The organism is Acinetobacter parvus DSM 16617 = CIP 108168 (genome assembly GCF_000368025.1).
GTDB classification, from domain to species: domain Bacteria; phylum Pseudomonadota; class Gammaproteobacteria; order Pseudomonadales; family Moraxellaceae; genus Acinetobacter; species Acinetobacter parvus.
This window is the reverse complement of sequence record NZ_KB849212.1, coordinates 68,706-126,376: the sequence shown is the minus strand read 5'-3', so window position 1 is coordinate 126,376 and position 57,671 is coordinate 68,706. Positions and strand designations below refer to the sequence as shown.

Annotated in this window: 47 protein-coding genes, 11 pseudogenes and 1 other annotated feature (1 of these 59 only partly in view); of the genes and pseudogenes, 31 read left to right on the top strand and 27 right to left on the bottom strand. The window is 39.7% G+C overall.

Annotated elements, in window-relative coordinates:
• The 6 genes from F988_RS07005 to F988_RS06980 form a co-directional block, all read right to left on the bottom strand.
• On the bottom strand, nt 1-1,004 hold the 5' portion of the coding sequence (locus F988_RS07005; protein ID WP_004682128.1) for a Dyp-type peroxidase. 586 nt of this gene lie to the left of the window's left edge; the window shows 1,004 of its 1,590 coding nt (coding positions 1-1,004); the start codon lies at nt 1,002-1,004; its stop codon lies off the left edge, out of view.
• Nucleotides 1,005-1,206: 202 nt separating this feature from the next.
• On the bottom strand, nt 1,207-1,776 hold the full coding sequence (locus F988_RS07000; RefSeq protein ID WP_004675247.1) for a hypothetical protein: 570 nt from the start codon (nt 1,774-1,776) through the stop codon (nt 1,207-1,209).
• Nucleotides 1,777-2,360: 584 nt separating this feature from the next.
• Nucleotides 2,361-3,569: an FMNH2-dependent alkanesulfonate monooxygenase gene (gene ssuD / locus F988_RS06995; protein WP_004682126.1), complete on the bottom strand. Its 1,209-nt coding sequence runs from the start codon at nt 3,567-3,569 to the stop codon at nt 2,361-2,363.
• A gap of 228 nt (nt 3,570-3,797) precedes the next feature.
• On the bottom strand, nt 3,798-4,652 hold the full coding sequence (locus tag F988_RS06990; protein WP_004682125.1) for a hypothetical protein: 855 nt from the start codon (nt 4,650-4,652) through the stop codon (nt 3,798-3,800).
• A complete protein-coding gene (locus F988_RS06985; protein WP_004682123.1) occupies nt 4,636-4,983 on the bottom strand; it encodes a hypothetical protein in 348 nt (115 codons plus the stop codon). Before F988_RS06985 ends, F988_RS06990 begins: the two co-directional genes overlap by 17 nt.
• Nucleotides 4,984-5,485: 502 nt before the next feature.
• The gene (locus F988_RS06980; RefSeq protein ID WP_004682121.1) at nt 5,486-5,839 is read right to left on the bottom strand and encodes a hypothetical protein; all 354 of its coding nucleotides are present in this window, start codon (nt 5,837-5,839) and stop codon (nt 5,486-5,488) included.
• A gap of 839 nt (nt 5,840-6,678) precedes the next feature.
• Here F988_RS06980 and F988_RS06975 point away from each other — a divergent pair.
• The 4 genes from F988_RS06975 (at nt 6,679) to F988_RS06960 (ending at nt 10,564) form a co-directional block, all read left to right on the top strand.
• Nucleotides 6,679-7,287, top strand: coding sequence for a sortase family protein (locus F988_RS06975; RefSeq protein ID WP_004682119.1), 609 nt, complete (start codon nt 6,679-6,681; stop codon nt 7,285-7,287).
• Between the two features lie 30 nt (nt 7,288-7,317).
• Complete coding sequence (locus tag F988_RS06970) at nt 7,318-8,886, top strand: CAP domain-containing protein (RefSeq protein WP_004682118.1); 1,569 nt, start codon at nt 7,318-7,320, stop codon at nt 8,884-8,886.
• Nucleotides 8,887-8,902: 16 nt separating this feature from the next.
• A complete protein-coding gene (locus F988_RS06965; protein ID WP_004682117.1) occupies nt 8,903-10,144 on the top strand; it encodes a tetratricopeptide repeat protein in 1,242 nt (413 codons plus the stop codon).
• Nucleotides 10,145-10,312: 168 nt separating this feature from the next.
• Complete coding sequence (locus F988_RS06960; protein ID WP_010589574.1) at nt 10,313-10,564, top strand: polymorphic toxin type 46 domain-containing protein; 252 nt, start codon at nt 10,313-10,315, stop codon at nt 10,562-10,564.
• Nucleotides 10,565-10,672: 108 nt separating this feature from the next.
• Here F988_RS06960 and F988_RS15095 read toward each other — a convergent pair.
• Nucleotides 10,673-11,763 (bottom strand): IS4-like element ISAba33 family transposase gene (locus F988_RS15095; protein WP_141629351.1). Its coding sequence is split into 2 segments (ribosomal slippage): nt 10,673-11,223 and nt 11,223-11,763, totalling 1,092 coding nucleotides; the frame shifts between segments, so codons are not numbered across the junction.
• 96 nt (nt 11,764-11,859) lie between these two features.
• Here F988_RS15095 and F988_RS06945 point away from each other — a divergent pair.
• The 4 genes and pseudogenes from F988_RS06945 to F988_RS06930 all read left to right on the top strand — a co-directional run.
• A complete protein-coding gene (locus tag F988_RS06945; protein ID WP_000693745.1) occupies nt 11,860-13,815 on the top strand; it encodes an alkyl/aryl-sulfatase in 1,956 nt (651 codons plus the stop codon).
• A gap of 447 nt (nt 13,816-14,262) precedes the next feature.
• The gene (locus F988_RS14540) at nt 14,263-14,784 is read left to right on the top strand and encodes a helix-turn-helix domain-containing protein (protein WP_081399035.1); all 522 of its coding nucleotides are present in this window, start codon (nt 14,263-14,265) and stop codon (nt 14,782-14,784) included.
• Nucleotides 14,753-15,123, top strand: a pseudogene (locus F988_RS06940) (transposase); the annotation flags it as partial. The gene F988_RS14540 and the pseudogene F988_RS06940, both read left to right, overlap by 32 nt.
• Nucleotides 15,028-15,127: a sequence feature (AL1L pseudoknot), on the top strand. (Overlaps the previous pseudogene by 96 nt.)
• Before the next feature lie 54 nt (nt 15,128-15,181).
• Nucleotides 15,182-16,254, top strand: a pseudogene (locus F988_RS06930) (IS3 family transposase); the annotation flags it as partial.
• A 3-nt stretch (nt 16,255-16,257) separates the two neighbouring features.
• Here F988_RS06930 and F988_RS14535 read toward each other — a convergent pair.
• Nucleotides 16,258-16,467: pseudogene (locus tag F988_RS14535) on the bottom strand (transposase); the annotation flags it as partial.
• Nucleotides 16,468-16,988: 521 nt separating this feature from the next.
• Between F988_RS14535 and F988_RS15090 the strand changes: the two are divergent.
• Nucleotides 16,989-17,114 (top strand): annotated as a pseudogene (locus F988_RS15090) (IS4-like element ISAba33 family transposase); the annotation flags it as partial.
• 83 nt (nt 17,115-17,197) lie between these two features.
• Here the strand turns inward: F988_RS15090 and bioB are convergent.
• Both bioB and queG read right to left on the bottom strand, forming a co-directional pair.
• Nucleotides 17,198-18,187: a biotin synthase BioB gene (gene bioB, locus F988_RS06920; RefSeq protein WP_004677262.1), complete on the bottom strand. Its 990-nt coding sequence runs from the start codon at nt 18,185-18,187 to the stop codon at nt 17,198-17,200.
• 87 nt (nt 18,188-18,274) lie between these two features.
• On the bottom strand, nt 18,275-19,390 hold the full coding sequence (queG, locus tag F988_RS06915) for a tRNA epoxyqueuosine(34) reductase QueG (RefSeq protein ID WP_004682103.1): 1,116 nt from the start codon (nt 19,388-19,390) through the stop codon (nt 18,275-18,277).
• 22 nt (nt 19,391-19,412) lie between these two features.
• Here queG and F988_RS06910 point away from each other — a divergent pair.
• Nucleotides 19,413-20,901: pseudogene (locus tag F988_RS06910) on the top strand (NAD(P)H-hydrate dehydratase).
• An 87-nt stretch (nt 20,902-20,988) separates the two neighbouring features.
• Here the strand turns inward: F988_RS06910 and F988_RS06900 are convergent.
• Nucleotides 20,989-21,240 (bottom strand): annotated as a pseudogene (locus F988_RS06900) (transposase); the annotation flags it as partial.
• Nucleotides 21,241-21,460: 220 nt separating this feature from the next.
• On the opposite strand from F988_RS06900, the gene F988_RS06895 reads away from it, so the two are divergent.
• The 3 genes from F988_RS06895 to F988_RS06885 all read left to right on the top strand — a co-directional run bounded on the left by F988_RS06895 (nt 21,461) and on the right by F988_RS06885 (nt 24,110).
• Complete coding sequence (locus tag F988_RS06895) at nt 21,461-22,453, top strand: DUF1852 domain-containing protein (RefSeq protein WP_004682100.1); 993 nt, start codon at nt 21,461-21,463, stop codon at nt 22,451-22,453.
• Between the two features lie 31 nt (nt 22,454-22,484).
• Complete coding sequence (locus tag F988_RS06890) at nt 22,485-23,519, top strand: methionine synthase (protein WP_004682099.1); 1,035 nt, start codon at nt 22,485-22,487, stop codon at nt 23,517-23,519.
• Between the two features lie 84 nt (nt 23,520-23,603).
• Nucleotides 23,604-24,110, top strand: a complete 507-nt coding sequence (locus F988_RS06885; protein ID WP_010589514.1) for a flavin reductase family protein — start codon at nt 23,604-23,606, stop codon at nt 24,108-24,110.
• A gap of 39 nt (nt 24,111-24,149) precedes the next feature.
• Here F988_RS06885 and F988_RS15085 read toward each other — a convergent pair.
• Nucleotides 24,150-24,863: pseudogene (locus tag F988_RS15085) on the bottom strand (integrase core domain-containing protein); the annotation flags it as partial.
• Nucleotides 24,864-25,036: 173 nt separating this feature from the next.
• Between F988_RS15085 and F988_RS06875 the strand changes: the two are divergent.
• The 3 genes and pseudogenes from F988_RS06875 (at nt 25,037) to F988_RS06865 (ending at nt 27,113) form a co-directional block, all read left to right on the top strand.
• Entirely contained in the window at nt 25,037-25,633 is a 597-nt protein-coding gene (locus F988_RS06875; protein ID WP_004682094.1) for a nitroreductase family protein, read from the top strand.
• A 222-nt stretch (nt 25,634-25,855) separates the two neighbouring features.
• A complete protein-coding gene (locus tag F988_RS06870; protein WP_004682093.1) occupies nt 25,856-26,533 on the top strand; it encodes a YccT family protein in 678 nt (225 codons plus the stop codon).
• Nucleotides 26,534-26,651: 118 nt separating this feature from the next.
• A pseudogene (locus tag F988_RS06865) lies at nt 26,652-27,113 on the top strand (GNAT family N-acetyltransferase).
• Between the two features lie 142 nt (nt 27,114-27,255).
• On the opposite strand, the gene F988_RS06860 reads toward F988_RS06865, so the two are convergent.
• From F988_RS06860 to F988_RS06825, 8 genes are all read right to left on the bottom strand, one after another.
• A complete protein-coding gene (locus tag F988_RS06860) occupies nt 27,256-27,552 on the bottom strand; it encodes a cyd operon YbgE family protein (protein ID WP_004682089.1) in 297 nt (98 codons plus the stop codon).
• 3 nt (nt 27,553-27,555) lie between these two features.
• The gene (gene cydX / locus F988_RS14515; RefSeq protein ID WP_004653762.1) at nt 27,556-27,657 is read right to left on the bottom strand and encodes a cytochrome bd-I oxidase subunit CydX; all 102 of its coding nucleotides are present in this window, start codon (nt 27,655-27,657) and stop codon (nt 27,556-27,558) included.
• 14 nt (nt 27,658-27,671) lie between these two features.
• Nucleotides 27,672-28,817, bottom strand: coding sequence for a cytochrome d ubiquinol oxidase subunit II (gene cydB / locus F988_RS06850; RefSeq protein WP_004682087.1), 1,146 nt, complete (start codon nt 28,815-28,817; stop codon nt 27,672-27,674).
• On the bottom strand, nt 28,814-30,391 hold the full coding sequence (locus F988_RS06845) for a cytochrome ubiquinol oxidase subunit I (RefSeq protein WP_004682084.1): 1,578 nt from the start codon (nt 30,389-30,391) through the stop codon (nt 28,814-28,816). The genes cydB and F988_RS06845 overlap by 4 nt, the downstream gene beginning before the upstream one ends.
• Nucleotides 30,391-30,582, bottom strand: coding sequence for a cytochrome oxidase putative small subunit CydP (gene cydP, locus F988_RS06840; protein WP_004682082.1), 192 nt, complete (start codon nt 30,580-30,582; stop codon nt 30,391-30,393). The genes F988_RS06845 and cydP overlap by 1 nt, the downstream gene beginning before the upstream one ends.
• Before the next feature lie 532 nt (nt 30,583-31,114).
• The gene (locus F988_RS06835) at nt 31,115-31,726 is read right to left on the bottom strand and encodes an OB-fold-containig protein (RefSeq protein WP_010589425.1); all 612 of its coding nucleotides are present in this window, start codon (nt 31,724-31,726) and stop codon (nt 31,115-31,117) included.
• 22 nt (nt 31,727-31,748) lie between these two features.
• Nucleotides 31,749-32,054: a Rieske (2Fe-2S) protein gene (locus F988_RS06830; protein ID WP_010589426.1), complete on the bottom strand. Its 306-nt coding sequence runs from the start codon at nt 32,052-32,054 to the stop codon at nt 31,749-31,751.
• Between the two features lie 16 nt (nt 32,055-32,070).
• Nucleotides 32,071-33,084, bottom strand: a complete 1,014-nt coding sequence (locus tag F988_RS06825; RefSeq protein ID WP_004682077.1) for an adenosine kinase — start codon at nt 33,082-33,084, stop codon at nt 32,071-32,073.
• A 176-nt stretch (nt 33,085-33,260) separates the two neighbouring features.
• Between F988_RS06825 and F988_RS06820 the strand changes: the two genes are divergently transcribed.
• Genes F988_RS06820 through F988_RS06810 form a run of 3 tightly spaced genes read left to right on the top strand, consistent with a single transcriptional unit; the run spans nt 33,261 to nt 37,915 of the window.
• Complete coding sequence (locus F988_RS06820) at nt 33,261-36,200, top strand: insulinase family protein (protein WP_004682076.1); 2,940 nt, start codon at nt 33,261-33,263, stop codon at nt 36,198-36,200.
• Between the two features lie 20 nt (nt 36,201-36,220).
• Nucleotides 36,221-37,390, top strand: a complete 1,170-nt coding sequence (locus F988_RS06815) for a phospholipase A (RefSeq protein WP_004682073.1) — start codon at nt 36,221-36,223, stop codon at nt 37,388-37,390.
• Nucleotides 37,391-37,915, top strand: coding sequence for a cysteine peptidase family C39 domain-containing protein (locus F988_RS06810; RefSeq protein ID WP_004682071.1), 525 nt, complete (start codon nt 37,391-37,393; stop codon nt 37,913-37,915).
• A 21-nt stretch (nt 37,916-37,936) separates the two neighbouring features.
• Here the strand turns inward: F988_RS06810 and F988_RS06805 are convergent, their stop codons facing one another.
• The 3 genes from F988_RS06805 to ilvA form a co-directional block, all read right to left on the bottom strand.
• The gene (locus F988_RS06805) at nt 37,937-39,274 is read right to left on the bottom strand and encodes a TrkH family potassium uptake protein (RefSeq protein WP_004757997.1); all 1,338 of its coding nucleotides are present in this window, start codon (nt 39,272-39,274) and stop codon (nt 37,937-37,939) included.
• A 1-nt stretch (nt 39,275) separates the two neighbouring features.
• Complete coding sequence (locus tag F988_RS06800) at nt 39,276-39,926, bottom strand: potassium channel family protein (RefSeq protein ID WP_004682067.1); 651 nt, start codon at nt 39,924-39,926, stop codon at nt 39,276-39,278.
• Nucleotides 39,927-40,091: 165 nt separating this feature from the next.
• On the bottom strand, nt 40,092-41,636 hold the full coding sequence (gene ilvA / locus F988_RS06795; protein WP_171055713.1) for a threonine ammonia-lyase, biosynthetic: 1,545 nt from the start codon (nt 41,634-41,636) through the stop codon (nt 40,092-40,094).
• Between the two features lie 98 nt (nt 41,637-41,734).
• Here ilvA and rpiA point away from each other — a divergent pair, with 98 nt between their 5' ends.
• Together rpiA and F988_RS06785 are read left to right on the top strand one after the other, a co-directional pair.
• Nucleotides 41,735-42,406, top strand: a complete 672-nt coding sequence (gene rpiA, locus F988_RS06790; RefSeq protein ID WP_004682065.1) for a ribose-5-phosphate isomerase RpiA — start codon at nt 41,735-41,737, stop codon at nt 42,404-42,406.
• Nucleotides 42,406-43,095 (top strand): YgjP family zinc-dependent metalloprotease, encoded by a 690-nt coding sequence (locus F988_RS06785; protein WP_004682064.1) that lies wholly within the window; start codon nt 42,406-42,408, stop codon nt 43,093-43,095. Before rpiA ends, F988_RS06785 begins: the two co-directional genes overlap by 1 nt.
• Here the strand turns inward: F988_RS06785 and F988_RS06780 are convergent.
• Nucleotides 43,092-43,811 (bottom strand): annotated as a pseudogene (locus F988_RS06780) (hypothetical protein); the annotation flags it as partial. The gene F988_RS06785 and the pseudogene F988_RS06780 sit on opposite strands and share 4 nt — an antisense overlap.
• An 88-nt stretch (nt 43,812-43,899) precedes the next feature.
• On the opposite strand from F988_RS06780, the gene F988_RS14510 reads away from it, so the two are divergent.
• A protein-coding gene (locus F988_RS14510; RefSeq protein ID WP_228127220.1) for an IS3-like element ISAba14 family transposase occupies nt 43,900-45,032 on the top strand; the annotation gives its coding sequence in 2 pieces (ribosomal slippage) (nt 43,900-44,152 and nt 44,152-45,032; 1,134 coding nt in all).
• A 58-nt stretch (nt 45,033-45,090) separates the two neighbouring features.
• On the opposite strand, the pseudogene F988_RS06765 reads toward F988_RS14510, so the two are convergent.
• Nucleotides 45,091-45,906: pseudogene (locus F988_RS06765) on the bottom strand (hypothetical protein); the annotation flags it as partial.
• A gap of 333 nt (nt 45,907-46,239) precedes the next feature.
• Here F988_RS06765 and argC point away from each other — a divergent pair.
• The 6 genes from argC to F988_RS06735 all read left to right on the top strand — a co-directional run bounded on the left by argC (nt 46,240) and on the right by F988_RS06735 (nt 53,233).
• A complete protein-coding gene (gene argC / locus F988_RS06760) occupies nt 46,240-47,289 on the top strand; it encodes an N-acetyl-gamma-glutamyl-phosphate reductase (RefSeq protein ID WP_004682056.1) in 1,050 nt (349 codons plus the stop codon).
• 81 nt (nt 47,290-47,370) lie between these two features.
• On the top strand, nt 47,371-48,120 hold the full coding sequence (locus F988_RS06755) for a DUF6776 family protein (RefSeq protein WP_004682055.1): 750 nt from the start codon (nt 47,371-47,373) through the stop codon (nt 48,118-48,120).
• Between the two features lie 22 nt (nt 48,121-48,142).
• Nucleotides 48,143-48,556, top strand: a complete 414-nt coding sequence (gene clpS, locus F988_RS06750; protein WP_162130246.1) for an ATP-dependent Clp protease adapter ClpS — start codon at nt 48,143-48,145, stop codon at nt 48,554-48,556.
• Between the two features lie 518 nt (nt 48,557-49,074).
• Nucleotides 49,075-51,360 carry an ATP-dependent Clp protease ATP-binding subunit ClpA gene (gene clpA, locus F988_RS06745; protein ID WP_004682050.1) on the top strand — a complete coding sequence of 762 codons (2,286 nt, stop codon included), beginning with the start codon at nt 49,075-49,077 and terminating at the stop codon, nt 51,358-51,360.
• A complete protein-coding gene (locus F988_RS06740) occupies nt 51,360-51,722 on the top strand; it encodes a YnfA family protein (protein WP_004682049.1) in 363 nt (120 codons plus the stop codon). Before clpA ends, F988_RS06740 begins: the two co-directional genes overlap by 1 nt.
• A gap of 470 nt (nt 51,723-52,192) precedes the next feature.
• Nucleotides 52,193-53,233, top strand: a complete 1,041-nt coding sequence (locus F988_RS06735; protein WP_004682048.1) for a 3-deoxy-7-phosphoheptulonate synthase — start codon at nt 52,193-52,195, stop codon at nt 53,231-53,233.
• Between the two features lie 91 nt (nt 53,234-53,324).
• Here F988_RS06735 and F988_RS06730 read toward each other — a convergent pair whose 3' ends face one another.
• Nucleotides 53,325-54,236 carry an alpha/beta fold hydrolase gene (locus F988_RS06730; RefSeq protein WP_004682046.1) on the bottom strand — a complete coding sequence of 304 codons (912 nt, stop codon included), beginning with the start codon at nt 54,234-54,236 and terminating at the stop codon, nt 53,325-53,327.
• A complete protein-coding gene (locus tag F988_RS06725) occupies nt 54,236-54,796 on the bottom strand; it encodes a PadR family transcriptional regulator (protein ID WP_004682045.1) in 561 nt (186 codons plus the stop codon). The genes F988_RS06730 and F988_RS06725 overlap by 1 nt, the downstream gene beginning before the upstream one ends.
• Nucleotides 54,797-54,920: 124 nt before the next feature.
• On the opposite strand from F988_RS06725, the gene F988_RS06720 reads away from it, so the two are divergent.
• From F988_RS06720 to F988_RS15075, 3 genes and pseudogenes are all read left to right on the top strand, one after another.
• Nucleotides 54,921-56,945 (top strand): NADPH-dependent 2,4-dienoyl-CoA reductase, encoded by a 2,025-nt coding sequence (locus F988_RS06720; protein ID WP_004682043.1) that lies wholly within the window; start codon nt 54,921-54,923, stop codon nt 56,943-56,945.
• Nucleotides 56,946-57,017: 72 nt separating this feature from the next.
• Entirely contained in the window at nt 57,018-57,425 is a 408-nt protein-coding gene (locus F988_RS06715; protein ID WP_004682042.1) for a nuclear transport factor 2 family protein, read from the top strand.
• A 111-nt stretch (nt 57,426-57,536) separates the two neighbouring features.
• Nucleotides 57,537-57,671, top strand: a pseudogene (locus tag F988_RS15075) (IS4-like element ISAba33 family transposase); the annotation flags it as partial.

The following is a 57,671-nucleotide window of genomic DNA, read 5'->3' as shown; positions in this document are numbered from 1 at the left end:
TTATCGGCTTTAGCTGGGTCATTGTCGCTTTGTTCAAGGCAATAGCGGTGAAAGTCAGCGACATTACTGCGGTATTTTCGCAGTACCATAAATGAGCCGTTTTTTCCCAATACTTCAGGCTGTGGCATGGGGGGTACCACGCCCGCTTCACCTTTATAACCTAACACAAATTCACCCGCCGCAATCGGACGTTCGGTGTTATTTTCAAGGCTGATACCACTGCCATCCACTTCTGGGTTACTGATGCCATCGCGATAACCAAACACGTTTTTGACGTCACCATCTACGCCAAAATCATGTTCCACCAAGATTTCGATCGCGTTACGGCTGGTATCTAGATAAGGGGCAAACGCCTGTTTAAGTTCGGCAAGTTTGGCTTGCCATTTTTCTTGGCTATTGGCAATCACCGCGCCGCAAATATGAATATCGCCTTTATCACCAAATGGCGCAAGCCAGTTACTCGGGTCATTGTCACCTTTGTCACCCAAGATATCGGAGCGGCCTGCCATACCTGCTTTGAAATTTTCTGGGAAAGAATCAAGCGAGCTTTGCGGTAAGCCTAAAGCTTTTAGCCCCTTATACGTCATCACAATGGTCAAATTGGCATCCATATCTTTTTGGAAATTTTTTGAGCCTTTGACGTTTGGTAATACCGCTTTTAATAATTCACGACCTGCGTTGCTGTCATTGACTTTTAGCGCGACAAGCGTGCCGTAGTAAGGCGCAGGGCGGTCATGCAAAATAATAGCTTGAATATCCTCAAGCTCCATCGTGGCGATATTGGGATAGATAGCGTTCGTTGCCCGTGTCATGACGCTGTGCAGCTGCGTGCCGATTTTTTGTTTCGCTTCGTGTACCCGTTCTTTGACACTGCCTTTTTCAGCGGGTATATCGCTGTGTTCAAATTTGTCTTTAATGGCCTCTATGCCATGCTCGATACCATCTTGTAGATGGGTTTTTAATTTGCCAAGTAGGCTTTCATTCGCTGGGTTGTCGTTATTCATGGTCGTTCCTAGCAGGGAATTTTAAAAATTTGATGCTAAGAACCTGTTCACAATGCAACACGCTAAAAAATACCGCTTATGGTAAAATCACTGAACAAATCGCTTTTGTATCGAAATTTTAACCTAAAGCTTGCCCGTTCAGAGTACGGTTAGAATAGTACGCTGATAAACGTGATAGGGTGAATACAGGTTCTAAGCGGGCTTATTGGGCTTGTTCAATGGCTTTATTGATGCCACGCACGATTTTGTCATTACGCGCAATATCACGAACCGTCAGATGCGGTACACCTACATACCAACCGGTAGCGGTAATCTGATGGTCAAGGATAAATTGCTTGACAGTCGGGCTTTTAATCCCAGGCCAACCCTCTACATTGCCAAAAATCAAGTCCATGAGTTCTGGAATTTTGGTAGCAAAGTCATTGATGTAGGCGTCCCAATCGCCATCATAGGCGGTACAAAACAGTAGCTTGGTGTCATTGTCTAAAAACACCAACCGCAAATCATGCAAGGTGCCTACATTGGTCGCCCCTGCAAGATTGCCTTTGGTGATTTCTAAAATTCGTTTGATACGAGCTGCCCCATCTTTGGTTAAGGGGGCGATGGCGGTGAGTTCAGACACTTTGCCTGATTTTAAGCCCTTTTCACCGGCACTGGTGACAGAATGGTCATAGCCATCATTAGCGCCCTCTTTTAGATTTGCCATGAGCATTTGGGCTTTTAATACCACATCGTCTAATAAAGAAAGTTTTTCATTGTTTTCAGTGGTCATATTTATTGCCCTTATAGTTAGTTGATCATTAATTGAAGTGTATGATTTAAATTTATTTATCCCATTGTTTTATGATTTAAAATTTAAATCTTTTTTATTATATAAGCCGCAAAAAGCAAAAAGCGTTAAAATAACTTTTATCACCCATAAAATTACAAAACTAAACTATTGATTAAAAAATGACATACTAGAGACCGTAAAACTAACAGTGTTGGCTTAAAAAAATTTTCATTACTATCAATAGGTTATTTACATCCCGAATATAACCTAGCTATAGAGAAGTCATTTTTCCTGTGTTGCATTTGCTAAAAAAGTTGGGATATTGACACCTTGATGATTAACTTTAGCAAAGTAGCTTGCTGGTCTAATCTCACCGTATAACTGGCTACCACTTTTTAAAACAAAGTCTATCAGTTAAAAGGTTTATCAGTTAAAAGATGTTTATCATGGCTAGGGTGGATTCCACACACCCTGTCGGATGATAGGTGTCTAATGATAGGTATAGACGAAGCGAAAAACGTGCTTTAATTAGCACGTTTTATCACAAGCATTGAAGACGCCTTTAATATGTCTTTAAGATGAATTTAAGAGGCGATGGCGTGTTTAGGTGCAGCAGTGGTAGGTGTTTTTGGGGTTGCAGTGTCACGGGTTTGTTGCGGTGGTGCATAGTTATTAGCGACAATCTCACCAAACGGTCCTGTCAAATTTGGCTTGACCAAGGTGTTTTGGGTGTCTATCGGTAATAATGGGAAAACCAATTCAGCAAACCGATACGCCTCTTCTAAGTGTGGATAGCCTGAAAAAATAAAGTTATCAATGCCCAAATCGGCATACTCTTGAATACGCGCGGCAACAGTTTGTGGGTCGCCCAGCAGTGCGGTGCCTGCGCCACCACGTACCAGTCCAATCCCTGCCCATAAGTTGGGCGAAATTTCTAAGTTATCACGGCGACCGCCATGCAAGGCTGCCATACGTTGTTGTCCCACCGAGTCCATTTGGGCAAATTTGGCTTGGGCAGCGGCAATGGTGTCGTCATTCACATGACTCAATAATTCATCAGCGGCTTGCCAAGCGGCTTCATTGGTTTCACGCACAATCACGTGCAGACGAATACCATAGCTTAATGTACGACCTTTGGCAGCGGCTTTGGTTTTAAGCTGCTCAATCTTCTCTTTGACGGCGGCAGGCGGCTCACCCCACGTCAAATAACTGTCAACTTGTTCGGCAGCCAGTGTTTGCGCCGCCTCAGATGAACCGCCAAACCACAAGGGCGGATATGGCTGTTGTAGAGGGGGGTACAGCAATTTAGCATCTTCTACTTGCAAGCGTTCACCGTTAAAAGTAAAGGATTCGCCTGTGTGCGAGCGAGTCAAAATCTCTCGCCAAATCGTGGTGTATTCACTGGCTGTCTGATAACGCGTCGCGTGGTCTTCAAAGATGCCATCGCCTTTAAGCTCTTGTTCATCGCCGCCTGTGACCAGATTAAGCAGCAATCGACCATTTGATAATCGATCAAAGGTGCCTGTCATGCGAGCAGCAAGCGCGGGTGTCGTCACCCCAGGGCGTAATGCCACCAAAAACTTTAAGCGAGTGGTCGCATCAATGAGACTAGCGGCGACCAACCAAGGGTCTTCACATGAGCGACCTGTCGGAATCAACACGCCCTCATAGCCAAGGTTATCGGCTGCCACTGCAATTTGCTTCATATAGGTATGGTCAACGGTTCTTGCCCCTTTACTCGTGCCTAAATAACGACTGTCGCCATGTGTCGGTATAAACCAAAAAATTTTCATCGTAACCCCTGCTTGTAAGCTCAAAAATTGATTAAGATAACTCGCCTTCGGTCGTCTTTGCGTAAGTCCTACTTCTAATATCCTCATTAATAAACCAAAGATGATGACTGCTCACAAGCAAACTCAATGGAATGTATTATTCCTTCTTCAGTCTTTAATTAAATTAGTTGATCTGTCTATATACTTTCTATGGACGGATCAACTGAATTGGTATTAGCGCAATTTGACCTATTTCTTAAAATAGTTTTCCATCTGTAATTGTTCCAGCGTATGCCATTGATAACGCTCATGTCCTGCAAAATTTTGTTTGATATATACAATATGTTGAAGAATTCGCTTCTGATACTTTAACAGTTGTTGAATACGCTGATCATCATAATCAATATCTACCCGTTGTTGCCGCAGTGCTTGATAAAAGCAGCGGTAGTCCATATCCATATTTTTTAATATTTCCTTGGATGCCGCAGGGTGGAGTGGTTGGCTTAATCCAACTATTGAATAAGATTCACGCGTGACAAAGTCGGGGCTTATAAGGGATTCCTTTGCCACTTTTAATGTTGGTTCAAATTTATTTGATCTAACCTTGATATTTTGAAATGCCTGTTGAATCGAATTAATTAGTGCACTCGGTTGAATAGTATGTGCTGGTGCTGGCTTCTGCAAGCTGGGTGCAGCGACTGGAGCAAAAATGGGTGATTTCACTTTAGCCTGATGATCTTGTTGACTGTCGACTTTGATGAATTGTTTGAGTTTCTTATAGTTAATCGTATAGAAATTGGTTTGTAGCCATTTATTTTGTGCTAACTTTTCAATCACAAGAATCCCAGCTCGCTTTAACTTTGCAACAATTCGTTTGATTGTTGAGATGCTATACACGCCAAGCGTGCTTTGCCACTGTTCATAACTATGGAACCAATATTTTTTTCCATTAAAGGTTTTTCCTTCGTTATTTTCTAAAAAGTAATGCAGCTTCTGTAAAAAATTGGCGGCAGCCACGCCAAACGCTTTTGCAAGCGTTGGCGAAGCAATGAGAGGATAGTCTCCAGAAATCAGGAGGTTATTATTCTTATTGGCCTTGGACATGATTCGCTCCACGTAGCACACGTTGTGCACGTTCAATCATCTTGTGACGTTGATGTGTACGAAATGCCCAGAGCGACGATAAATTGTTATTTTGATTGAGCTTTGCAACTTCAAGAATTTGTTCATCAGTCATTTCATGCATGCATTGACGAATAATTTGATGGGCTTGTTCAAGCTCGTTGAGCAGGGAGTTTGCAGTGTCAACAGCAATATAAAGATTGGCGAGTGTTTGACGCTGAGGATTTGAAATAGTTTTGCCAAGTTCAACAATCAGTTGCGAGGCTTGTTGTTTAGGTGTGCAAGTGTTTGCACCATGAAGAATTGCGTTCATAGCAGTAATCCTAGATAAGTTTAATTACTTACCGCCATCATTTTCCTACGATGATGGTGGCAGCTTAACAGGAGTAGGAAATACTGAATCTAGGCTCAGCCAACCTTACGGTTGTCCTGTCAAACTGCCATAACGACTGCTAAACAGTAGACAAAAAAATAGCCGCAAGTGCGACATTTATTTGCACCTAGATAATATCAGGTTTCCTACGCCTGAACACAGATTTTGCTGTGTAGAGTTAGCTTAACTGGGTATCGCTTGAGCTGTCAACGCTGTTATTGGATCTTTTTACATATCTTAACATTAATTAATTGATTGATTCTGCTGGAGATATTTTAAATTTTTGACGGCTGGGAATTTGATTGTGAATCATGTTTATGGCGATGTGTTGAGCACAAATTTTAATCTTTGCTGTGTTTTTAACGGAAGTGATGAAAATGATGATCAGAATTTCTAATCCATCAAATCGAGGTTGATTCGCTAAAAGAATGAGTTAAATAAATCATCGATTGTTCAGGGCTTCAACTACCGTTAAGACTTTCTCTAAGCCTTTTCTGTTCTGAATTTGCTGAATCGGGATACCATCGGTTGCGGTATTGAATGCATTCATAAAATAATCAATCCATTCAGAATCACCGCCCGTTAACGTAGATAAGCTTTGATAAAGGCGAATCAGTAATAATCCATATTCACCTTGTGGGGATGCGGGTTCTAATACAGCTGAGAATTCGATTTGGTTCATCGACATGAGATCGAGACCCATCACAGTAGCCAGTTGAGTATTACCAAGACCAAGTAAATTCGCGGTTTTCAAGACGGCTTCTGCTAAAACCATTGTTGTACTGGCTGAGTTCATTCAATCGACCCGCTGAGCTTTGCTGATTATTTATTCTATCGCATTTAATAGGATATTACTGAAGAAGAGGGAACTTCAGTTTGCTCTCTTTAAATCAGCCTTTGTAAATTTCATTCTTCTCATTAACAGCTCATTAGGCATTGATTCATCTCAATGCTTCAAATTTAACAGCTGAGCTGCGCCTGATTTAATTCTTTATTTTATTGTTTTATTTTAATAGAGAACAACAGTCCATTTTAGCCTCATCCATCAAAGCAAAATGAGCCGATCGATCGGAGTAATTTGACCTTATGGGAAAAATCAAAGACTTAATGCGATTACATTTGGCGAATCTAAATGTATAGATTTTAGTGCTTTGTAAAATTGACTAAAGCGCTGGATAAAATTAATATGGGCTCGCTGGCCTACATTGCCAGTCGGTTTTGACAGACCGTCCAACACAAGAGCATTAAAGGACTTGTCTTTTAGTGTTTATCCCCTCGTGCCCCTCTGCGGTGGAACGGGAGGGGGACGTCTTCGGACGTGCTGGATTCTTGTGTTCCAGTCTGTCAACCCTCTTTCGTTCTGCCACCATTATTTGACAGTAATTGGTAGAACTTCTTAACACAAGGAGCTTCTCATGCTGTACCAATTTTTTCTAATTTGTGCCTCACCCCATGTTCAACCTTGTTGTGCTTTGCAACGAAGGCGATACGGCTAATTTTTATTATTCGTCTGTATTCAAACAACATTTTTACAAGAACAATCCAACGGTGGATGGCTAAGTCACGCCTATAAAAAATAAACCTTTTTATATCTGCTGGTGATTGTGTATTGCATTGAACATGTGGGAAACAACCATGACTGAATTAAGCAAACCCAAAATCATACCCATTGAACACCGCCCACAAAAATCTAAGCTCTTTATAAAATGTGTGATCTTACCCATCGTGATCTTTCTCATCGTTGCCAAAATCTTCTCCTTTGGTGCTTTCGGTTACATCTTCTTTGGCTTTGACCTGTTCTGGTTTGTGATTCTTTACTACCTTTATGAATATGGAAATACCTACTTTGACGGGATGACTGAACAACTGAAGCGTCAAGGAGAAACTTTTAATTATCAAAACCGTGGTGTTTGGATTAACAGCCAAGATAAAACCATTATCCTGTTTGATCAGCCAGATCAACGCCTCGTGAAATATCCCTTTGATTACATCACCTCCGTTGGACACTACAACTTAGTCGAAGATAACTTTAGAACCACGACCACTGTGATCAGCAATCCAATGATGGGAACACATGTCAATCAACAAGTTCATCGCACACCAATGAAACGAGAGTTTCAAGTCAATATTGGCACACGAGATCCATTCAAACCGAATTACAGCCTAAAAGTCCTATTTCCTTGGCGTAGTCCACAAATGGCCAGTGAAATCCGTCAGCTACTATCAGCGGATCATTATCAATAACAACAATATAAAAATTTAAGGCAGTCAATCATGATGATTTCAAAATCGTTCATGCCATCAGTTCTAATGATGGCAATCAGTACAGCAATGGTCGGGTGTGGTGGAGATTCAAGTTCATCCAATGGCGGTGGAACGGATAATCCAGATAATGGCAATCCAATCCCTAAGCCCGTGACCTGTGTTGAAAGCCAATATCTGGAAGAGGGTGTATGTAAAAACAAGGTAGTGCAGAATATTCAGTCACTACCATTCAGTACGCTGATTCAAGGTCAACGCTATCCATTATCGCTGCAAACAGATCAAGGTCTAGTAGTAACGTTTAGCAGTAACACACCCAACATCTGTAGTGTAAGTGGCGGTGAACTTAAAGCGCATAAAGTCGGTCAGTGTAATCTGGTATTGACACAGGCAGGGACGGCAAAAGTTCTAGCACTGAATAGCAGCATGACCGTCAATGTGAGTTGTGCGGCTGAGCAATATCTAGAAAATAATGTGTGCGTGAATAAGCTCAAGCAAACCATTACCCCACTAAAAATCAAATATATCCTGACGGAGAGTGTGTATTCACTGGATGCTGAATCAAGTGCCAAACTTCCTGTCACGATCAGTAGCCTTTCTTCATCAACCTGTACGTATAGTCTGGGAGAACTCAAGGGGATTGGTGCGGGGGCATGTACCCTTAAACTCACCCAGGAGGGTGATACCAAAACACTGGCAGCAGAGAGCCTGACCATCAGTTTTGATGTATTTAAAGCTTCATCCATGAGCGAGGCACCCGATATCAACAACTGTTATGCAGGCAAGCTCAGTGCAAATTTTAGAAATGAATTTTTAAATGAAATCAATACGGTTCGTGCCTTGCATGGGCTGCCAAGTATTACATACGACTATGCCCATGAAGATGAGATGATGCAGACGGCGCTGATTCTTGCTGCAAACAACATCTTGACCCATTACCCAGAATCAAACACAAACTGCTATTCAGATATTGGTGCGGTAGGTGCAAGGACCAGTAGTTTGGAAATGGGGGTAAGACAGAATAAATATGACTATTCACCTGCCGAAAGCATTACCAATATGGTGCATGACAAATTAAATCTGTTTGCAGGAGATGTGGGGCATCGCCTCTGGATGCTGAATCCTTTCTTACAAAAATCGGCGTATGGTTCAGTTAATGCGCCATCATTTAAAGATACCCGATTCCCTTATGTGGTCGGTACGTCCTACAAAGTGGTTTATCCCTTCGACAATCCAACCACTGCACCACTCGGTGTGATTGCCTATCCCTACCACAACTATCCAGCCAAATATTATATGGCGGGTTCAATTCTCTCGATTTCAGTTTTAACCGATCAAAAGAATTTCTTTGCCAATCGAAATGTGGATTATGCCAAAGCTACTGTTGTCGTCACTGAACGAAGTAGTGGAGTTAAACAGAAAATCAGTAATATCCGCTATGAAAATATCGGAGTTCCTAACCATATCCAGTTTAGCTTTGACGATTTGAAACTGAATGTGATCTACGACGTCAAACTCAGCAATGTCTTGGTGAATGGTCAGCCTAAAGAATATTCCTACTGGTTTAATGTGAATGATTAATAAGGATAAGAATCAGATGAAAAAATTAATACTCCATCTTGCTGTCGCTAACAGTATGGTAATGACCAGTTCAACAGTATCTGCTGAAACCAAGAAAGTGAACCTGTCGGCAGGACTGAACTATGTACTGTCACAAGTCGTGACCAAAGGAGATAATAATCAAAGTCACCATAATATGGGAATGCTTTACTACTTAGGAAAGAAAGGTGTACCTGTAGATCATAAAAAAGCGGCTGAATGGTTTTCCAAGGCAGCAGTGAATGGTTTTGCTCCTTCACAGTACGCATTAGCAGTCATGTATCTTAATGGGGATGGTGTACCACAGGATGCAAAAAAGGGCGTTACCTTGTTGCAAAGTGCTGCACGGCAGGGACAACCTGAAGCGGTCAAGTTATACAATGTATTGCAGGCTAATAAAGCACAGCAGCTCAATGCTGTTCAAACGACATCAGTACAAACAGCTACAACAGCCATTAAATACTATGATACATCCAAGCTTGAACCTAAGAACTTTAAGCAAGTTGTACTCCCTAACCTAAGTACAGATACCGTTGCTCGAAGTTTTTATAAAGTGACATCATCCAGAGAAAGAGGAAAAGATGATTACTGGGGAAGTGGCAAATACTACTATGTTAATAAGCCTAGCGACTTGGATGATCTCACTGATGCTGTAATCAGTATCGCGCCTATTATTACTTACCAGAATATGCAGGGGGAAGCCCGTTATTTAGTCCCTGTGGAAGTGACTTTAGCAATCGAAGGGAGGATAGAAACTTCACATGCTACACGAGGCACTTTGGAATTATATCTCTTTAAAAAATTGGACAATGGACAATTCCAAATGATTTCAAAAACAGCCCAAGGGGGAATTGAAAGTATAGAGGGATATGGTCGAACCTCATGGAATGCTCAAGAATTTAAAAAGAACTTACAAGCTTTTGGAAACAATACACTAGGAAGCTATACCATTGATGGTTATTACGGCAATGGTTATGGGGAAAGCGTGTGGTCACTTCTTCTGTTAAATGAAGACGACTATATTGTTGAACAAATGTTCGAAGAAGGAAAAGTTTCAGAACAACCAGAGTACGGCTATTCTTCAGCAATCAAAGTTAACAAAAATGGACAACCATTTTATCCATTCCAGATTCAATATCAGGGAACGGATTTGAACGACAATAGTCAGATGGTTAAAGTAAATAAAATTGTACCTTATCAGTATGATAGTAAGAATAAGTTTTATTCAAAGCTGAAATAATACTCGTAAATTAGAATAGCTATATTGATGTCTATCCTCCTGTTTCTAGGTATTGGGAATTGGAGGACACTATAAGAATGAGGAAATATCAGTGAATATTAAACCAATTAAAAATGATGTTGAACTTACTAACGCTTTTATTCGATATTGAAAATAGATGAAAAATATGTGCAACATATTAAAGATGGTAGAATTGGCAATTATTTTGCACCAGTTGGTACTCCAGCAAACCATTTAGGAATTAACCCAGCAGGAAGAGTGCCAATTACTTTTGCTCCAGTAAAGGAAACAGAGGTGCTTAAATCAAAAGCTAAAGAAATTGTTGATACATGGACTGATCCGAATAAACCTTATCCAGCAAAAGGTGGTGGTACACAGTATTTTGTTCCAAACAAAGAAAATTTAAAACAGGTGAAGTGATTAATGAATAAACGGCTAGAACTATTTTATATTGCACTAGAAAAATGCGAGAATCTAATGGATTTATATCCAGATTTAATTGTGTTGAAACTCTGTACACGACAAATTTCATAGGGTCCTTGTCCTATCAGGCTTTTTCTTCCTTAAAATTGCGAGCACTTTCTTAAATTCTTCTTTTTTTCCAAAACCAATCAAACGTAGAATAGCCATTTGAACATAGTCCAAACCGTATCGAAATAAACTTACTGAAAGTCGTCCATGCTTCTTTATTTTTATCGCTTTTTTTCGATCATGTTGCCATTCACCTGTTAAATAGCACCAACAGAAACCGATAGCTAGTACTGCTATCAATTTCTTGACTCGTCTAGGGTCTGTTAAACGATTATTTTCAAGATTGAATCCACGTCCTTTGAGACAACTAAATAAGGTTTCGATTTCCCAGCGTAATGCATAATCACGAATAGCAGAAGCATTAAACATAGGAGAAACAACAAGTAAAAGTTCTCCATCTTCTAATCGTAGCGCACTAATATACAGTTTCACTCGACCAACCCAAATACGTCGTTTACGACATTCAGTTTGACCAACTTGAAGATGACGAAATAAATCACTAATTTTATGATTCTTGGCTAAGTGATTGGTCACAATGAAGTTTTTTTAACACGTATACAAAAGTTAATGTCATTTTCAATTAACCATGTAAACCATTTCTCGCCGATAAATTCTCTGTCTGCGAACACATTCACAATACGGTCTTTACCAAAAATAGAGATAAAGCGTTGAATCAAAGCAATACGCTCTTTTGTATCTGAATTTCCACGTTTATTGAGCAATGTCCAAACAATAGGTATCGCTATTCCACGATAGACGATGGCTAACATCAAGATATTGATATCTCGTTTTCCCCATTTCCAATTGGTTCTATCTAAAGTCAGTTGCACTTTGTCGAATGAAAATATATTGAAAATTAACTGAGAAATTTGACGATAATCAAAATACTGACCTGCAAAGAAGCGTTGTATACGTCGATAAAATGATTGTGGTAAGCACTTGATGGGTAAGGCTTTAGATGCAGAAGAAAGATTACATGTCTGTTTTACAATTAATGCAATCATAATCAGTGTAAAACATTTTACATGTGACTTGTTCCACTTTAGATATTTGTTTAAGATGAGATGTAACTCATTGAAATGTGTCATCATATTCGTCGTCAGAAAACAAGTATTATGCCATTATTTCAATGAGTTATATTTTTTTGTCGTGTACAAAGTGGATATTTAAAAAAAGGAAAGAAGATGAAAATTAAGTTTTTAACAGTTTCATTGATGCTTATTCTGCCATTTTCTGTTTTTGCAGCAAATACTGTAGTAGAAAAAGCGGTCATTGAATCAAATAATACATATAAGGCGAAGTATAACTTAGAGGATATGACTGAGTTTAATCAGGCTCAAAAGGGCTTTATTGCCAAGCCAACAGGTCAAATTAAAAGTGAGAAAGGCAATGTTATCTGGGATTTTGATGCATTTAGTTTTTTACAAGATCAAGCACCAAATACCGTTAATCCCACTCTATGGCGACAAGCAAAATTAAACAACAATGTTGGGCTATTTAAAGTAACAGATCGAGTTTGGCAAATTCGTGGTTTTGATTTGGCAAATATGACCATCATTCAGGGTGATACTGGCTGGATTATTGTGGATACATTAACCTCTAAAGAAACGGCTGAAGCAGCACTTAAATTTGCTAGACAGCATTTAGGTGAGCAAAAAATTTCAGCCATTATCTTTACCCATAGCCATATCGATCATTTTGGTGGTGCATTAGGCGTTCTTTCTAGCGAAGAAATTAACGCTAGAAAAACTCCAATTATTGCGCCAAAAGGCTTTATGGAAGAAGCGACCAGTGAAAATGTGATGGCAGGTTCAGCCATGATACGTCGTGCGACTTATATGTATGGAACTTTTCTACCTAAAAATGCGGAAGGATTGGTGGATACAGGTTTAGGTAAGGCTGTTGCTGTGGGAAAAATGGGCATCCTTGAGCCTACACAACTGATCACTCAACCAGAACAGAAAATGACGGTTGATGGCTTGGATTTTGTGTTTTATAACGTGCCGGGTTCAGAAGCACCAGCAGAATTAACGTTCTCTATCCCATCATTGAAACTTTATAACGGCGCAGAAATTCTATCTCATACCATGCATAATCTTTATACCCTTCGGGGTGCTAAAGTCCGTGATGCCTTAAAATGGGTGGGCTATCTAGACCAAGCAATGCAGCATGCCAAAGCATCCGATGTATTGATTGCACAGCATCATTGGCCTGTCTGGGGCAATGACAATATTCAAGATTTTATTAAAACCCAGCGAGATGTTTATAAGTTCACGCATGATCAGACGGTGAGATATATGAACTCTGGTTTTAATGGCGCTGAAATTGCCGAAAAAATTAAGCTTCCAGCGGCACTTGATCAAAAACTATATGCTCATGGCTATTATGGAACCCTAAAACATAATGTAAAAGCAGTATACCAATATTATATGGGATGGTTCGATGCCCATCCTTCCAATTTAGATCCATTACCCCCTAAAGCTGTTGCAAAAAAATATATTGAGTTAGCAGGTGGGGAGAACAATGCATTGAAAAATGCGCGGGATGCCTACGCTCAAGCTGACTATAGATGGGCTGCCGAGATTTTAAAACATATTGTGTTGAATAACCCTCAAAACCAACAAGCAAAAGACTTATTGGCGAATACTTATCGTCAATTGGGCTATGCTGCTGAGGCTTCAACTTGGCGTAATTTCTTTTTGGTGGGCGCTCAAGAGCTACAAAATAATGTACCCCTACAAAATACTTCTGATCCGAGTGATTTATTGATTCATACACCAACTGAAAGATTTCTTGAAGCTATGGCGACAAATTTAGATGTGGAAAATTTAAAAAATGAAAACCAGTGTATCAATCTGGTTTTGTCGGATACCAAAGAGCATTTTTCATTATGGGTTGAAAACTCAGTCATGCAGTTTAAGCGTTATGATGAAAGTAAAGATTTGGCATTGGATTGCCCTACATTAACCTTAACCAAGCCCTTATATCTAAAAATGATTACAGGTCAAATAGAAGGGGTAAAAGTCCTGCTTTCTAAAGACAGTAAAGTCAAAGGTAATCCACTGAAAATTGGAAAATTCTTTGCAATGTTTAAACGTCCAGATTCAATTTTCCCGATTGTGACTCGACCAAATGGCTAAGCTCAAATAAGTAAAGTCGAAACTTAAATTAATAGATCCAAAGAAATGGGTGAAATTATCAACTTGGTTCTCCCAATCTTATAACAGGAATACAAGAAATTATTTCTTGTATTCCTCTTTAAAATTAAAAGTAAGCTATATGTATTTTAACTCTATTGATACTTTATTAAATGGTTTTTGAATTTTTATACTTTATTTTCGATGGAGATATTTTTATTAGTAGCTTGTTTAAAAAAGATTTGTTTATTTTTCTATTAATTGCTTCTAAATAATAACTTCAATATTTTTGTGGTTAAAAGGCAAGGGGGTATTATGATGTGTTTTTTATTGAAAATAAGCTTTTATATTAGGTTAACTTGATTGCACTATTTGATGATTATATTGAGTAAATATATAGGTCATGATGATCATATCAATATCCGATAGTTTAAGAGCTCAATATTTGTTTTGCCAAGCTTATATTTTTATAGAGTCAGCATCATTAAGTTGATACAAGACGAGCGGGATCAACTAGAACATTTAGCCAAACATGCAAAGCATTGGCGAGAAAGGCAACGCTCACAAACCATATTGTGGTTGTCACAAGGTAAAACAGTGAAAGAAATTGCCGTATTACATGGTGTAAAGGAAGAAACAATTCGTACTCACCGCAGAAACTGGCGACACCATAAAATAGAAGCGATTTGGGAGGGTAAGCGTTCTGGACATCCACGAATATTACAAGCTGTACATCAGGCACAGATTTTATCGTGGATTGATAGCGACACTTTAAACTCAGAACAAATCAGACAGCGATTATATGAACAATATCAAATCGAAATTTGTCAGGAAACGCTAAGACGATTCCTCAGAGCATCAGGTATCGTTTATAAACGAACACGCCACAGTGAACCGTACCGGGTTTGTCGGAGAGTCAATATTCTGAGAGACTATCCCGATGACAAAACCAAACTATACCCCCGAAATTAGAGAAAGAGCGGTTCAATTACTAATTGAATCTGAAAAAGATTATCCTTCTACTTGGGCAGCAATCACAGCTATTGCTCCTAAAATCGGTTGTACTCCTGAAACATTGCGTGTTTGGTATTTAAAGCATCTGGATCAACTAAATCCTGCCAAAGTACAACAGATATCTGACCAAGAAAAAATGAAGCAAATGGAACGTGAAATTAAAGAATTAAAACGTGCCAATGAAATTCTACGCAAAGCAGCCGCTTTTTTCGCCCAGGCGGAGCTCGACCGCCCACACAAATAATGGTGGATTTTATCCATAACAATAAAGATCGATATGGTGTTGAAGTGATGTGTGCTTAAAAAACAGGAGGGTTTAACTTGGTAAGCTATACATACTCATTAGGAGTTTACCATGAGCAAGAAACAGAAGACTTACACCGCAGAATTTAAAGCTGAAGCCATAAAAGCCATTGAAGAGAACCAAGGTAATGTATCGGAATCCGCTAGACAACTTGGTATTTCGATGCAAACCCTTTCGAACTGGAATAACAAAGCAAAGGCTGGAACTTTAGCAGGCACAAAACAGTATTCGCCCGATCTAAACGCCTTACTCGAAGAAAATAAGAAGCTTAAACAACAGCTCAAAACAGCTGAAATGGAACGTGAATTTTTAAAAAAGGCAGCAGCGTACTTTGCAAAAGAAAGTCAGTGAGGTACGCCTATATGAAATCGCAAAGCCACTTATTTCCGATTATTTTAATGGCTCGATTACTTCGTGTATCCGTTTCTCGCTTTTATGATTGGCTAAAGCGAGGCATGAGTAAAAGATCAATTCAGCGAAATCAGCAGACAATTTTGGTCAAAATAGCCCATGAAGAAACCAAACAAAGCTATGGCTATGTTCGATTAACCAAGCATTTACAAGCACAAGGTATCAAAATAAGTATGTATGCTGTGCGCCAAATAAAAAAATCAAATCAGTTGTATTGTAAGCGCCATAAGCGTTTCAAAAGAACCACGAACAGTGATCACAACCGTTCTATTTATGACAATTTACTCAAGCAACAGTTTTCAATGACGAAGCCTAATCTTGCGTGGTCGAGTGACATTACCTACATTTGGACGGCTGAGGGCTGGTTGTACTTGGCAGCTGTCAAAGATCTTTACACGAAACAGGTTGTTGGCTATAGCTTAAATGAGCGCATGACAGCCAAGCTTGTTTGTGATGCATTGAATATGGCTATTCGCAATCAGAAACCTGCTAAAGGTCTCATTGTACATTCAGACAGAGGCAGCCAATATTGCAGTAATGAATATCGAAACTTACTTGAGAAATTTGATTTTCAGGGTTCAATGAGCAAAAAAGGCGACTGCTTTGATAATGCACCGATAGAGAGTTTCTGGGGCATACTCAAAAATGAACTAGTCCATCATCGCAACTACAAAACAAGGGAAGAAGCCAAAGCGGATATTACAAAATATATAGAGTAAAGAAAGTCGAAATATAGATTTGATCATCAAACAGAACTGAATTGCTGTATCAGAATAGGTTTGATTTCTTCCATGTTTAGCTTTTGGCTGAGCATACCATTGGGTCTGGGGATCGAATCAAATTGAAATATTTTCTCGCTTGATTAAAGCTTGGTTATAAGATGACCAATTCGTTGGGCGATAGATTTTGGATGCAGGCTTCTTCATTTGGAAATTATATTGCTGATGAAGCCTTAAAGAATAGCTTGGTGCAACAAAGCTATTAAGAGATAAAGAAAAGTTTTACTGGTTTTGTTATTGATAAGTATAAATGAAAATATGTTGTTACATAAAAAAACAACACCAATTTAGCTCCAATTATTCATTAGTTATTGATTTTAATGTGAAAATATTACGTTGACATCGTAGAGGTCTCCAGTTCGAGTCTGGATATACCTACCAAGATAAATCAAAGACTTACAAGCATTTCAAAGACTTGTAGGTCTTTTTTTATGCCTTTCGTTTGCTTTATTTGCTGCATTTAATTCTGCTAATAAAGATATATTTGTGTCAAAAATGGGTCAGAACGCTTTGAATAAAACGTTGCGGTCATTTTTAACATAACTTTATAATAAGGGTGGCAGCAATGAAATTACCAAAACCTAGACAGCGTGGAAATAGTTGGTCCACATCAATTATGATAAATGGTAAAAGAGAGTATTGCACAAGGGATACTGAACAAGAGTGTATTCACTGGGCTAGACTATGTTCAAATGGCGATTCAGCGTTTAATTGGTTTTGGGAAAAAAGAAGAGCTTAAGGAAATTCTGGCAATTTTAAGAAAGCAGAAGCCTGATAGGATAAGGGTTCTGTGAAATTTGTCGTGTACAGAGACAATTTATAAATGCTGAACAAAATTAAAAAAAGCTGTTCCACTTTCATGAAACAGCTTTTTGATCTATGCGCTCATGGCATCTATGGAAAGTTCTGCAACAGTTGGTTTCGGTTTTTCTGTTGTTAAACCTAATTTAGCAAATAGGATTTGGTCTTTACCTTCTCCAGCATTAGGCGTAGTCAATAACTTATCACCAGAAAAAAGCGAGTTTGCACCTGCCATGAACGCAAGTGCTTGATCTGAATCACTGAGTGATTCGCGTCCTGCCGATAATCGAATATAACTATGAGGCATAATAATACGAGCAACAGCAATAGTACGAATCCATTCAGTCACATCTAACTTTTCAACTTCAGCGAGCGGTGTACCTTCGATCGGGACAAGCATATTGATTGGCACTGATTCAGGATGTACAGGCATCGTTGCAAGTTCTTGTAATAAACCAATTCGATCATTACGACTTTCACCTAAGCCAACGATACCACCACTACATACTTTCATACCCGCTTGACGTACATGATCTAATGTATCTAAACGATCATCAAAAGTACGTGTACTAATAATATGTGAATAGTATTCACGAGAGGTATCAAGGTTATGGTTATAATAATCTAAACCAGCATCTTTTAAGCGTTCAGCTTGTGACTGATTGAGCATACCTAAAGTCATACAAGTTTCTAAACCGAGTGCTTTTACTTCTCGAACCATTTCTAACACATAAGGCATATCTCGTTCGTGTGGATTACGCCAAGCAGCGCCCATACAGAAACGTGAAGAACCAGAATCTTTTGCTGTTTGTGCTTCACGAATGACTTTATCTACTGCAATACGCTTTTCTGCTTCTAGTTTTGAGTCGTAATGTGCAGATTGAGAACAATACTTACAATCTTCTGGGCATTTACCTGTTTTGATTGAAAGCAGTGTACTGACTTGAATGGTATTTGGCTGAAAATGCTCACGATGAACACTTTGTGCTTTGAATACTAAGTCTAGAAAAGGTTGATCATATAAAGCTTGGATTTCATCACGAGTCCAGTCATTACGTAAAGTCATTGTTATATCCATGATGATTGATTACAAACATTGAGATTAATCATACAGAAATCGTGCCAAAGCCAAAGGGCAAAAAACATCATTTTTCTATTCAGGTACGCTTATTTGCTGCAATTGTTGTTGAATTGCCCACTCAATATGTACATTGACAATCTCATCGTGCCACATTTTTGCATCGTGTAATTGGCTTATAATTTCAGCCGAGTATGGCGCATTTCCTAAGCCGATTGCAATATTCCGTTTAAAGGATTGATAGCCTGTGCGGCGAATTGGACTACCTTCTGTTTTTGCAAGAAAAGTCGCTTCATCCCATTGCCAGATATCTAACAAGCTAATGTCATCTAAACTATGTCTTGGGTCAAAGTCTGGAATTGACGCAGTTTTAGCAAAGCCATTCCACGGGCAAATTAGCTGACAATCATCACAGCCAAAAATACGATTACCTATACCTGAGCGTAACTCTTCAGGAATGATTCCTTTATGTTCAATAGTTAAGTAAGCAATACATTTCCTTGCATCTAACATATAAGGCTCAACAATGGCTTGTGTTGGGCAAATGTCGATGCAAGCAGTACATGAGCCACAATGGGCTGTTGCAGGTTGATCAAAAGGGAGGTCAAGCGAAGTAAATAGCTCACCCAAAACGAAGAATGAACCTGATTTTTTATGAATGAGTAAGGTATGTTTTCCTGTCCATCCCATACCTGCACTTTCAGCAAGTGATTTTTCAAAAATAGGTGCTGAGTCCGCAAACGGGCGTGATTCGAAATCGCCCACTTTTTCTTTAATACGACTGGCTAAGGTTTTAAGTCGACCACGCATGACTTTATGATAGTCACGTCCACGCGCGTAGCGTGCAATAATGGCTGAATTTGGTTCAAATGGTACATAACGGGGCTTAGGTGATGCCACAAGATAGTTCATGCGCACACAAATAATGCTTTTAGTTCCAGGTACAAGCAATGTTGGATCAGCACGTTTTTCTAGATTTTCCTCTAAATAGTGCATATCTGCATGATAACCACGTTTTAAATATTCTTTAAAACGTGGCATTTGATCTTGAGCATCAGGTTTGGCAATGACACAATCAGAAAAGCCCAAGTCTAAAGCTTGAGTTTTTATCCATGTTTTAAGTTCTTGAGGATCAAGCTGCTGAAGCTCAATTTTATCAAGTGATTTTCCAGAGGATGTGGTTGAAGCCATAAACCAATAATTAGGGGATAACATGCAACGTTCAGTTTACCATAGCCAAAGCATTCAAGCATGGGAGCAGCGTTGGTTTGCGCAGCAAAATTCATCTTTAGGACTGATGCAACAAGCAGCTTGGACAATCTCACAACAGTTAATTGAACCATTTAATAAAAATAAAATTCAAAAGATCGCAATTTGGTGCGGACAAGGCAATAACGCAGGTGACGGTTACTATATCGCTGCTTTTCTAAAGCAACATGGATTTCACATCACGGTTTATGCAGCTGAACTCGGTCAATCTTTAGATTTAAAACAAGCCGTACAATATGCACTGTTAAATCGAGTTGATATTCAAAGTATCGATTATTTATTGTCGGAAAATGCGAATCACCAAGAAATACCAACTTTTGATTGTCATATTGATGCTCTGTTTGGCATTGGTCTCAATCGAATGCTAGATCAAAAATGGCAATCGATCATCCATTTATTTAACTCACAGATTGGTTTAAAGATTGCTATTGATATTCCGAGCGGACTACATGCCAATACAGGTCGGGCTTTACCCTGTGCAATTCAGGCAGATCAAACCTTTACAATCTTAGGTTATAAGGCAGGGTTGTTTACTGGTCAAGGCAAGGAATATGTGGGAAAGCTGCATTTAGTTAGCTTGATCCCAATTGATACAGAATTAAAACCACTTGCATATCTATCATCTGAAAAAATTGTATTACCGAAACGGCAAGCTTTTGGACATAAAGGAAGTTATGGGCATGTGCTTGTCGTTGGTGGTCATACGGATATGGGCGGAGCGGTGATTATGTCTGCTGAAGCAGCGTTTCATGCTGGAGCAGGGAAAGTCAGTGTGGTCTGTCATGCCAAACATCATCAAGCTATTCTGGCGCGTTCACCGAATATTATGGTGCGAGATATTAATGCCTTAGATGAAAAAACGATCCAACACCTATTAACTCAAATTGATGCCGTATGTTTCGGGATGGGCTTAGGGCGAGATGAATGGGCAGAGCATGTTTATCTAGAGTGGTTCAATTTACTTAATCAAAATTCACATTTAGAAGTGGTATTAGATGCAGATGGGTTGTGGTTTTTGGCAAAACATCCGCAACAATTAAATCCTCATGTTTACGCAACTCCACATTCTGGTGAAGCAGCGACATTATTGGGTTGCAAGCCTGCTGATGTTGAACAAGATCGTATTGTTGCGATTCATAATTTACAACAAAAATATGCAGGGCAATGGGTGCTTAAAGGTGCATAGCCTGATTTTAGAAGATGAATTATTTATCTGTACACAGGGTAATGCAGGGATGGGAACAGGGGGCATGGGTGATGTGCTGGCAGGGATGATTGCCACTTTAAAAGCACAATTTCATGAGCAAGTTGCATTGCATGAAATTGTGAGTTTGCATGCACAAGCAGGGGATTTACTGGCTGAAAATGGTATGAGGGGTTTGCAAGCACACGAAATGGGGAAAATGATTTATAAGGTGGTGAATAAAGAATAGAAAGATTAAGGTCTATTGACATTTCATAAAGATATCCAAATAAATATATAAGCTAGAGGGTGTAAATAATTCTGTGTAAATGCAATTTTAAAAATACTTGGTTACATGCTCTTCAAACATGATACTAAAGCGATTCATGGCAGTTTTCCAATTCTGCATGGGCATCGTCCATTTTTTGCTTGCTGCCATAATTGCTAAATATACTACCTTTTTCACGGAATCATCGGTTGGGAAGATTTTTCTTTTCCTAGTTGCATGGCGGATAACGCTGTTCAATGATTCAATCGCATTGGTCGTGTAAATCGCTTTGCCAATATCCATAGGATAAGCGAAGAGTGACTATCTTAGCAATTTGGATCAGTCAAAAAGGGTCAATAAGCTGATATTTTTTCAGCTTAAGATGAAGTATTTTCATTTTACAAGGCTGAAAGCTATAGAATAGGTGAACATGAATTAAATTCACTTTTCTATGAAATTAACTCGTTTTTGTTCATGTGATGCTTTCGGTATAAATCACATCATTCAAGTTTTATCGTAGAATTTAGAGTGGTGGATCACAATGAGCAATGAGTTTGCATTTTCGATTAAGCGTATTCGTTTCGATGAAAATTACCGTCCCTCAGACAATACACGTATCACAACCAACTTTGCGAATTTAGCCAGAGGTGAACGTCGTGAGGAGAACTTGCGCAACACGCTAAAAATGATTGACAATCGTTTCAATGCCTTGGCACATTGGGATAATCCTAAAGCAGACCGTTATTCAGTTGAGCTTGACATCATCTCGGTTGATATTGATGTGGAAGGTAATGGTGAGACTTTCCCAACCATTGAAATATTGAAAACCAATATTGTTGATCATAAAACCAATAAACGTATTGAAGGCATTGTTGGCAACAATTTTTCCTCTTATGTGCGCGATTATGACTTTAGTGTCTTATTGCCAGAACATAACAAGCATCAAGCCAAATTTAGCCTGCCAGAAAACTATGGCGAGCTTCATGGTAAAATCTTTAAGTCTTTTTTAAATTCAAAATCTTATAAAGATAATTTCAGTAAACCACCTGTGATTTGTCTGAGTGTGTCAACCACCAAGACTTATCATCGCACTGCCAATCAGCATCCTATCCTGGGGGTGGAATATCAGCAGGATGATTATTCCTTAACTGATGAATATTTCGCAAAAATGGGCTTGCAGGTTCGCTATTTCATGCCACCAAACAGTGTTGCACCTTTGGCATTTTATCATCATGGTGATTTGCTGAGTGACTACACCGATCTTGAACTGATCGGCACGATTAGCACCATGGAAACCTTTCAGAAGATTTATCGCCCTGAAATTTACAATGCCAATTCGGTAGCAGCACAAAGCTATCAACCAAGCTTGAACTATCAGGATTTTTCACTGACGCAAATTGTCTATGACCGTGAAGAACGTAGCCGATTGGCGATTGAACAAGGCAAATGGACTGAAGAGCATTTTATCAAGCCATACCAAAATATCCTTGAGCAATGGGCTGCGAGCTACACCGATAAAACCGAAACCGCTTAAATTCACCAATTTATAGAAAAGATGATTGATCATGACGAAAATATTATTACCGACTTCAACTGCGGGTAGCTTGCCGAAACCATCTTGGATTGCAGAACCTGAGAAACTTTGGTCGCCTTGGAAATTAGAGGGCGATGACCTGATCCAAGGCAAACGTGATGCGTTGCTGGTATCCTTGCAGGAACAACTCCATGCAGGCATTGATATTGTTAGTGATGGTGAGCAGACCCGCCAGCACTTTGTCACCACCTTTATTGAACATCTGCATGGCGTTGATTTTGAAAAACGAGAAACGGTCAGAATCCGCAATCGTTATGATGCCAGTGTCCCGACTGTATTTGATGCTGTTTCTCGTCAAAAGCCAGTTTTTGTGGAAGATGCCAAGTTTTTACGTCAGCACACCACACAACCAATTAAATGGGCATTGCCAGGTCCAATGACCATGATTGATACGCTGTATGATGCCCATTATAAAAGCCGTGAAAAACTGGCGTGGGAATTTGCCAAAATCCTTAATGAAGAAGCTAAAGAGCTGGAAGCTGCGGGTGTGGATATTATCCAGTTTGATGAACCTGCATTTAATGTGTTCTTTGATGAGGTGAATGACTGGGGTGTTGCGACCCTTGAGCGAGCAATTGAAGGCCTGAAATGTGAAACAGCGGTACATATTTGTTACGGCTATGGCATCAAGGCCAATACCGACTGGAAAAAGACGCTGGGTTCAGAATGGCGACAATATGAAGAAGCTTTTCCAAAGCTGAAACAGTCTAAAATTGATATTGTCTCGCTGGAATGTCAGAACTCACGTGTGCCAATGGATTTAATTGAGCTGATCCGTGGCAAAAAGGTCATGGTCGGGGCCATTGATGTGGCAACCAACAGCATTGAAACACCTGAAGAAGTTGCAGATACCTTGCGTAAAGCACTTCAGTTTATTGATGCAGATAAGCTTTATCCATCAACCAACTGTGGTATGACACCATTATCTCGTGAAGTTGCCAGAGGCAAATTGCATGCGTTAAGCGCAGGTGCGGAAATCGTTCGAAAAGAAATTTTGGGCAAATAATTTAGAATTGAGAACATGATGTAAAAGTGACCTGTTTAATGGCTGGTTAGGATTAAACAGGTCATTTTTATTGGGAATAAAATGATGATTGAAGCAATAGACTTTAGAAATGCAATGTCTTTATTGGCAAGTGCGGTCAATGTCGTGACTACGGCAGGCATGTCTGGTCGTTATGGTTTTACTGCATCTGCGGTGTGTGGTGTATCGGATAGTCCTGCGACTTTATTGGTCTGTATGAATAGAGCTGCGAGTTCGCATATTCATTTTATCGAAAATAAAATCCTAAGTGTCAATGTATTGGCTGAACATCAGCAACATCTTTCTACTGCATTTTCCTCTAAAATTAGTCCAGAAGAGCGCTTTAAACAAGCCATTTGGACAGAACTGGAAACAGGTTCACCGATTTTAACAGATGCTTTAGTTAGCTTTGACTGTGAGATTGAGCAAATTCAGGAAGTGGGCACACATAGTATTTTTATCTGCCGTATTGTTGCAATTCAACAAAGTCAGCAGGAGCAGGGACTGGTTTATTTTAACCGTGTCTATCATCATGTGGGGCAAGTGGAAATAGAGGTGGTCCCACTTGTTTGAACAACTAAAAGCTTATTTATAAGTGATATTTTGCTCTAGTTAAGCTACCTTATTTTGTTGTGGTAGCTGGTCATAGGAAAACTCATCTGGAGTCATTTTGTCCAGACTCGAATGAGGTCGTTTCAAATTATAAAATTCAAAATATGCGTTTAATTGCTTCTTCGCATCCAAAACATTGCTGTAGGCTTTGAGATACACCTCTTCATATTTAACGCTTTTCCATAACCGTTCAACCATCACATTATCAATCCATGAGCAGTATACTGCGCAAGTTTACCATCCATGCTGATTTGGATGTCATTTGATTTCAATGCTTCAATAAATGCATCACTGGTAAATTGACTGCCTTGGTCTGTATTAAAGATTTCAGATCGATACCCTATGCACAAGCACCTTACGGCTGTGCCAATCAATCACAGCACATAAGTAGACAAAGCCTTTTGCCATAGGGATATATGTTATATTCGTTGCCCACACTTGATTACTCCGCTGAATACTCAATCCTTTGAGCAGATATGGATATTTACGCTGAGCTTGATTGGCCTGACTTGGATTTGGTTTACGATATAACGCATTAATGCCCATTTTCTTCATTAAAGTACGTGTATGACGTCGTCCTATAGGATGTCCTTGACGATTCAACAAATCACGCATCATACGGCTACCTGCAAAAGGGTATTGCATATGTAATTCATTCATACAACGCATCAGCTTCAGATCTGATGCACTCACAGGTTTTGGGCGATAGTAATAATGGAGTGAAAGAATATTTAAGTGAAATACTCGGTATATTTTTAGGTGCTGATAAGTGTTTCAAAAATAAAACGATCTGTCATGTTTTTTAGACTATTCCTAAAAAATGCATCGTTATACACTACATTTAATCCAAGATAACGCTTCAAAGAGCATAAAGTAGGAATAACAACATGAGTAACTTCTTAAATAGCATTAAATCGCGTCGTAGCATTTATGCAATTGGTAAAAATCTTACCGTTGACCAAGCAACGATTGAAGAAACAATTCGCGAAGCAGTAAAACACAGCCCATCATCATTCAACTCACAAACTTCACGTGTTGTAACTTTATATGGTGAATCACACCATAAATTTTGGGAAATTGTTCGCGAAACTTTACGTAAAATGGTTCCAGCAGAAGCATTTGCAAATACTAGCGCGAAAATTGATAGTTTCTCAGCAGGTTTTGGTACAGCGTTATTTTATGAAGATCAAGATGTTGTAAAAGGCTTACAAGAGCAATTCGCATTGTATGCGGATAACTTCCCAGTTTGGTCTGAACATTCAAGTGCCATTGCACAGTTCGCAACATGGACAGCATTATCTGAGATTGGTGTTGGTGCATCATTACAGCACTATAATCCCATCGTGGATGCCGAAGTGGCTGAAACTTTTGATATTCCATCAAACTGGAAGCTACGTGCGCAGTTAGTATTCGGTTCTATTGAGGCGGCTGCTGGTGAAAAAACCTATATGGATGACGCTGCACGTTTTAAAACTTTTAACTAAGTAAATATATGTACCATTAAAAAGAGCACTCAATGTGCTCTTTTTTTATTTAAGGTTTATATTCGCCAAAAGAACTATGGCGCTTAGCATTAGAATTGATGTATATATCTTAAAAAAGCCAATTTTTTGGAATAGACAGTTTTGTTTTATGTCATAAAATGGTCATAATCGCAGAGCATAGTGCTTACGATTTCATAAATTGTTTATATCGAGAAGAGTCTAATGTCTTTAAGAGTTGGTGTTGCTGCTTTCGGGTTATTATTGAGTAGTTCAGTTTTTTCAGCAGTCACAATCACTGCACCTGAAGAAATCGTGATTCTTGCGGTAAATGGTCAAGAAGTAAATAATGGTTTAATTCCTTCAAAGAAAAATAACTATCAAGTTGATCCTGGGAACTTAACGGTAAATGTTCGTTACCGTGAATATTTTGAACACTTAAATGGTGAACACGATATTGTGAAATCTGGTGTGGTAACAATTCAAACAACAGATCTTAAAGATAATCAAACTTATAATTTGGCACTCGTAAATGCTCCAAAAGACTTTAGTCAAGCAAAAAAATTTGCTGAACAGCCTACGGTTGCTTTATATGATCAAAGTAAAAAACTTGTAGTCCAGCAAACAGGTGCAAATAATGAAGCTCAACCGTGGTTTTCAGGTAATAGTTTATTAGCTCGTACCTTAGATTTAACCCAAAAAAATAAAAATAATGTTGTGAATCAACCTGCACCCGTCTATGCAGCTTCGACAACAAATGTAGCACCTGTTGCTGTAACAGCAACAACGGTAGTATCTGGCAATATAAAAACCACAGATCAGCAATTAGTAGAGTTGTGGCAAAAAGCATCGAAAGCTGAACGTCAAAAATTTATGGCGTGGTTAGCAGGGCAAACGAACTAATTGCTCAACTGTAAAAGAACCGATGTTATCATCGGTTTTTTATTGAGCGTATAAAATAGAAATGTCTTTAAACATTAGAACTGCAAAAATTGATGATGTAGCGCAATTGGTTGAATGAATCAATTTGGCTGATCGGGCTCAATCTGAGCGAAGTTGGACCACTGAAAAAGCATTTGTAGATGGAATACGGATTACCAATGAACAATTGAGTGGAGACTTGAGCTGATCAAATTTTAAACTGTTTATTGGCGAGAATGAACAAGGTGTGTTAGTTGCTTGTATTGGACTAAGTATTGATCATAACTCTGTTGAAATTGGAACTTTTGCGATTGATTCATCGATTCAAAACTTAGGATATGGCAAACAAATGCTCAATTATGTTGAAGTATATGTTGCACAGAGTTGTATGGACGTTCGAGATTTAATTATGGTCTTAGATGTTCGCTCTGAGTTAATCGCATATTATCAGCGTCGTGGTTATCAGATTACAGGTCATACAGCGCCTTATCCTGTAAATGCAAATGTAGGTCGGCCGTTGGTGCCAATTCAGTTAATTGAAATGAAAAAGGCGATCATATAGTTTATTGATTATAAATTAAAAATTTTATTACTCAATATTTTAAATTACATTGTAATTACTTTGTGTATTATTAAATGATCATTCAAAACGACACAAAAAAAGAGGAAGCCATGCTTCCTCCTTTTATTTGATTTGTTAAAGATTAATTACCAATCCAAATATAATAGCCTAAGATCATCAGAGGCCATGCAATATAGGGACTAAATAACCATTTCCATAACCAAAATCTTGGTATAAACCCAACACCATGAATAAAACCGCCAGAAATGCCGACCATGACCAGCATCAGCATACTGTGGTTGTAGTGACCATTGGCATCCAGCATCAATGCAGGATGTACCAATAAAATGGCAGCAAGGGGCAATGCCAACAAAAACGAAACGGTCATTGCAAGCACTTGAGCTTTACTATTCTTCGGTGTTGTCATTGCTTGAGCCATTACTTATTCCTCATCTAAATCTTGATGGTGTTCGATATAGAGCGCACTCAGTACACCTGCGAAGCACGCCATCAAAACGCCTAGAATCCATGCAAAATACCACATTTCACATCTCCTCATTAGTACAAACTATGTGAATTTTCTTCAATGTGTTTGTTAGTGATGACACCCCACATTTTGTAATAAGACCAAGAGGTATAGATCACAATGAGAGGAACAAAAATACAAGCAGCAACAGTCATTACACCAAGAGTTTTGTGACTAGAAACAGCATCCCACATCGTTAAACTTGATGTTGGATCGATACTTGATGGCAATAAGAATGGGAATAATGCAAAACCAGCAGTTAAGATCGCACCCACAATCATCAGACTCGTACCTGTAAAACTTGCAGCTGCCTTACGTTTTCCAGCACTAAGAATAACCAATAATGCACCTAGGATTGCAACAATTGGTGCAGCCATAGTAATTGGATAGGTTGAGTAGTTATTCAACCAACCATGGTTTGCATTTGTTACAACTTCTTTTGCAAGTGGGTTTAATGCAGCATTAGTATTCACAGCAGTAGCGTAACTATAGCCTGAGATATTTCCAAAGAATAACCAAGCGCCAGCCGCTAAGAAACATATAAGGAATACGATTGCCATAATTTGAGTTGCTTTAGCTGAACGGTTATGTAAATCACCATCAGTACGAAGCATTAACCATGCACCACCGTGAGCACATAACATCGACAAACTCACAATACCGCAAATCAGCGCAAACGGATTCAATAATGCAAAGAAGCTGCCTGTGTATTGAGAACGTAAGGTGTCGTCTAAGCTAAATGGTACGCCCAAAAATAAGTTACCAAATGCAACACCGAATACTAGTGCTGGTACAGCACCACCAATGCACAGACCCCAATCCCAAGAAGTACGCCATTGAGTATTTTCTAATTTAGAACGGTAGTCAAATCCAACAGGTCTGAGGAATAGAGCAAATAGAACGAGTAGTAATGCCCAATACATTCCAGAGAAAGCGACAGCATAAACCATTGGCCATGCGGCAAAAAGTGCACCACCAGCGGTAATAAACCAGACTTGGTTGCCATCCCAGTGTGGTGCAATCGTATTGATTGCAGCACGTCTTTCAGAATCAGTTTTACCTACAAATGGCATCAGCGCCATTGAGCCCATATCAAAACCATCAGTGAGGGCAAAGCCAATCAGTAAAACACCAACCAGTACCCACCAGATAATTTTGAGAAGTTCATATTCGATCATGATTGAGCCTCCCCAGTTTTTGCAGCCAGTTTCTCAAAGTGATATTTACCAGTATGCAAAGAACTTGGACCTAAACGAGCAAATTTGATCATTAAGTACATCTCAATAATAAGAAGTACAGTATAGAACGCGGCAAGTGCGATGATTGAACCCCACACATCACCTGTGCTTACGCTTGAAGCAGATAGATGTGTAGGTAAGATTTCACCAATTGACCACGGTTGACGACCACCTTCAGCTACATACCAACCCGTTTGTGCTGCAATCCAAGGTAGTGGTAAAGCAAATAATGCAAATTTAAGTAACCAAGGTTTATTCTCTGCATTACGTTTAGCCACAGCCCAAGTTGCAAGAATGAAGAGCAAGAGCATTAGGAAGCCTGAAGCAACCATTGCACGGAATGAGAAGAACAATGCAGCGACATTTGGAATTGTATCTTTAGTTGCTGCCTGAATGTGTTCTTCAGTTGCATCGACCACATTTGGAGAATATTTTTTCAATAAAAGACCATAACCCAAGTCTTTCTGGTTTTTCTCAAATGAAGCAAGCAATTCAGGAGAACGATCCCCTGCACGAAGCTTTTCTAGCTCACTGTATGCAACCATACCATTACGGATACGAATTTCGTGTTCTTTCATCAAGTCATGGATACCCGTGACCTGTTTATCGGTAGAACGTGTTGCAATGATACCCATAACATATGGAATCTTGATTGCATAGTCGGTACGCATTTCTTTTTGGTTGGGGATACCAAACAGGGTAAATGCGGCTGGGGCAGGTTCTGTATGCCATTCAGCTTCAATTGCAGCAAGTTTGGTTTTTTGAACATCACCTAGCTCATAGCCCGATTCATCACCCAGTAAGATGACGCATAGGGTTGAAGCTAAGCCAAAAATTGCGGCGATTGCGAAAGAACGGCGTGCAAATGGTAAATCACGTTTCTTTAACAGGTAATAACTTGAGATCGCAAGTACAAAGATTGAACCTGTGACATAACCAGCGGAAACGGTATGAACGAATTTAACCTGCGCAACAGGGTTGAAAATCAACGCTCCGAAGTCTACAAGTTCCATACGCATGGTTTCATAGTTAAATGCGGCACCGACAGGGTTTTGCATCCAACCATTTGCGATGAGAATCCACAAGGCAGACATATTGGAGCCAATCGCAACTAGCCAAGTTACAGCTAAGTGTTGAACTTTAGAAAGGCGATCCCAGCCAAAGAAGAATAGACCAATAAAAGTCGATTCTAGGAAGAAAGCCATTAAGCCTTCAATTGCAAGCGGTGCACCAAAGATGTCGCCTACATAGTGAGAATAATAAGCCCAATTGGTACCAAACTGGAATTCCATCGTTAGACCAGTAGTTACACCTAAGGCAAAGTTAATCCCGAAGAGTTTCCCCCAAAATTTGGTCATGTCTTTGTAAATTTCTTTACCAGAAATCACATAAGTGGTTTCCATAATGGCAAGTATAAACGCCAGACCTAGAGTGAGAGGAACGAAAAGAAAGTGATACATTGCGGTCATTGCGAATTGGAACCGCGAAAGATCCACCACGCTTTCAGAAATCATCAACGTGTCTCCTGATTGTTGGGTAGGTCACCAGCAATACGCTCGGCAACTTGATTGTTAAAATCTTTTGGAATGGTTGGGGCATCGAACCAGATATGTTTAATCACCATGAGAAGCACAACTTTAATAATTAGAATAATTGCTATTTCCCAGGTTAATCTTCGGTTTGGGTCTTGAGAACTTGTCTTCATCGAGCTAGCCTCATAATTTTAAAGATGTTACACATTATTAATTAAAATTCATTAAAAATAAACCTTTTATATACTTTAAATAATTGTATATTGTTATTTTATATAAAACAATGATTTATAATTTTATTTTGGTTTTTAATAAATTTTTATCTGAAATTTTTATTTGGTGAATTAATCCGATTAAAATAGTCTAGTTTGTGAATTTAAATCCGATTTAAAAGATAGGATTTATAATGAATTAAATAAAAATAAAACCAACTAAAATGGTATGGATATAAAAATCATAACATTAACAAATGCTTGTGATTTTATTTACATAAATAAATATTAAGCACAATGAAATATCCATAAAACCTAGTGTGTTAGTAGAGTTTTTGTTAAAAATGTGTGAAATATCATCCTTCATTTTGGTTTGAAAGTTAGATCAATAGATTGATGAAAATGGAAGAGGGAATTGCAATATTTATAAATTTTCTTTTTGTAACATATTGTAATTTTTGGTGGGGTGCTCAAAATTTTAACTATATAGGTCTTACTCTGCGGTGAATAGCTTATTTGATATGGTGATTTTTTTAGCAATATAGTACGAATTAGATTTCTGACTGATTAACAACACTTGGGATTGTAACTCTAATTCACCATATTCTGGCTCTACTTGTACATAATACAGTTGACCAAATTCATTGCGAACACGTGCTTGCGCAGAGAAGCCTGGACGTGCATTTCCCGTTGAGATTGTTGCTAAGCGACCCACTAGATTGATATGTGAATGTGTGACTTTAGGTTTAATCACTTGGTCAAGACAATGAATCATAAACACAGTAAAAAAGATGTCGATAATCAAAGCAGGAACAAATAAGTAGTAAGGTGAGATGAAATAATGCTGTAAGGCAAAAAAAGAAAGCTCTAAGAAATAACCTGCAAAACTGAAATTGATCAGTAAAAAAACAAAGATGAGATACTTGGAGAATTTAACATCGAGTAGCGGTGAATTAAGTAACCATTCAGGTGTCAGCTTTTTAACCAGATGACTTGGGCGCAACCCAATAAAGATACCGATGGTTTCTGCAATGCTGAGCAACATCAGTGCCACTACGCTCATGTGAAATGGCATAAGGTAGTAATTTAAAAAAAACTCAGTCATCGCAGAATTCATGATTTAGGCACTAATCAATATAAATACCACCATCAGAGTGTACTTCCAAATTTACTTTTTCAAGGAATTCACCTAGACATGGACCCGAAATACATTCACCTGTTTCTACAGAGAACAAGGCACCATGTGTAGAACATTGAATATATTCACCGTCCTGATCCAGAAATTGATTCTCCAGATATTCAAGCTCAGTTTGCAAATGCGGACAAAGATTATTATAGGCATAAAATTGTCCGTCACGCTGGGTGATGAAGATAGTCTTTCCTTTCATGGTGTCATATGCACGTGCTTCACGTTCAGGGACTTCCTCAGTCATGCAAATCTTTTCCATGTTAAGCACATTCCTGTTGTGTGGATTTGAATTGTTCGAATAGCTTGGCGTAGTTTTCGACAGCCAAACGTGGGCCGAATTGAGCAACAACCTCACTGGAAATTAAAATGGCAAGCTGGGCAGCCGCTTCCAGACTAAGGCCTGCATTAATGGCATATAAAAATGCACCCGCAAAGGCATCACCCGCACCATTGGTATCCACAGCATCAACATGCCGTCCAGCCACATGGAACTGTTGGGCTGGATCAATAATCACCGCACCATTTGCGCCTTGCGTGATGACGATATGCTGATTGTTTGATTTTAATGCTGCAATGGCATCATCAAGATTTTCTGTATTGGTAAACATCAACGCTTCCTGTTCATTACAGAACAGTAAGTCAACGCCATCATCCAGTAATTCTTCCAAACCTTGACGGGCATATTGCACCATTGCTGGATCAGAAAGGGATAGGGCGATTTTCACCCCATGCGCTTTTGCAAGCTCACGGGCCTGTTTGACCGCGATACGCGCCGTATCACTGGTTGATAAGTAACCCTCGATATAGAGCCATTTTGCAGTTTTTAACGGTTCAAAATCGATTTGTTCAGCAGTTAATTCAGCGGTAATGCCTAGATAGGTATGCATGGTACGTTCTGAATCAGGACTGATCAGTACCATACAAGTTCCTGTTACGCCTTCACTGATTGATTGGGTTGTGGTCTGGATACCAGCATCATTTAAACCATTCAGATAAATTGAACCCAGTTCGTCGTTACCTACACGGCATCCGTAAAAAGCTGTACTACCTAAAGCACTGAATGCAACAGTTGTGTTTGCAGCCGACCCACCACTTGCTTGACCCTTGTAGCTTTGAGTATCTTGTAATTGTTGATATAAAGCAGCTTGAGTTTCACCATCGGTCAACTGCATTGTGCCTTTTTGCAAAGCCTGCTGTGTTAAAAACTCATAAGAAACTTTAAATTCTTGGTCAATGAGTGCATTTCCAATTGCAAAAAGATCAACAGTTGCCATGTTTGTCATCACAGTAAAAATCAAAAGCTAAAGTTTACACCAATGCATTGACCATCACACCTTGCTTGCTGAATTTTTCTACAAAAACATACCAATTTACATGGATATCCGTGCATATTCTTCGGTAGACTCTCTATAATCAAGAATGTTAATTAAATAGATAAATTGGAGATCACATGACTGTCGATGTTTCTGAAAGCATTACTCAAACCATTCACCCTGCGTTTCAGCTATTACGTCAACACCATGTAGAAGCACTTGATATTTACGTTTCAGAATATAAACATAAAGTGACAGGTGCAGTTCACTATCATCTCGCAACCAATAATGATGAAAATGTGTTTCTGGTGGCATTTAGAACGCAGCCGATGGATTCAAAGGGAACCGCACATATTTTAGAGCATACCGCTTTATGTGGTTCTGAGAAGTTTCCAGTCCGCGATCCATTCTTTTTAATGATCCGCCGTTCATTGAATACCTTTATGAATGCCTTTACTGCGGCAGACTGGACGGCTTATCCATTTGCAACGCAGAACAAGAAAGATTTTCAAAACCTGTTGTCGGTTTATTTAGATGCTGCCTTTGCCGCAAACCTGAATCCTCTGGATTTTGCCCAGGAGGGAATCCGTATTGAGTTAGAGAATGATCAGGCGGTTTATAAAGGTGTTGTATTTAATGAAATGAAAGGGGCTATGAGTTCACCTACAGATCAGATCTATCACCAATTGGCACATCATTTATTCCCTGAAACGACTTATCATTATAATTCAGGTGGTGATCCAAAAGACATTCCAGATTTAAGCTATGAGCAATTGGTTGAGTTCTATAAAACCCATTACCATCCAAGTAATGCGGTGTTTATGACTTTCGGCAATCAAAATGCTTATGATTTACAGGAACAGTTTGAAACATTGGCTTTACATAAGTTTTCCAAAGGAACGACTTTATATTCCACACCTGAGAAGCGTTTAACCGCGCCCATTGAGGTGACTGAATCCTATGCGGTGGATAGTGAAGACCTGAAAGACAAGACCTTTCATGTGATCTCATGGTTATTGCCTGAAACCAGCGATATTAAGCTGCGTTTAGGCATGCGTCTGGTTGAGGGGATTTTGCTGGAAAATTCAGCTTCGCCGTTGCGTCATTATTTGGAAACTTGTGGTTATGCACAGTCCACAGGGCCATTGATGGGTGTGGATGACAGTAATTTTGAAATGACTTTCTATTGTGGCGTACAAGGTTCAAATGCAGAATATGCTGAAAACTTTAAGAGTGGCGTATTAAACATTCTACAGGACGTTGCATCCAAGCCTGTTGATACCGATTTGGTCGATGCAATTCTGCATCAGATTGAATTGCATCAACGTGAAATCAATGGCGATGGCACACCGTATGGCTTAAGCCTGATCCTAAATGGTTTGGGCAGTGCCATTCACCACAATGACCCGATTCATGTCTGGGATGTGGATTCTGCGATTGAACAGGTTAAGGAAGAATTGAAAGACCCAATGTGGTTGTCTAATTTAATTCAAATTCATTTGTTGGATAATCCGCATCGTGTACAAATGACTTTGGTTCCTGATGCAACTAAATCAGTGAAAGAGCAACAGGCTGAACAGGCTCGTTTGGCTGAGATTACCGCAAACCTAACTGAAGATCAGAAAATCGAGATTCAGGAAAAAACTGAGGCATTGAAAAAGCGTCAAGATACGCCTGATGATCTTGAGCTATTGCCAAAAGTGGGGCTGGAGGATGTGCCAGCAGACTTGCATATTGTGCAAGGTCAATTGCGTGAAATTATCTGTAATGGTCTGGATACACCATTAAATCTTTACCATGCAGGTACCAATGGTATTTATTATCAGCAGGTCTTGATTCAAATTCCTGACGAAATTGTACAGTCACCGTATTTCAACTTACTTTCAATCTTGATGGGTGAAGTAGGGGCAGGTGAATACGATTATCTTGAATTGCAGCAGCTCCAGACGGCAGTCAGTGGTGGGCTGGGTATGGGTGCATCGCTACGCAGTAAAGTGGATAATAAGGATCGGATCAGTGCATGGCTGACCCTAACCACCAAGTCATTAACGCAGAAGCTTGATGCCATTCAGTTATTAAAACTGGCATTTGAACAGCTTCGCTTTGATGAGAAAGACCGTATCATCGAATTATTGCAGCAACGGAAAACCCGTTGGCAATCACGTTTGTCTGGTTCAGGGCATAGCTATGCGATGCAGACTGCCTCACGTCAAATGAGTGCACTTGCTCGCCGTGACTACCATAATACAGGTTTGGGTGCGCTGAACTGGCTGAGTGATTTAGTCACTAAGATTGATCAGGATGAAGATGCCTATCATGCATTAATTGCTGAATTACAGGCAATTCATCGTAAACTATTGCAGGCTCCTAAACAGTTCCTATTGGTGTGTGAAGAGCATCACTTTGACCGTTTAGTGGAAGAGGTGCAAAACGTCTGGGATAAGTTGCAAGTCAATAAAGAACCTGTCACTTTAACTCAAGTTGAACAAGTCAATACAGCAAATGATGAAGCATGGCTGATCCAGACTAATGTGCAGTTCTGTGCTTCCGCCTATCAGGCAGTTGATGTTGCCCATGCTGATGCTGCACCATTAATGGTGTTGGCTGCCTACCTGCGTAATGGCTTTTTGCATAGTGCCATCCGTGAAAAAGGTGGAGCCTATGGTGGTGGAGCCAGTTATGATGGCAATGCCTGCTCATTCCGCTTCTATAGCTACCGTGATCCACGATTGGCGGAAACATTTAATGATTTTGAAGCCAGTGTGCAATGGTTGCTGAATACAGAACAGCAGCCGCATCAACTTGAAGAGGCGATTTTAGGTCTGGTTGCCAGTATGGATAAGCCTGGTTCACCTGCTGGTGAGGCAATTACAGCGTGTTATGCGTTGCTGCATGCCCGTACACCGAAATTCCGTAAAATGCTACGTGAACGCCTGTTAAATGTGACTCTGGATGATTTAAACCGTGTGGCAAAACAGTATTTGTTGGAACAAAAACCTGTGAAAGCAGTGGTTGCACCATTTGCAAAACGTGAAGAACTACAGCAACTCGGATTTAGTATCCAACAGGTCAATTAAAATAAGAATCGGAGAAAATTATGGCGTTCAAATCTTTTGAGCGGGGTCATTTGGAGCTTAGTGTGGTGGCTATACTAGGCTCTCTAACCACGTCATTTACCCATGCACAGGCAACAGCGCCAGCCAGTCCCGCAACAGTTGAGGCATGTGTGGCATTGGCTTCAAATGCTGAACGTCTGGCTTGTTATGATGCGCTTTTTAAGGCACCGACCATTATTCAGCCGCAGGCTCAGGTGGCTGAACCTGTGATTGCTGCCACATCTGTACCTGTTGCTGAAACCAATGAAAAAAACAAACCTGAATCTTTAAAGGATAAGGTGGTTCAAAAACTCAGTGACCTACATTTGCTGGGTGCTGCGCCTAAGTTTGATCCGAATGTTTCCTTGCTGGATCGCCGTTGGGAGCTGTCAGAAGAAAGTAAGTTGGGGGTATGGAATATTCGTGCCTATCAACCTGTTTATTTACTGCCATTGTTCTGGACCAGTGACAAGAATGAATTTCCAAGCAGCCCAAACCCCCAAAATACCGTCAATGAGAAACAGGAATTAACCTCTAGTGAGGCAAAGTTCCAGATTTCCTTTAAGACCAAGGCGTGGGAAAACATCCTGGGTAATAATGGCGATTTATGGATAGGTTATACTCAGTCTTCGCGTTGGCAGGTTTACAACTCTGAGGAATCACGTCCATTTCGTGAGACCAATTATGAGCCTGAAGCAAGTTTAATGTTTAGAACCAATTATGAAATTTTAGGTCTAAATGCACGTTTGCTAGGTGTCACCTTAAATCATCAATCCAATGGTCGTTCTGATCCATTATCACGTAGTTGGAACCGTGTAATTTTTAATTTAGGGTTTGAAAAAGACAATTTTGCGTTGATGTTACGGCCTTGGTACCGTGTCGAAGAAAATGCCAAAGATGATAATAATCCTGATATTAAGGATTATATTGGTCGTGGTGATTTAACCGCATTTTATCGCAAGGGAGAAAATGACTTTTCTCTTATGTTGCGTCATTCCCTTAAAGGTGGTGATAAATCACATGGCGCGGTGCAGTTTGACTGGGCATTTCCAATCAAGGGCAAACTGCGTGGTCATTTACAACTCTTTGATGGATATGGTGAAAGCCTGATTGACTATAACCACCATGCAACCTATGCAGGTTTGGGTGTGTCGTTAATGAACTGGTATTAAATGAGTTTAAATATTCCAGAGCCATTATTGCAGCTTGAGGCAAATTGTGGGGTGTTTGCGGTCTGGCTGATCATAAAGCAATATCAAACCCATATTGATATTGCTGACCTGATTCAATTATGTCGCCATGATCAGGAAGAGGGAACATTTACCATTGCCTTGGCTGTGGCCCTGAAAAAATTGGGATTTGAAGTGTCGCTGTATACTGATCCTGACCCAAATATTGATGAGAAAGAACAGCAAAGCTATGTTGCTGCACAACTTCTACAGATTCCCATTCGGGCTGCCTTGACTTATACAGAGATTCAACAGGCATTTGAAGCGGGTAAATTTGTGATTGTATTTTATGATACCTTGCAGGGTGTTGGGAATCAGTCCTTGATCTATTCAATTGATGAAAAGGAAATCAGTTTTTGTGATCATTTTGACGTCATGTCAAAAACTGTATTTGAGCAGCAACGCCAAGCCGAGGGGATTTGTCGACAAGCCCTTGTGGTTGAGCAGGGAAATATATCAATTTTCTAGCTAGCCTCAATTTTGGACAATTTACCCAATCTGAATGTTGGCAATGGCATGTTTTAAACGGCTTTTCTTTGGCGTTGCAATTAAGTAGGCGAGGGTCAGTGGACCCAAACGGCCTGTATACATCAGTAAACTTAAGACAAATAAACTGCCATCATGCAGTTCACCTGTTGCGCCACGCGATAGGCCCACAGTACATGCAGCCGAAACCACCTCAAACATCAGGTCAAGTGCATCCATTTTAGGTTCTAGCAGCAACAGGATGAAACAACCTGTAAATACTAGCATCCCTGTAATTGCGGTAACTGCAAGTGCTTTATAGGTAGTTTCCTGTGATACAGAATGGTTGAAAATGCGAATTTCCTCATTGCGTCTTAAAAATGAAATCACACATAACACCAGAATAACGAAAGTGCCCACTTTAATGCCGCCTGCTGTACTCAGGGAGCCACCACCAATAAACATCAGCAACATGGTGAGTAAGGCGGTGCTATGCTCCATCGCACCTGTATCAATGGTATTGAAACCAGAAGAGCGGGGAACTGTGGCCTGAAACCAGGCATTCATGGCTTGTTCACCCAGACTCATAGAACCTAAAGTCAGTGGGTTATTGGATTCTAATAGCCAAATTAAAACAAAAGCCACTAGATTCAGGATGGCGATTGTACTGAGAATCAGTTTGCTGTTCGGTGTAAGTTTGCTCCAGCGTTTATTCTGCTTGATGTCAATTAAAACCAGAAAGCCAATTCCACCCAAGGTATATAGTAAACTGATGGTGAGGCAAATGAGGTAATGGCTCTGGAAGCTCATTAAGTTATTGTCAAATAATGAGAAACCCGCGTTGTTAAAAGCGGAAACACTGTAAAAAACTGCATAATACAGTCCACGCGCAAAACCGTAGATGGGCGTAAATGAGGCAGTTAATATAACCACGCCAATTAGTTCAAAAAACAGGGTATAAATCACTACACCTTTGGCGACAAAAGTCACTTTGGAGAGACTGGTTTGTCCTAAACTGTCCTGTGCCATCATTTGCTGTTTTAGACCAAGTTTTGGGGCAAGGCTTAATGCCGCCAAAATTGCAAAGGTCATAAAACCTAAACCACCAGACTGGATTAGTAACAAGATAATAAACTGCCCAAAATGGTTGAATGATTCACTTAGATTCACCACCGATAAACCTGTAATCGTTACCGCAGAAGTGGCAGTAAACAAGGCATCCATCCAGCTGACATTGCCATTATTGGCAAAAGGCAGTTTCAATAATATTGTCCCAAGCACAATAAAACTAAGAAAACCGATTGCCAACAATGAGGGTGGACTCAGGTTGAATATCTTCTGGGAGTTTATTTTTATTGCCATTTTATAAGAAACATCCTGAGAGTTTTTTAAGATGATGCAGTGAACCCTCTAAAATCAGGATATCACCTGCCTGTAAAGTAAAATTGCTATCGGTTTCATAAATCACCTGTTGATTCCGTTTCAATAACAATAACTTAATATGTGGCTCCTGTTGCATAATGCCTGATAGGTTTACATTTTTGAGTTTATCCTGTACATGAAGCTTAACAATATAATGTTCGTCGCCTAAATCCATATAACGGCTGACCATCGGATAATTAAGTGCTTGAGCAACACGGATTCCCATATCTTCTTCAGGATGAATAATTTTACTGACATGCAAATGCGACAAAATGGTGTGGTGTGCTTTGGTTTTGGCTTTAACCAAGATTTTTTCTACACCTAAATTTTTTAAATTTAAGACGCATAAAATACTGGCTTCAATATCTTCACCAATCGCGACCACCACGGCATCGCAATTTTGAATATTCAGTTCATCCAAGACGTGTTCATCAGTTGCATCTGCAATAACGGCATGGGTGATCTGATCCGATATGTTTTCAACATTGCGCTTAATGGTATCAATACCGATGACATCATGTTTTAGTCGAGTGAGTTCTAGCGCAACAGTTGCACCGAAACTTCCTAAACCAATCACTGCAAACTGTGCCATATCTGTCCTTAACTAAATGATAAAAATATCTTTTTATTTATTCTAAGATGGAACAGTTGGTCTGTTTGTAATGATTTTGTTGGCGTCAAAAAAAGTGAATATGAAAAGATCGTACTGTAATAAAAGTAAAGCCAACGCATGGTCGGCTTTAGCTGATGATTCGTTTTATTTAAGAAAGCGCCGATAACCGATATTGTTGCTGATTTCTGCATATGGATAGGTAATCTGTTCCAGTGTTTCAATCAAGCCATCAGGATTCTGTTTGGCATCAGTCGCCTGTAGCCCCACCAGTACACGTCCTTCAGCGGCACCGTGGTTACGATAATGAAACAGGGTGATGTTATGTGTTGGGCCTAAACGTTCAAGGAAAGTCAGCAAGGCACCTGGGCGTTCTGGAAACTCAACACGGAATAAACGTTCATTTTCAAGATTGGCATGACCACCAATCAAGTAACGAATATGTAGCTTTGCAACTTCATCATCCGATAAGTCATCAACATCATATTGTTGCTTGAGTAATTCATGGATTTCGTGACGTTCAGTTTCACCACCTTTCAGGCTAATCCCGACAAAAACCTGTGCCTGATTGCTGTCACTGGTCCGATAGTTAAACTCGGTGATGTTACGGCCTTGCAGGGCACGGCAGAATTGCAGGAAAGCACCTTTTTGCTCAGGAATGGTAACCGCATAAATCGCTTCTTTACGCTCGCCCAATTCAGTTCGTTCTGCAATATAACGCAGACGATCAAAATTCATGTTGGCACCACAAACAATTGACACCATGTTCTTGTCTGTTAATTGATGTTCTGCCACATATTTCTTGATTCCAGCCAATGCCATTGCACCTGATGGCTCAACAATACAGCGGTTTTCATCATATGTGTCTTTAATCGCCGCACAAATTTCATCTGTATCAACCGTGACAATAACAGGTTCAACAATCGGACCTGAGCTGTCTGATTTCATTAAGCGAATCATTTTAAATGGTAATTCACCAATCTGGGCTACCGCCGTACCATCCGCAAACAAACCCACATGCGGTAAAATCACACGTTCATTGCTTTCAAGTGCGGCTTTTAGACAGGCGGATTCCTCATATTCAACCCCGATCACTTTGACATGAGGTGCAACCTCACCTAAATAGGCGGCGACACCTGCAATCAGCCCACCACCACCTACAGCAACAAAGACATATTCCACGTCACGCCATTGACGTAACAATTCGTTGGCAATCGTGCCTTGCCCAGCAATCACTAGTTCATCATCATAAGGAGGGATAAAGACTAGGCCCTCAGCTTCAGCACGTTGTTTGGCATATTTATTGGCAATATCAAAACTGTCACCGTGCAGGACAACCTGACCCCCCAGATTTTTTACTGCTTGTACCTTAATGTCTGGCGTGGTGCTTGGCATAACAATAATGGCAGGGATGCCGAGTTTTTTTCCAGATAAAGCCACACCTTGCGCATGGTTACCCGCAGAGGCACAAATCACACCACGCTCTAATTGATCTTTGGGAAGTTGGCTGATACGGTTATAGGCACCGCGCAGTTTGAACGAAAATACAGGCTGTAAATCTTCACGTTTAAATCGAATGTTATTGTTAATTTTTTGACTAATTCGTGGAGCTGCTTCAAGCGGTGTTTCAATCGCAACATCATAAACCGTTGCTTGTAAAATTTGTCGTACCACACGAGACAGCATGTTCATCTTCCCTATAATAGTTTAAAATAGGTGAACATTGTAGCAAACCCCTGTGCATTTGCGCTGTTTTCTTGCAGCAAATGTCAAAATAGTTGAGTGAAGTCATGAGTCTATATGCAACCCAAGATGAAAAGAAACAGGCTGCGGCAAAAGCGGCATTGAAACATTTGCCCAAAGGCGGCATCTTGGGTGTAGGAACAGGAAGTACCGTCAATTTTTTAATTGATTTATTGCCTGAATTGCAGTTAGAAGCAGCTGTGGCGAGTTCCAATACAACGGCTGAGCGGCTGAAAAAAATTGGGATTGAAGTGGTTGACATGAACTCGGTGGGTGGTTTGGATGCCTATGTGGATGGTGCAGACGAAATTGACCGTCATATGCACATGATCAAGGGCGGTGGCGCAGCCTTGACCCGTGAAAAAATTGTGGCTTCAATTGCCAAGAAGTTTGTATGTATTGTGGATGACTCAAAATGGGTGGGGCAATTGGGGCGTGATTTTCCATTGCCTGTGGAAGTTATTCCAATGGCACGTTCTGCGGTTGCCCGCAAGATTGTTGCTTTGGGTGGTGACCCAGTTTACCGTGAGGGTGTTGTCACTGACAATGGTAATGTAATTCTGGATGTTTTTAATCTCAATATCTTAAATGCCATCGAACTGGAAAAAACACTCAACAATATCCCAGGTGTGGTGACTAATGGTATTTTTGCCTTAAATGCAGCAAGTATTGCGGTTGTTGCGACTGATCACGGTATTGAAGAACGTATAGCGCAATAATGGCTCTGCTTTCATTAAAAGCTCAATTACCTGAAATTAAAATGATTCGACATGCCAGCGCGCGAAGTTTGCGCCTGCGTGTTGAACCGACAGGTATTCGTTTAACAGTTCCTTTATTTTGTACCAAGAAACAGATTCAGCAGTTTTTAAATCAATCAGAGCAATGGCTGATTGAAACCTGGGATAAACAGCAAAAACAATTAAATTTAACAGCTGCTTTTCCAGAACAGATTAAATTATTTTATCATTTACAGCCATTTCAAATTATTCATCAGCAACAACGCAATATTTTTAAGTTCGACTGGGTACAACATATTTTGTTCATTCAAAATGAACAACCTGAAAAGGCTTTACAGGCTGCAACACTTGCCTATGCAAAACAATTTTTACCTGAATATTTAACCCACATCAGTCAGGAAATAGGTTTGCCCTATCAAAGATGTACAATTCGAAAGCCTAAAACACGATGGGGAAGTTGTAGTTCAAGACAGGATATTATGCTTCATGCGGCATTGGTGCTTATGCCTGAGCAGAATGTTCGCGCAGTATGTGTGCATGAGCTGGTTCATACACGGCATTTTGATCATAGTCCTGCGTTCTGGAATAGCGTAAGTCAACATGATCCAGAATATTTACATCATCGCAGGCAATTGAAAAGTATCCAGTTGCCTGCGTGGTGGTATGTCTAGCTAAAACTACATTGTGCTTGAGTTTCTTGTAACTGTTCATCAGGTGCTTTACGGCTATCGAAACCTGCCTGTGCACTTAATACCTGATTGGCCTTAATGTGAACCTGTACAAATGCATATTTTAACGAATCATTATTTGGCTCAGGAGAACTACTGTTCAGTAAATATTCAGATTTTGTTGGATCTGGAAGCTGTAATAAATTATCCGTACTATCCGCATCCAAAACTGAGCGATACAATTTTGAATCCTTAATCAGCTCCAGTGCGCCATTGGCACGAATATTTAACTGACATCCATTCGATTTATCTTCGTAATGACCAATTAAGTACTCGATGGAGGGTAGATTGGGGTTGACCAGATTGATGCCAGTTATGCCTTGCTTACATGGATATTTTGAGTCATTGCAACTTCCAGTTGTGTCTACAAAACCAACAGCACGCCGATAGTCACCAGCACCAGCAACACGGAAAGAGGAGGTGGATTCAAGTATGGGGTCTTCACCTACGTAGCTTTTTTGCTGTAATAGGGCATAACCTGTCGGATTCAAGTTTTGCTGTTGGTAATTAGTTGCTAGTTCAAATACTGCTGCTTTTAATGAGATGCCATATTGATCTCGAATAACTTTTTGATTGGCTGTGATATTTAATAATGTATTTTTAGCTGGATCAATATTTTCAGGAGCAGCAGGGATAATGGAGCTTAAATTTGCTTGATCAGAGGTGGATCAGGAAATTTGAACAACAGCTATAAGTGATATTTTGCTCCCCAAATGATGTTATAAACATCGATATAAGGAGTATTTTATGGCACGTAGACCAAGAAGAAATCATTCAAATGATTTTAAAGCTAAGGTAGCACTTGCTGCGATTAAAGCAGAAAAAACACTTGCTGAATTGAGTGCTGAGTTTGATGTTCATCAAAACCAAATTATTGACTGGAAAAATCAATTGATCTCAGCTTCCTCGCAAGCTTTCGATCAATCAAAAGCTCCAACAGAACCACCCATCGATCTAAAAAAACTACATGCAAAAATCGGTGAGCAGGCATTAGAAATTGATTTTTTAGAAGGTGTGTTGAAGAAACTGGGCCGCTTCAACCACAAAAGTTAATCGACGACTCACTTCAGATTTCAGTATCTAAACAAGCTAAGCTGCTGAAAGTCTCCCGTGGTTGTTATTATTATCGCCCAAAACCTGTGAGTGCATCAGATCTGAAGCTGATGCGATGTATTGATGAATTACATATGCAATATCCTTTTGCAGGCAGTCGTATGATGCGTGATTTGTTGAATCGTCAAGGACATCATATAGGACGACGTCATACACGTACTTTAATGAAGAAAATGGGTATTCAGGCGTTATATTGCAAACCAAATTTAAGCCAGGCTAATCAAGCTCACCGTAAATATCCATATCTGCTCAAAGGATTGGCTATTCAGCGCAGTAATCAAGTGTGGTCTACGGATATAACGTATATCCCTATGGCAAAAGGTTTTGTTTATTTATGTGCTGTGATTGATTGGCATAGCCGCAAGGTACTTGCGCATAGGGTATCGATTAGTATGGAGGTGGATTTTTGTATTTCGGCTTTAAATGAAGCGATTGAAAAATATGGTCGACCTGAAATATTTAATACAGACCAAGGCAGCCAGTTTACCAGTGATGCATTTATTGATGTATTGAAATCAAATGGCATTCAAATCAGTATGGATGGTAAAGGTCGATGGGTAGATAATGTGATGGTTGAACGATTATGGCGGAGCGTTAAATATGAAGAGGTGTATCTCAAAGCTTATAGCAGTGTCACAGATGCGAAAAAGCAATTGAGTGCATATTTTGAATTTTATAATTTGAAACGGCCTCATTCGAGTCTGGACAAAATGACCCCAGATGAGTTTTACTATGACCAGCTACCACAACAAAATAAGGTAGCTTAACTAGAGCAGAATATCACTTATAAATAAGCTTTTAGTTGTTCAAACATGTGGGACCACCTCTATCTCCACGAATTGTTTTCGCATCCAGATAGCCATCCCGTAAATCTATAGCCAGATTTTTGGTAAATTCTGTAAGGGTATTATTTGGAAATTGATTTGCCCATTGCTTTAAATAGCCAAAACTTAAATATGTAGTTGTATAGAGATTGGCTTGTTGAGCCAAATTCATATTTTGTGGAGTAAAAGCGCTTAATAAATAGGATGGTTCAAGATTGTGAATATCCATTCCACTAAAAGCATTTAATAAAGCAATGCTTACATCACCAGATGCCATTTTTAGATGTAGTGAACTAATGCGTGTTGGGTCTTCTGGCTCATTAGGTAGTTGTCCAGATCGGATTAATGCTCGTTGATAAATAGCTTCAGAACTTGGATTAATAAAAATTTTTTGAGTTAGATTACTAGTATCAACGTCAACGAGTGCGTGTAAGGTCATAGAAAAATTCTGATACTGACCACTGATAAAATCATAGATTAGTGAATTCGGAAGAGTTGATATCTCAACTCTATATAAATGACTACGATTAAGCACTATTGGTAATGTAAGGCTCAAGTTTGTTGTTGTACTTAACGTCTGTTCAAGAACGATGGAGTTATCGGTATTGTCGAGAACCTTAACAACGACATTACGCATTTCTACAGGAACTTTAATGTCAAAATTCTTTGGTTTTGGAACTGTAATAACAGGGGTATTCTCAATACGTGCCTTACTTTCACCACTACCACAGCTAATGAGTACCGAACTTAATATAAGTGTGCCTAAGCCTAAACCAATATGACGATATGTTCTTTGTTTTACACTCAAAGAAGGCATTCCCGCTCTCCAAAATTTGCATCCATGAAATTTATTATTACCGCATGGTTTTTATTCTATGCGAATACTTCAATGATTCAATAGTATTTTTTGACCAGTGGTAAAATCGGCATCAGTAAAACGATTTAAAAATATCTTTTACACTGTTTTTTGCTGAATAGCGAATCTTTTACAGTGATTAAATCCCGTATGTGCTGATTCCATGAATTTCTGGATTTGTTATATATAAAGCCATAAACATAACAAACACTATATAAGTTATAGGGTTGTGGATTGTGAAAACCCCATCAAACTGCCATACTAGTGGTACATATATCATTTGAGGTAGAGCACGTGATTTCTGTTGGAATTGTTGGGGGAACTGGATATACAGGCGTTGAATTATTGCGTCTATTATTAAGACATCCACAAGCTCAAGTGCGTGTTCTAACTTCCCGAACTGAAGCAGGAAAGCGTGTCGCGGATATGTTCCCAAGTTTACGTGGACATACTGATCTTGAGTTCTCCGATCTTAGTCTGGATCTGCTCAAGCAATGTGATGTTGTGTTTTTTGCAACACCTCATGGAGTTGCAATGCAACATGCTGAAGAACTCATTGCTGCTGGTACAAAGGTCATCGATCTTGCTGCTGATTTCCGTTTACAGGATTTAGCTCAATTCGAGAAATGGTATGGCATGCAACATAGCTGCCCAACGGTATTGAAAGATTCAGTATATGGCCTGACTGAACTGAATCGTGAAAAAATTAAAAACGCCAAGGTGATTGGTAATCCAGGTTGTTATCCAACCACAGTACAATTGGGTTTAGCGCCGTTGTTAAAAGCGCAAAACCAGCTCATAAACACACAAAGCATTATTGTTGATGCAAAATCAGGCGTATCTGGTGCAGGTCGCAAAGCCAGTCTGGGCATGATCTATAGCGAAAATGCGGATAATTTCAAGGCTTATGCTGTTGCGGGTCATCGTCATCATCCTGAGATTGTTGAGGCCCTAGAGAATATCTCAGGTCAACAGGGCCAGTTTGACCAGCTTATTTTTGTACCCCATTTAGTGCCCATGATTCGTGGCATGCTCAGTACCATTTATGTAGACCTGACAGAGCAAGGCCAGCAAACTGATTTGCAGGAACTTTACCAAAGTTTTTACCAGCATGAACGCTTTGTGGATGTGATGCCAGCAAATAGTTCTCCAGAGACTCGTAGCGTCCGTGGTGCAAATGAGCTTAGAATTGCATTATACCGTCCTCAACCAAGTAAACTCATTATCTTGGTTGCACAAGATAATCTAGTGAAAGGTGCTGCTGGCCAGGCAGTGCAAAATATGAACCTCATGTTTGGTTTTGATGAGGCTGCTGGTTTGAATGGTATCGGTTTATTACCATAAAAAACGCTTTTTTACTTCACACACATTTAAATATGGATTTAAATGTGTGCTTTGATGTAGTCCATAACGATAGAGATGATGATGGAAAACGCTGAACCGACCACTTTACCAGAGAGTTCCGTTAACAAAAATAAATTCCTCAAAACGAATTTACCTTTAGTCATAGCTGCAACTTTACTTATTGGCAGCAGTTTTATGCTTGGTTACACTGTCGGTCATCGTCAGGGATTAACCGTTGTGGGTTATGATGCGGACGCAGAACAACTTGTTGATGTTGTACAGAAGCAAAAAGCCGCGCTCGATTCTGTAAGCAAAAGCCTGAATGCCGCTGTGCAAGAACGAGATATGGCTGTTGGCAATGCAGAGGAATTATTCAAGGGAATTAATCAGGCCAATGCAGATAAAGCGCAATTTGCAAGCATGAATACCATTTATCGTGACATTCTTAGGCAGCGTGGTGGTGTGAGCCTAACAGTGCAGGATTTTGCGATTAAATCACTTCCTGAAAATGCTTTTGAATATCAGCTGGATCTGGTTCAGGTGAGTCCAAATAAACGCCGTGCAATGGGTACAGTTGAATTACGTTTGATTAAGGACACTGAAATACTGGATATACCGTTAGAGGATAAAAACTTTAATTTTGAAGACTTTGAGCGCTTGACTGGTCGATGGACCATGCCAAAGGGCTTTACACCCCAATTTATCGAAGTGCGTTTATCAGGTTCAGGTACGCCTGTAATTAAACGTTTTAGCTGGCAGCGTGGCAAGCCTGTTGATGTAAGTTCTGCTTTCGTGTCGGAAATCCCTCAAGCTGAAGCAAATGCCCAGTAAATTTTTAGATTAAGAACTTAATATGCGAAGATACAGACGTCAAATGAATTTAAGTGAAGTGAAAAATTCCTTTCATCAATCGGGTTATGTTGACTGGCACTTGAATCCACGTTTAGGTGATTCGCAAGAGGAGCATGAGGGGGAGGTGGTTGTGCAAACAGCCCCGCCAGAATTGAAGCGGCCACCGCTCTATGTTGTTGTTTTAATGAATGATGATTACACACCAATGGACTTCGTGATTGAGGTGCTGCAAAGCTACTTTGCAATGAGCTTTGAACAGGCAAATCAGGTGATGTTAACCGTTCATTACGAAGGTAAGGGCACTGCTGGTGTTTACCCAAGGGATATTGCCGAGACCAAAGCCAATCAAGTGAATAATTATGCGCGTTCTCAAGGACATCCATTATTGTGTCAGATCGAACCTGAGCAGCGTTAAAAAAAAGCAACGCTTTTTAGCTGCGCAAGACGAGCAACTGTGTTGGGAGTGAAAGCGTTAAAAAAAGCAACGCTTTTTAGCTGCGCAAGACGAGGGTTATACCCGAGTGGTAGAGGATAAAAACAAAGCGAAGCTTTGTTCCGAGCGTAAGACGAGCAACTCTGTTGCGAGTAACAGCGTTGGAAAAGCGAAGTAATTGCGGAATATATTCCTCTTAGAGTAAATTTATCAAAAGTTAACATTAATCAGTGATTCTTTAAATAAATAATAAATCTGCTGTCTTTTTGAACGATTAGATAGGTCTTATTCTCTTTGTAATTGAATTTTTACAACAATACGATGTTTTGAATCTTGACCAAGATGCTCAACTAATGCTAACAGTAGATTATGAAGTCAAGAGCTTTGTAGGCATAGATGAAATGGCAATTACAGAAGCTCTGGCGGATCAAGTTAATAATTCGCTTTTTCATTAAAAGAGAGGTCTTTTTTTGATGGAGCCCAAGATATAAGGGGGTTACATGCTCAGTCGTCAATTGGAAGTGTCGTTACGTTTGGCTGTTAGCATGGCTCGTCAAAAGAGACATGAGTTTCTAACCGTTGAACATTTGTTGCTTGCCTTACTTGATAATGATTCGGCCGTAAATGCGTTAAAGGCATGTGGCGCTGATATCGTTACCTTACGTAAGGAGTTAGAGGAATATGTAGAGCAACATACCCCGAAACTTGGTGACAACAGTGAACAGGCACCTCATCCAACGGAAAGTTTTGATCGGATTCTGCAACGTGCAATTTTCCATGTTCAATCTAGTGGTGGAGACCGTACAGTTGAAGGTGCAGATGTTTTGGTTGCGATGTATTCGGAACGAGACTCTTTTGCAGTTTATTTGCTTAAACGCCATCAAATCAATCGTTTGACTTTAACTCAGTATCTTTCTCATGGTACGCGTAAAGATGAGATTCAGGTTGAGGAAGAAGTTGAGGATATTGAGGGTGAAAATGCAGCTTCTGCCAATGCAGGACCATTAGAGCAATATACGCTTAATTTAAATATCGAAGCGCAAAAGGGTAAAACTGATCCTTTGATTGGACGCGAAAAAGAAATTGAGCGTGCAGCACAAATCCTATGTCGCCGCCGTAAAAATAATCCACTTCTAGTGGGTGATCCTGGTGTAGGTAAAACCTCAATTGCAGAAGGTTTGGCATGGTTAATTGTCAATGGAAAAGCACCTAAGCCACTTGCCAATGCCGAAGTTTATAGTCTGGATATTGGTGCTTTGGTTGCAGGTACAAAATATCGTGGTGACTTTGAAAAGCGTTTAAAACAGTTGCTCAATGCATTAAAAAAGAATCCAAATGCGATTCTATTCATTGACGAGATTCATATGATCATTGGTGCTGGTTCGAGTATGGGCAGTACTATGGATGCATCAAACCTGATTAAACCTGCATTGGCAAATGGAACTTTACGTTGCATTGGATCAACTACATTTCAGGAATATCGTCAGGTCTTTGAAAAGGATCATGCATTATCACGCCGTTTCCAAAAAATTGACGTGAATGAACCAAGTGTGAATGAAACCATTGATATTTTGCGTGGATTAAAATCTAAATTTGAAGATTTCCACCATGTTGAATATGACGATAAAGCTTTAGTGGCTGCGGTTGAGCTTTCTTCCAAGTTTATTCATGACCGTTTCTTGCCAGATAAGGCAATTGATGTGATTGATGAGGCAGGTGCCCAACGCCGCCTAAAAGCTGAAGTCGGTGGCTCAATGATTTGTGTAGAAAATATTGAAGATATTGTGTCCAAGATCGCCCGTATTCCACCGAAAACTGTCTCTAAAGATGACAAGACGGTACTTGAGAATTTAGACCGCGACTTAAAACGTGTAGTTTTCGGTCAGGATGAAGCGATTACTGCACTTTCATCAGCAATTAAGTTGTCTCGTGCAGGCTTAAAAGCACCAGATAAACCAGTGGGTAGCTTTGTGTTTGCTGGTCCAACAGGCGTGGGTAAAACAGAAGTCACCAAGCAGTTAGCAAAACTATTGGGTGTGGAGTTAGTCCGTTTTGATATGTCTGAATATATGGAACGTCATGCGGTTTCCCGTTTGATTGGCGCGCCTCCAGGTTATGTTGGATATGATCAAGGTGGTTTGCTGACTGATGCAATCCATAAAAATCCGCACTGTGTTTTACTGCTGGACGAAATTGAAAAGGCACATCCAGATGTATTTAACTTGTTACTACAGGTTATGGATCATGGTGCTTTAACAGATAACAATGGCCGTAAGTCTGATTTTAGAAATGTGATTATTGTGCTGACCACCAATATTGGTGCAGAAAGTATTGTACGTTCAAGTATTGGTTTCACCGAACAAGATCATAGTGCAGATAATCAGGATGCCATGAAACGTGCATTCTCACCTGAGTTCCGTAACCGTCTGGATGGTGTGATTCAGTTTAAGGCTTTACCAACCACTGTGATTGATTCTGTGGTCGATAAGTTCCTGACAGAGTTACAGGCGCAACTGGACGATAAACAAGTGGTTCTGGAAATTGATCAAAGCGCACGTGACTGGTTATCAACCAATGGTTATGATCGTTTGATGGGCGCACGTCCAATGCAACGCCTGATTCAGGAGCATTTGAAAAAGCCGCTTGCTGAGATGATTCTATTTGGTGAGTTGGCTGAGCATGGCGGTAATGTTGCAGTATCTGTGAAAACCGAAAATGGCAAAGATGTTGGTCTAAAACTGGAAGTGTTTGAAGATCATATTAATCCCAGTGCTGAACCTGCTTAATGTTTGAATTTTCGTTCTCAATAGCCCAAGTACTTAAAGTATTTGGGTTATTTTTCGTCACAGCAATTGCTGAAGTTTTAGGTTGTTATTTTCCTTATTTGATTTTGAATCAAGGAAAGTCGCATTGGTTATGGGTTCCTACGGCTTTAAGCTTAACAGTCTTTGTTTGGTTACTGACTTTGCATCCTGCGGCATCAGGTCGTATTTATGCAGCCTATGGTGGAATTTATATTTTTACTGCCCTGATGTGGTTGCGTTATGTTGATCAAGTCATGCTAACGCGTTGGGATATTTTAGGTGGGATCGTTGTTGTTTGCGGTGCTTGCCTGATTATTTTACAACCGCAAGATTTGGTTCGTTAAAGGCGTGATCTCGAATTGGTTTATTTTTCAACTATTCTATGGATGAAAACACGAAAGGTCAAATTTTACTATTTTGAAGTTTTGATTAAAAAAGATAAAAAGTGCTTGTCAAATGCTGAAATAGTGCGTAATTTAGAACTTAGGAACAGTTTTTAGATATTTTAAAGAAACATGTTAAAGCATACTGTAAACACAAACGCATATTTTTATTTCTGGCACTATTAATGGTTGCCTGATGCGTTTCGGGCAGCAAAAAGGTTGCCCAACCAGTTAATACCTGATCGGCAACCCCGATCAGGTTTTTTTATGCTTTAACATTTATTATTTTTGGAGCAATACCATGTATACATTTAACTATTCATATTTTAGCAAGATTTCTTGGTTTTACTTTGCAAAAAAATCAACATCACTTAGATCACACTTGCTCAAATAAATGATGGGACTGAACAACAGTCCAAAGGAAATCAATAATGAATGCTTTAAATGCTGCTTTGACACAACCACACACTCATTCAAAAGAATCAATACTTAGCTTGCCATCACAACTCAAAGCACAGTATCCCTTGTCTGCAACTTTAGCGCAGCAAATTTCAAACCATCGTCAAACCATTCAGAATATTTTATCAGGTCAGGATCATCGTTTAATGGTGATTACAGGACCTTGCTCGATTCATGATCCTATCGCAGTACTTGAATATGCTGATCGCCTCCAAAAACTACAAGAACAGGTAAAAGATCAAATATTTTTGGTGATGCGTGCGTATATTGAAAAGCCACGTACTACAGTGGGTTGGAAAGGTTTCTTATATGATCCAAATTTGGATGGATCATCAGATTTACAATTGGGTTTAGAAAAATCCCGTGAACTTTATATTCAATTGATTGAAAAAGGCTTGCCGATTGCCAGCGAAATTTTAAGTCCCATGGCAACAGGTTATTTCGATGATTTATTGGCTTGGGGTGCAATAGGTGCACGTACCAGTGAATCACAAATTCATCGTGAAATTGCTAGCCATATGCCATATAGCATCGGTTTCAAAAATGGTACAGATGGTTCAATCCAAATTGCTTTGGATGCGATTCAGTCTGCACTGCATGGTCATCAATTCTTGGGGATGACTCAACAAGGTTTACCTGCAATTTTGCATAGTAATGGAAATCCATTACCACATTTGATTTTGCGCGGTTCAAATCATGGAACTAATTATGATTTGGCTTCAATCCAAGCCATGCACTTTAAACATAAGCATTTACCTGCGTTAGTCATTGATTGTAGTCATGGGAATAGTGGTAAAGATCCATTACAACAGCCGAATGTTTTAAAGCAGATTATTGCAGAGCGGAGTGAATCCAAAGTTCGTGGTGTAATGCTTGAAAGTCATTTGGTTGATGGCAATCAAAAAATTTCTTGCAATATGACTTATGGCCAATCCGTCACAGATGGTTGTTTAGGTTGGGATAAAACTGAACAGTTATTGCTGGATGTTGCTGAGCAGATGAGAAGACATTAAATTGATTTAACAGCCAGTTTATGAATAAGCTGGCTATTTTTTGCGTAAAAATAGCCTAAGTAACTAGGCTATCTAAAATCAATAAGCTAATCTACTGGCTTTGATTTTCTAAAAACTTGCCAATTTCCTGACTAAATTTTCTAGGTTCAGTAATTAGTGGTGTATGCCCAGAACGTTCAAAATAAACCGCTTTGGCATTGCTCAGACTTTTAGCAATGATGGTTTGCCCCGTTTCAGGATAAAGTGTTGAACCACGCCCAATAAAGAAAGTGGTTGGACAGTTCACTCGACTAATGGCTTCGCGATAATCCTCAGTATGATTTAAATAGTTTTCCACATACCAAAGCAGGTAATCCAAACGCTGGATAGGCAATAAATATTTTTGTAAAGAAGGGCGGTTGAGCGCTGCTTTAAATAGTTTGCCACTATAAGGATTGCTACTTTGTAACTCAAGAAAATTACTCCATGCGTTGACTAATTGATCACGAGCAGATGCAGCTAAATCTTCAAATTGGGTTGCCTGTCTATTTGCTGAGAGTACGTTTTGAATATCCAGTAGCAGCGATTTAAATAGGGGATGCTTTTGCCCAAGTAAACCATATTGCCAGGAATCATCCACAGGAATCTTTGGGGTTTGGTCAATATGCAGATAGGCTTTGAGTTTTTGTGCCAAACCACCGTGCTTAAAGCCATGCATGGCTGTGGTTGCACCCATGGAATAGCCAATCAGAATAAATTGGTCTAACTTGAGTTGCTTGATGAGGGTATTCACATCATTCCAGTGACTTGAGATTGCATCCATTTCAGGAATAGCACAGTCTTTTGAGCCGCCAAAACCACGCCAGTCGGGAATGATAAATTCATATTTTTTACGGCTTGCAAATAAAAATGGAAGCCATAGCCAGCTTTGCATGCCCAATCCTGACAGGACGAGTACAGGTTTGCCCTCACCAACACGTCTGACAAACAATTTTTCCTGATCAGGCATGGTATAAAACGGCATTATTTTTCTCTAGCTCCGTTGGCTTTTTCAAACTTTTTAAGTTGTGGAATCATTTGTTCTAACCATCTTATCCATTCGATTTCTTTAATGATACCGAGTTCCAGAATCATTTTATGAATAAATAAGACACGATTAGTAGGTTCATTATTTTTAAAATCCTTATCATGGATGGTTTGATAAAGACTAAGTTTTTCTTTATGAAGTTCTAGATGTCGTTCAAGTTCAGGCAAAATATTATTGCCGCCAAGTTGTGCTTCGGCCCTTAATCTAACCATCAGGTCATCACGCAGCTGGGCAGGCTCGCTTTGTTGTTCAACCCATGCAGCAAGTTCTATTCTGCCTAGTGCTTCGACTTGATAGGTTTTTTTTCGGCTGTTTGCAGCCTGTTCTTCTAATGTAGAAATCCATCCTTTTTTCAGCATTCCATTGAGTTCGCGGTAAATTTGCTGATGAGTCGCGTTCCAAAAGAAGCCCATTGAACGGTCAAAACGACGAGCTAAATCAAAACCTGTACTTGGTTTCTCTAATAAGCTTGTCAATAAAACATGGGCAAGTGACATGATGATCCGTAATAAAAAATGACTCATCAGAATTATGCAATATGTTGCATAAAAATCAAATCTTGTTTATAAGTTTATGCAACAAGTTGCATTAGCAAGCAGATTGCTAGCCAAAGGAGAAAACATGTCAGCTTATCCACATTTATTACAACCACTTGACTTGGGTTTTACCACATTAAAGAACCGTGTGCTTATGGGCTCTATGCATATTGGTTTAGAGGAAGCACCTCAAGGCTATGAACGTATGGCTGCATTTTATGCAGAACGTGCCAAAGGTGGTGTAAGTCTGATTGTAACTGGCGGTGTTTCTCCAAATGATGATGGTGTTGTATTTGCACACGGTACAAAATTAGATACCGTCGAAGAAGCTGAAAAACATAAAGTTATTACTCAGGCTGTACATGAAGCTGGTGGAAAGATCGCAATGCAAATTTTGCATACGGGGCGTTATTCTTATCAAGCAAACAATGTTGCGCCATCAGCGATTCAAGCGCCCATTAATCCAATCAAACCTAAAGCATTAAGTTCGGCAGAAGTTCAGCAAACGATTGATGACTTTGCCAACTGTGCCAAGCTTGCACAATATGCAGGGTATGATGGTGTTGAAATCATGGGTTCAGAAGGTTACTTGATCAATGAATTCATTGCTGCTCGTACCAACCACCGTGATGACGAATGGGGCGGTAGCTACGAAAATCGTATCCGCTTTCCTATTGAAATCGTTAAACGTACTCGTGACTTAGTTGGCGAAAACTTTATTATTATTTATCGTTTATCGATGCTTGATTTAGTCGAAGGTGGTTCAAGTTTAGAAGAAGTTGTACAACTTGCTAAAGAAATTGAAAAAGCAGGTGCAACAATTATCAATACAGGGATTGGTTGGCACGAAGCGCGTATTCCAACGATTGCAACGAAAGTACCGCGTGCTGCATTTACATGGGTAACTGAAAAGCTAAAAGGCTCAGTTTCAATTCCGTTAATCACATCGAACCGTATCAACACACCTGAAATGGCTGAACATGTACTGGCTTCAGGTCATGCGGATATGATTTCGATGGCTCGCCCAATGTTGGCTGATGCCGATTTTGTATTGAAAGCGAGTGAAGGTCGTAGTGATGAAATCAATACCTGTATTGGTTGTAACCAAGCATGTTTAGATCATATTTTCTCGATGAAGATTGCAACATGCTTAGTTAATCCACGTGCATGTTATGAAACTGAGCTGATTTTTAAAGAAACAAATGCAATAAAAAATATTGCAGTAATTGGTGCAGGTCCAGCGGGTCTAAGTTTTGCAACATATGCAGCGAGTCGTGGTCATAAAGTTAAAGTGTTTGATTCAAATAATCAGATTGGTGGTCAGTTTAATATTGCTAAGACCATTCCTGGTAAAGAAGAGTTTTACGAAACTTTACGCTATTTCAAACGTCAAATTGAGTTACAGCCGAATATTGAGCTGGTACTCAATCATACAGTGACTTATGAAGAACTCAGCCAGGCTAATTATGATGAGATTGTTGTTGCAACAGGTGTAACACCGCGTCAATTACAATTTGAAGGTATTGATCATCCAAAAGTATTGAGCTACATCCAAGTATTAAAAGAGCGTGTTCCAGTCGGTAAGCGTGTTGCGATTATTGGTGCTGGCGGTATTGGTTTTGATACGGCTGAATATTTAAGCCATGAGGGTGAAAGCGGTAGTTTAAATCCACAGAAATTCTATGATGAATGGGGCATTGATACCACTTATGCGCATGTAGGTGGCTTAAAACAGCCTGAGCTAGAGAAATCTGAACGTGAGATTTACCTATTACAACGTAAAACAGCCGCTGTTGGTGCTGGATTAGGTAAAACGACTGGTTGGATTCATCGTACAGGCTTAAAACATCGCGATGTGAAAATGATTGCAGGCGCAAGCTATGACAAAGTGGATGATCAAGGATTACATATTACTGTAGATGGTCAGACCACAGTGTTAGATGTTGATAATGTTGTGATTTGTGCTGGTCAAGAATCATATACAGCAATGTTTGATCAACTCAAAGCAGATGGTAAGAATGTTCACTTGATCGGTGGTGCGAAGGAAGCTGGTGAATTAGACGCTAAACGTGCGATTCGTCAAGGTGCTGAGTTAGCAGCAGTTCTATAAGTAAAAGATGAGACATTCTCTATGTTAGGAGAATGTCTCAAACTTCATTAGCTAAAATATAAGGAAATTACAATGACAATCGAAACAACTAAGCAAGCGCTAGAAAAATGGCATCAGATGATCAAAACAGGTGATATGTCATCTTTAAATGAATTACTGGCAGATGATGTCGTGTTTCGTTCGCCTGTGGCATACAAACCTTATGAGGGCAAGCATGTGGTATTTTTTATCCTGACCAATGTAATTCAAGTTTTTCAGGACTTTACTTATCACCGTGAATTTTATACCGAAGATGGGGAAAATGTGGTACTGGAATTTAGTGCCAATGTCAGCGGAAAATCATTAAAAGGCATCGATATGATTCGTTTTAATGAGCAAGGTAAAATCATTGATTTTGAAGTGATGATTCGCCCAATGAGTGGCTTGGCGGCATTGGCTGAACAGATGGGCGCAAGATTTGCTCAATATCAACCAAATTAATTAATACAAAATAGCCTAAGTAAAAATAATCCCCAAAATTCTCTGTACACGACAAAAATAGATAACTCATTGAAATAATGTCACAATAATTGTTTTCTAACGACGAATACTATGACACATCTCAATGAGTTATATCTTATCTTAAACAAATCTCTAAAATGGAACAAGTCACATTTAAAGTGCTTTTCGCTCATCATGCTTGCGATCATTTTAAAGCAAACGTGCAATCTTTCTTCTGCATCTAAA

Coding starts and splice junctions, on each gene's coding strand:
- F988_RS07000 (WP_004675247.1), bottom strand. CDS start 1,776: ATGACCACTGAAAACAATGAAAAACTTTCTTTATTAGACGATGTGGTA.
- ssuD (WP_004682126.1), bottom strand. CDS start 3,569: ATGAAAATTTTTTGGTTTATACCGACACATGGCGACAGTCGTTATTTA.
- F988_RS06990 (WP_004682125.1), bottom strand. CDS start 4,652: ATGTCCAAGGCCAATAAGAATAATAACCTCCTGATTTCTGGAGACTAT.
- F988_RS06985 (WP_004682123.1), bottom strand. CDS start 4,983: ATGAACGCAATTCTTCATGGTGCAAACACTTGCACACCTAAACAACAA.
- F988_RS06980 (WP_004682121.1), bottom strand. CDS start 5,839: ATGAACTCAGCCAGTACAACAATGGTTTTAGCAGAAGCCGTCTTGAAA.
- F988_RS06975 (WP_004682119.1), top strand. CDS start 6,679: ATGACTGAATTAAGCAAACCCAAAATCATACCCATTGAACACCGCCCA.
- F988_RS06970 (WP_004682118.1), top strand. CDS start 7,318: ATGATGATTTCAAAATCGTTCATGCCATCAGTTCTAATGATGGCAATC.
- F988_RS06965 (WP_004682117.1), top strand. CDS start 8,903: ATGAAAAAATTAATACTCCATCTTGCTGTCGCTAACAGTATGGTAATG.
- F988_RS06945 (WP_000693745.1), top strand. CDS start 11,860: ATGAAAATTAAGTTTTTAACAGTTTCATTGATGCTTATTCTGCCATTT.
- bioB (WP_004677262.1), bottom strand. CDS start 18,187: ATGACTTTACGTAATGACTGGACTCGTGATGAAATCCAAGCTTTATAT.
- queG (WP_004682103.1), bottom strand. CDS start 19,390: ATGGCTTCAACCACATCCTCTGGAAAATCACTTGATAAAATTGAGCTT.
- F988_RS06895 (WP_004682100.1), top strand. CDS start 21,461: ATGAGCAATGAGTTTGCATTTTCGATTAAGCGTATTCGTTTCGATGAA.
- F988_RS06890 (WP_004682099.1), top strand. CDS start 22,485: ATGACGAAAATATTATTACCGACTTCAACTGCGGGTAGCTTGCCGAAA.
- F988_RS06885 (WP_010589514.1), top strand. CDS start 23,604: ATGATTGAAGCAATAGACTTTAGAAATGCAATGTCTTTATTGGCAAGT.
- F988_RS06875 (WP_004682094.1), top strand. CDS start 25,037: ATGAGTAACTTCTTAAATAGCATTAAATCGCGTCGTAGCATTTATGCA.
- F988_RS06870 (WP_004682093.1), top strand. CDS start 25,856: ATGTCTTTAAGAGTTGGTGTTGCTGCTTTCGGGTTATTATTGAGTAGT.
- F988_RS06860 (WP_004682089.1), bottom strand. CDS start 27,552: ATGGCTCAAGCAATGACAACACCGAAGAATAGTAAAGCTCAAGTGCTT.
- cydX (WP_004653762.1), bottom strand. CDS start 27,657: ATGTGGTATTTTGCATGGATTCTAGGCGTTTTGATGGCGTGCTTCGCA.
- cydB (WP_004682087.1), bottom strand. CDS start 28,817: ATGATCGAATATGAACTTCTCAAAATTATCTGGTGGGTACTGGTTGGT.
- F988_RS06845 (WP_004682084.1), bottom strand. CDS start 30,391: ATGATTTCTGAAAGCGTGGTGGATCTTTCGCGGTTCCAATTCGCAATG.
- cydP (WP_004682082.1), bottom strand. CDS start 30,582: ATGAAGACAAGTTCTCAAGACCCAAACCGAAGATTAACCTGGGAAATA.
- F988_RS06835 (WP_010589425.1), bottom strand. CDS start 31,726: ATGACTGAGTTTTTTTTAAATTACTACCTTATGCCATTTCACATGAGC.
- F988_RS06830 (WP_010589426.1), bottom strand. CDS start 32,054: ATGACTGAGGAAGTCCCTGAACGTGAAGCACGTGCATATGACACCATG.
- F988_RS06825 (WP_004682077.1), bottom strand. CDS start 33,084: ATGGCAACTGTTGATCTTTTTGCAATTGGAAATGCACTCATTGACCAA.
- F988_RS06820 (WP_004682076.1), top strand. CDS start 33,261: ATGACTGTCGATGTTTCTGAAAGCATTACTCAAACCATTCACCCTGCG.
- F988_RS06815 (WP_004682073.1), top strand. CDS start 36,221: ATGGCGTTCAAATCTTTTGAGCGGGGTCATTTGGAGCTTAGTGTGGTG.
- F988_RS06810 (WP_004682071.1), top strand. CDS start 37,391: ATGAGTTTAAATATTCCAGAGCCATTATTGCAGCTTGAGGCAAATTGT.
- F988_RS06805 (WP_004757997.1), bottom strand. CDS start 39,274: ATGGCAATAAAAATAAACTCCCAGAAGATATTCAACCTGAGTCCACCC.
- F988_RS06800 (WP_004682067.1), bottom strand. CDS start 39,926: ATGGCACAGTTTGCAGTGATTGGTTTAGGAAGTTTCGGTGCAACTGTT.
- ilvA (WP_171055713.1), bottom strand. CDS start 41,636: ATGAACATGCTGTCTCGTGTGGTACGACAAATTTTACAAGCAACGGTT.
- rpiA (WP_004682065.1), top strand. CDS start 41,735: ATGAGTCTATATGCAACCCAAGATGAAAAGAAACAGGCTGCGGCAAAA.
- F988_RS06785 (WP_004682064.1), top strand. CDS start 42,406: ATGGCTCTGCTTTCATTAAAAGCTCAATTACCTGAAATTAAAATGATT.
- F988_RS06755 (WP_004682055.1), top strand. CDS start 47,371: ATGGAAAACGCTGAACCGACCACTTTACCAGAGAGTTCCGTTAACAAA.
- clpS (WP_162130246.1), top strand. CDS start 48,143: ATGCGAAGATACAGACGTCAAATGAATTTAAGTGAAGTGAAAAATTCC.
- clpA (WP_004682050.1), top strand. CDS start 49,075: ATGCTCAGTCGTCAATTGGAAGTGTCGTTACGTTTGGCTGTTAGCATG.
- F988_RS06740 (WP_004682049.1), top strand. CDS start 51,360: ATGTTTGAATTTTCGTTCTCAATAGCCCAAGTACTTAAAGTATTTGGG.
- F988_RS06735 (WP_004682048.1), top strand. CDS start 52,193: ATGAATGCTTTAAATGCTGCTTTGACACAACCACACACTCATTCAAAA.
- F988_RS06730 (WP_004682046.1), bottom strand. CDS start 54,236: ATGCCGTTTTATACCATGCCTGATCAGGAAAAATTGTTTGTCAGACGT.
- F988_RS06725 (WP_004682045.1), bottom strand. CDS start 54,796: ATGTCACTTGCCCATGTTTTATTGACAAGCTTATTAGAGAAACCAAGT.
- F988_RS06720 (WP_004682043.1), top strand. CDS start 54,921: ATGTCAGCTTATCCACATTTATTACAACCACTTGACTTGGGTTTTACC.
- F988_RS06715 (WP_004682042.1), top strand. CDS start 57,018: ATGACAATCGAAACAACTAAGCAAGCGCTAGAAAAATGGCATCAGATG.